The organism is Buchananella sp. 103232, from assembly GCF_058725725.1.
Genome location: NZ_JBZXJM010000001.1, coordinates 1 through 55690, shown reverse-complemented (window position 1 = coordinate 55690; position 55690 = coordinate 1). Strand labels below are relative to the sequence as shown.

Genomic DNA, 55690 nt, shown 5'->3' with positions numbered 1-55690 from the left:
TTTTGCCCTATTTACTTCGTTCGGTTATGAAAGAACCGATATTCACAACGCTCGCCTACCGTGACAACGAGTCTCTTGGGACCCATAGACGTTTTTCGTGCGCCGCTTGGTCGCAGCCCGCCCGGGAGAACACGAACACGATCGCCGGCAGCAGGCCCTTTTCCTCCAGCGCCGCGATCATTTGCGGCCGGTTCAGGTGCGGCCCACGGGGACGACGTTCCCGCCCGCGCCCGCGCGCAGCCAGGCCGCCCCCGCTGGGGCGTTCCAGCCGGGCGGCGGCCTGCACCAGCTTCGAGTTGAGCACCGGGCGGCCGCCCGCATCCTGACGCTCCTGCCCCTCCCCCCGGTAGGAGTAGAGGTCGAACAGGCGCGCGCCCACCATCATGTGCTGGAACAGCGGGACCGGGCGGACCTCAGAGACCACCACCTGCGTGTCCCCGCGCGTCTCTTGCAGCCAGGCGCCGAACTCCTCCGCGTTAGAGACGGTGGCGGACAGGGAGACCAGCTGGACGCGCAGCGGCAGGTGGATGATCACCTCCTCCCACACCGGGCCCCGGAAGCGGTCTGCCAGGTAGTGGACCTCGTCCATCACCACGAAGCCCAGGTTGTCTATCGCCCCGGACTGGGCGTAGAGCATGTTGCGCAGCACCTCGGTGGTCATCACCACCAGGTCCGCCTCCCCGTTGATGGAGGTGTCACCGGTCAGCAGGCCCACCCGGTCGGCGCCGTAGGTGGCCACCAGGTCGTTGTACTTCTGGTTGGACAGCGCCTTGATCGGGGTGGTGTAGAAGGCCCGCTTGCCCTGGGCCAGGGCCAGGTAGCAGGCGAACTCGCCCACGATCGTCTTGCCCGCCCCGGTCGGGGCGGCCACCAGCACGCCGCGCCCCGCCTCGACCGCGGCGATGGCCTGGCGCTGAAAATCGTCCAGTTCGAAGTCCAAGAAGGCAGCAAACTTCCCCGCCTGGCTCTTTTCCCAGGCGGCGCGTTCCTTGGCTGCTGCGTATGCGTCGGCGTAAGACATCAGCGCTCATGGTAGGCGCGCGCCGCGCCCGCCGCGCGCTGGCGCACCCGCTCCAGCAGTGCCGTCCCGGCCTCGCTGTGCGCGCCCCAGGCTGCGATGTGCCCGCCCCAGCCCAGCAGTTGGCGCTCTAGCCACCTGGCGTTGAAGGCCCGCAGCTCCACCCACGCCTCGCCCATGCCGGCGCCGGCCGCCGCCGCGCACGGCGAGGCGATCGGCTGCTCGCCGATCCACCAGCCGGAGGGCGCCGGCAGCACGCTCACCGCGATCTCCCCGGGCGGTGCGGCGGCAGCGTCGTCCCCCTGCCCGGCGGTCGCCAGCGGGGCGGGCGCCTGTTGTCCCACCGAGACGGTGCCCATGCGGTCCAGGCGGAAGGTGCGCTCCGCGCCGGCGTCGTGGCACCAGGCCTGCAACAGGTGGTGCTCGCCGTCGGCCGTCAACGCCAGCGGGGTGACGCTGCGTTGCGAGGTGCGCTCCAGGGCGTCGGTGTAGTCAAAGGCCAGCACGCGGCCCTCCTGCAGGGCCAGTCGCACAGCCGTAAGGGTCTGGTGCGGCGAGCGCTCCCCCACGATCAGCGGGGCGGCCGCCGCCTCCCCCGCGCCACCGCCCGGCAGCTGGCCCTGAACCGCCGCCAGGGTCTGGGCCACCAGCGGATCGTCGCCGCTGACCGCCAGCAGCACCCGCAGCGCGGCCGCCAGACTCGTGGCCTCCAGGGCGGACAGGCGCAGCGGCTTGGCCATGCCCTGCCCGTCCAGCAGGCTGAGGGTGGCCTGCCCGCCCTCGTCGTCGAGCGCCACGTCTATCAGGTCGTCCGGGTAGTAGCCCGGGCGGCCCGAGACAAAGAGGGTGGACACGTCCCGCTCGATCTCCGCCTCCCCGGCGCCAAAGCGCGCGGCTAGCTCGGAGACCCTGGTGGGGCCGTGGGACTCCAGGTAGGTCAGCAGCGCCAGCATCCGCGTCAGTCGCGTGACCGCAGCCGTGCGGCCCTTGCGCTTGGCCTTCGGGGCGGGCGGCGCGGGCAGAGGCTGCACCTCCAAGCCGGCCAGGTGGGCGTGGCTGGCCGCGACGGCGCGCGCCAGCTGCGGCGGGCAGACCACCAGGGCGTCGCTGCCGAGTGCGCACAGGTCCTCCACCGCCCGCGCGGAGTTGCCCAGCTCCAGGCGCAGGCGCTCGCGGCCCCGCACTGCGGATGCGGCGGCACGCCCAGCGCCGTCCCCTTCAACCGCGACGCTCACGGCGCTACGGCGCAGGTGCTTGCCAGCTCCTGCGGTCAGCTCCACCACAGCTTGCAGCCCCTCGTCGCGGTCCAGGCTTGTCCCTGCCCGGCCCAACTCAACCTGATCCGGGCGCGGGCCCTGCAGGGGGCCGGTCACCAGCTTTGGGGTGCCAACGATGCGTGAGAGCCGGAAGTTGCGCGCAGCCTTGCGGCTGCGATCGTAGCCACGCAGATACCATGCGCCGCTGCCTTGCCAGGTGGCCCACGGCTCCACTTCCCGCCTCGTCACTGGCCCGGTCAGGTCCGCGCCTTTGCGGTAGGAAAAGCTCAACGCCGCGCCGGTGTCCACCGCCTCAAAGATCTGCACCAGATAGGGGTGGGCGCTGCCACTGGCTCGCACGGTCCACGGCGCCTCGCTCTGACCGGACAGGGCGCGCAGCTTGGTCAGGGCGCGCGCGGCCGGGCCGGCCAGGTCCGTGGCCTGCCACATGCCGGCCGCCACGGCCAGCACGCCGTGCTGGGCCGGGGTGAGCGGCGGCAGGTCCAGCACGTAGCTGTCCGGGTCCACCCAGTAGCGCACGTCGTCCCCGTGGGTGGCGTCCTGGCTTACGCGCAGCGGCACGCCAATGTCCTTCAGCGCCTGCTTGTCCCGCTCGAACATCATGTTCTGCGCGGTGGCCTCCGCGCCCGCCAGCATCGGCTCGTAGCCGTTGACCTGCTGATAGATCTGGGCGCGCGAGAGCGGGCGACGGGCGTGGAACAGGGCGATGAGCAGGTCCATGACGCGCTCGGAGGCGCGATCAGCGCTGGGCGGGAACTCGGTCACGGCCCAAGTATCCCCAAAACCACCCGCCGGGCCGCGCGCACCGCGCCGGGCGCGCGGCCCGCTGCCCGCCCAGAGCTGGCCTGCACCGGCCAGGCGGGGGCTGCACAGAGGAAGCGGGGCCGACCGGTTTAACCGGCCGGCCCCGCGGCCCGGGTTGGCGGCTGCCGCTAGAGGCGGCAGGCCACGATGTCGGTGACGATGATCCCGCGCGCACCCAGGTCTGCCAGGTTGTCCATGGCGTCGTTGAGCTCCTTGCGGCGCACCATGGAGCGCACGGCCTTCCACGCCGGGTCGTGCAGCCCGGAGATGGTCGGGGACTCCAGGCCCGGGGTGATCGCCACGGCCTCATCTAGGTGGGTGGCCGGGATGTCGTAGTCCACCAGCACGTACTCGCGCGCCACCAGGACGCCCTGGATGCGGCGGTCCAGCTTGTACAGGCCCGGGTCGTTGACGTGGTCGGGGCGCGTGATCAGCACGGCCTCGCTGCGCATGACGCTGGGGCCAAACACCTCCAGGCCAGCGGCCTTCAACGTGGAGCCGGTCTCCACCACGTCGGCCACCAGGTCGGCAACGCCCAGAGCCACGGAGGACTCCACGGCGCCGTCCAGGTGCACCACCTTGGCGTCCAGGCCCTGGGAGGCCAGGAACTCGCGCAGCAGGACGTCGTAGGAGGTGGCGATGCGCTTGCCCTCCAGCTGGGAGATGTCCGTGTACTGGCCGGCCGGGCCGGCGAAGCGGAACTGGGAGGACCCAAAGCCCAGGGCGCGGTGCTCGATGGCGGCGCAGTCAGGGGTGTCGGCCAGCAGGTCACGGCCGGTGATGCCCACGTGGATGGAACCCTCCCCCACGTAGACCGCGATGTCGCGCGGGCGCAGGAAGAACAGCTCGACCTCGTTGGCGTGGTCCAGCAGCACCAGCTCGCGGCCGGAACGGCGGGTCTTGTAGCCGGCCTCCTTCAGGAGCTGGACGGCGGCCTCAGAAAGCGCGCCCTTGTTGGGTACGGCGATACGCAGCATTGTTTAGAACTTCCGGTAGACGTCTTCGAGAGTGAGGCCCTTAGCGATCATCATGACCTGGGCGTGGTAGAAGAGCTGGGAGATCTCCAGGGCGGCGTCCTCCTGCGACTCGTACTCGCAGGCCATCCACACCTCTGCGGCCTCTTCCACGATCTTCTTGCCGATGAAATGGATGCCCTTGGCATGCTCCTCGACCGTGCGGGAGCCCGGGGTGCCGGCGGCGACCTTGGCGGAGAGATCGGCAAAGAGTTCTTCAAACGTCATGCCGCCACCTTAGTGCGCGCCCGCCCCACCACACCAATGTGATCCCGTCCGTCTCACCACCCGCACAGCAGCGAGGCCCAGCAGCGGGGCCCGGCGCGGCACCGCTGCCCAGCGTGGCCCAGCGGCGGCGTGGCCCGTAGGCTACCTGCCCCATCCCGCGCCCGGCCCCCTGGCCTAGCGGCGGCGTGGCCCCCGAAACGCGACCGCGCCGCTCGTCTGCCCGCTATTCGATCTCCTTGGCGATGCAGGTGCCGTCCTTCTTGACGATGAACAGGTGCTTTTCGCGCGATAGCTCCACCAGGTAGACGTCCTCCAGGGCCAGGTTCTCCGCCTCCAGCTGGGCGATCATCCACTCCTCGTCGCGTTCGACGGCCTTCAGGTGGCGCTCCAGCAGCTCCCCGTTGCGCACCAGGAGGCTGTTGATCACGCCGTCTCCCTTCTTGATCACGGTGAGGGAGCCGTCCGGCTCGATCTGGGCGAAGGCGATGTCCTCGAGCGAGTAGATGCCGCGCGAACGCAGCTGGGAGATGAAGGTGATGACATCGAACTTGCTGGACTTGCCCTCCTCCGGGTCGATCTGGAAGACGCCGTTGACGATGATCGGCAGCGGGTCTGAGGTGACCGCCTGGCGCACCACCAGGAAGCGCATGGTGACGAAGTTGAGCAGGGAGATCATGCCCAGGGCGATCACCAGCACCAGCACGAAGCGCCTAAAGGGGATGTCTCCGTTGTAGATGACGCCGCTGATGATGCCGCCCAGCACGAAGTTGCCGATGTAGTCGATCGGGGTGAGGTTGGAGGACTGCAGCTTGTTGGTCAGCTTCAGGTAGGCGGCGATGATCAAGAATCCCGCTCCGAACTTCAGGAGGGAGAACAGGTAGAACGAGAGGTCGATCGGCATTGGAGGAGGGCCTTAGCGCTAGTTGGGGTGGGAGCGGGCAGCGCCCGCCGGGAGCGTGAGCGGCCGGCGGGCGCATGGGTCTTTTGGGGTTCAGTAGCGAATCTGCTGGGCGCGGCCCACCACCTGCTTGCCGAAGGGGAAGCAGGTGATTGGGATGAGCTTGATGTTGGCGATCGCCAGCGGGATTCCGATGATGGTGATGGCCTGGGCCGCGGCGGTGAGCACGTGGCTGACGGCCAGCGGCAGCCCGAACAGGATGAACCAGACCACGTTCATCAACGTGGAGCCGACGCCCGCACCGGGCTTGCGCACCACGTCTCGCCCGAAGGGCCACAGCACGTAGCCGGCGATGCGGAAGCAGGCCACGCCGGCCGGCGCGGTGATGATCAGGATGCAGGCGAGCACGCCCACCACGATGTAGCTCAGGAACAGCCAAAAGCCACCGAGCACCAGCCAGATGATGTTGAGCAGGGTACGCACCGGTTCTCCCTTCTGTCGCGGCGCGGCGCGGCCGCGAGCAACGGCCGCCTTCTTGGCAACAATTGTCCCAATAACTTGCCCCTGTGGCATCCCGAGCGCTCGGCTCGGGGTGCCACAGGGGCAGGGGTGTCATGGGGCAGGGCTAGTCGGCCAGGAGGGCCCCGGCCGTGACCTCCCCCTTGAGTACGCCAGCGGACTCCAGCGCCTCCAGCATGGCCGCCACGCTGGTGACGGTGATGTACTCCGAGCCGCGTACACCGCCCAGGCCGTCGTCCTTGGCCGGGTCGAATCCGGTCCACAGCGGCACGGTGGCGCTCAAGGTGGCCAAGGCACCGGCCTCGGCCTCACCGTTCAGGTCCGGCACGAACTCCTTGGCCACGGCCAGGGCTTCTTCTCCTCCGGCCTCGAGGCTGGCGACGGTGGCGTCAATACCGTCCTGCAGCGCCAGGGCGGCGGCGCGGATGCCCTCCGGGTTCTTCTCCAGCGCGGCGCGCGAGGTGACGATCGCGGCGCCCAGCAGGTCGGTGTGCCCAATCGGCACCACGCGCACCTGCACGCCCTGCGCGGCGGCCTGCACCGGCTCGTTGTTGACGAATCCGATCACCGCGTCCACGTGCCCGGCGGCCAGGGCGGCCACCTGCGTGTAGCCGATCGACTGCACATCAACCTCGCTGCGGGTCAGGCCGGCCTGCGCCAGCGCCCCCTCCAGGGCGTACAGGTTCTCCCCGTACTCGCCCGGGATGCCCACGCTGTGCCCCTTCAGGTCCGCCACGCTCTGGATGGGCGAGTCCGCCGGCACGATCAGCACCGCCGGGTAGGCACGGTAGTAGGGGGCAAGGAGTACGACGTCCTGCCCGGCCGCCGCCGCCACTGCGGCCTCCGTCGCGCCGGCCACCACGAGCTGCTCCTCCCCCGCCGCCAGGGCACCAAACAGGTCCTCCTGGGCGCCGTGGTGGCGCAAGCTGGCCTCCACGCCGTGCTCCCGGAAGAAGTCCTTGCTTTCGGCGTAGTAGGCAGGGGTGAACTGGACGTTGGGCACGTAGGTGAGCCCCACGGTCACGGCGGCGCCCTGGCCGCCAGCGCCATCGGGCTTAGCGCTGGGGGCGGCCGGCGGAGCGTCGGCGGAACAGGCCCCGGTAAAGAGGGCGGCTACCAGTGCGGAGGCGACCAGCGCGATCTTGCGTCGCATCATTTGCTCCTTAGTGCGGCGATGGTGGGTGAAAGGTGCTCCAGGATTTGGAGCGCCACGTAGAAGAGGCTGGCCATCACGGCCAGGACCAGGATGGTGGCGAACATGCCGGCGGTGTTGGCGGCCTGGCGCTGGGCGGTCAGCAGCATGCCCATGCCCTTGCCGCCCAGCACGAACTCGCCCACCACAGCGCCGGTGATCGACAGCGGGAAACCTGCGCGCAGGCCGGACATGAAGCCGGGCAGGGCCAGCGGGGCCTGGATGTGGATCAGCAACTGGGCGGGCGTGGTGCCGTCCAGGCGGGCGGCGTCCAGCAGGTCGGGGTCGATGCCGCGCAGCGCGTTCAGGGTGGCAACGAAGATCGGGAAGAACACGATCAGGGCGCACAGCACCACGGTCGGGGTCAGCCCGTATCCCAGCCACACCGCCAGGAGTGGGGCCAGGGCGATGGCGGGAACGGCCTGGGAGGCGGCCAGGTAGGGCGAGAGGGCGGCGTCCGCCCAGCGCCACCGCCAGATCACGTAGGCCAGCGGCCCGGCCACCACCACGGCCGCCGCGCACCCGATCAGGGCGGCGCGCAGGGTCTCCCAGGCGGCCGGCGCGATCGTGCCGGTGAACGAAGCCAAGAGGTGGGTTAGCACGCGCGCCGGGGAGGGAAGCAGGAACGGCGCCACCGCCCCACTACCGGAGGCCCACGCCCAGGCGGCAAGCAGCAGCGCACCCACCGCGATGGGGGCCAGTAGCCTCGTTAGCCGGTTCATCCACGTCCCGTCAGGTCAGGCCCGGGGCGGAGGTAACCAAGCGCGCACGCCTACGGGTAGGCGCGCCTACATAGACGCGCACGCCACGCAGCGTGTCACGCCGTGCTGCCTCCCATCCGGACTTTAACCGTCGGCCTCGGAATTTCACCGAGTCAACCACATAGCGCGGGTCGCGGGCTGTCACCGCCGGCTCGGAGTTTCACCGACCCCGGAGCACGTACGCAGGCGAGTCTAGCAGCCCACCCCGACCGGCCCGCAGGCGCGCCGGAAAGCGCCCCACCATCCCAGATCGACCACCGACCAGCCAGGTCAGTGCGCGTGGCAGGCGGCCAGGCGGCGCAACTCCTCCACCTCCGCGTAGGCATCCTCGGCCTTGTAAACGGCAGAGCCGGCCACGAACACGTCCGCCCCGGCGCTCGCGGCCCGCTCGATGGTCTGGCGAGAGATGCCGCCGTCCACCTGCAGGGCGATCTCCAGCCCGGAGGCGTTGATGGCGGCGCGGGCGCGCTGGATCTTGGGCAGCATGCAGTCCAAGAAGGCCTGCCCGCCAAAGCCCGGCTCGACGGTCATGATGAGCAGCAGGTCGATCTCCGGCAGCAGCTCGATGAAGGGCTCCACCGGGGTGGCCGGCCTCAGCCCCAGCCCGGCCTTGGTACCCAGGCGGCGCAGCTCGCGGGCCAGGCGGATCGGCGCGGTGGCGGCCTCAGCGTGGAAGGTGACCGACGCGCACCCCACCTCCGCATACCCCGGCGCCCACCGGTCGGGGTCCTGGATCATCAGGTGGGCGTCGATGGGCAGGATGCCGGCGCGCACGGTTGCCTCCACCACCGGCAGGCCCCAGGTGAGGTTGGGGACGAAGTGGTTGTCCATTACGTCCACGTGCGCGTAGTCCGCGTTGCGCACCGCCTGGAGTTGGCCGCGCAGATCCAGCAGGTCAGAGTTCAGGATCGACGGGCTGATCGTGGTCATCACTGCACCTCCAGCAGAGCCAGGAACATTGCGTCAGTGCCGTTCACGTGCGGCCACAGCTGCAGGAACGGGCCCTGCCCAAACTCGGCAGTGAACTGCGGCTCGCCCGCCTGCGTGCCTTCCGCTGTCTCCTGGGCCGGCTGGTCCGACGCTGCCTCCAACCCCGCCTCGCCGGCGTGGCCGTCGGTGTTCGGGGCGGTTTCCTCTCCCGGTGCCGTCACCTTTTCGAGGCCGGTCTCTTCGCCGTCCAGTTGCACGACGTCGCCCTCGCGGCCAGCAGCGGCCGCCACGACAGTTTCGTTTGCAGGCGTGAAGCAGCAGTCCACTTCCTCACCGGTCAGGACGCCCGGTGCGGCGTGCCCATCGTCCGGTGGGGTGTGCTCATCGCCCGATGCGTCGAGCTGATCGCCCGGCCCAGCGTGCTCGCCGACCAGCGGCGCGTGCTCACTGGACAGCGCAGCGGCCTCATCGCTGCGCTCGGCGGTGGCGGCAGCGTCGTCCACCAAGTCCGCCGGCTGAGCCACGGCGGCGTCGTCCTGGTTTGCCCGGTCCTGCTGGTTGACGCGGCCCGCCTTACCGGTGCCGGCCAGGGAGTCGCTGACGCGACCGAAAGCGAAGTCCTCCCGCCAGGAGGCGACCATGCGGGCCACCTCCACGGCATCGAGCGGCTTGACCAGACCCTTGGCGATGGCCTCTTGGACCACCACGTGCGTCTCCGCTACGTGCGGCGAGCAGGTGGCGTAGCCGACGATTCCGCCGGGGCGGGTGGCCTTGATCGCGGCGGCCAGCAGCTCGCGCTGCAGCGGGGCCAGGTCCGCGATGTCGCGCGGCTGGCGGCGCCAGCGGGCCTCCGGGCGGCGGCGCAGCGAGCCCAGGCCGGAGCAGGGCACGTCCACCAGGGTGCGGTCGAAGTAGCCCTCCTTCTCCTCCCCCAGCTCGCGGCCGTCCCCGGTGCGCACCTCCACCCATTCGGTGGAGGTGCGCACGGACTGGCGCACCAGGTCCGCGCGGTGCGCCGTGACCTCGTTGGCCAGCAGCTCCACACCACGCGCGCCGGCCAGGCCGGCAAGCAGGGCGGTCTTGCCGCCCGGGCCGGCGCACAAGTCCAGCCAGCGCTCGTCGGGCCCGTCCAGCGGGGCGCTGGCCAGCACGGCGGCGACCATCTGGGAGCCCTCGTCCTGCACCGCCGCCTCGGCGCCGCGCACCTCGTGCAGGCGGGCCGGGTCACCGCCCGCAATGTTGACCGCGTACGGGGAGATTACCCCGGCGGTGGCGCGGGTGCGCAGCACGCGGGCGGCGGTGCGGGCCAGGTCCACCGGCTCCACCAGGCCCGGGCGGGCGACCAGGCACACCTGCGGGGGCAGGTTGTTGGCCTCCAGCAGGGCGTCGATCTCCTCACCGCGCCCGGCCACCTTCAGCGCCTGCGTCAGCGCGCGCACCACCCACTCCGGGTGGCTGTGCACCGCGGCGCGGCGCTCGTCCTCGCCCTCGGTGGCCTCCAGCAGCTCGTCCCACTCCTGCGGGGAACGCTCCGAAAGCCGGCGCAGCACCGCGTTGATCATCTTGGCCGGGCCGTCGCTGGTCACCTGCCGCGCCAACGCCACCGTCTCCCCCACCGCCGCGTACGGGGCGATGCGCAGCGTGAGCAGCTGGTGGGCGCCCATGCGCAACAGCACGGCCACGGCCGGGTCCAGCTGGTCCAGCGGGCGGGTGGCGCTGCAGGCGATGATCGAGTCGTACTTACCCTGCATGCGCAGCGTGCCGTAGGTCAGCTCCGTGGCGAAGGCCGCGTCCAGCGGGCGCAAGCCGCGCTCGCGCAGGATCGCGGGCAGCACCAGGTTGGCGTAGGCGTCATCCGTGGCCACCTGCATGAGCGCGGTGTAGGCCGCGTGCCGCGCCGGGTCAAAGTCGCGGCGCTTCTTCACGTAATTCATTGCGGTTCCCTCTACTCCGTTACGCCCAATAGCTCTTCCGGCGCCGGGCGCGCCCCGCGCGCCCAACTGGCCGCGTCCATCCAGCCCTTGCCCGCCGGGGCCACCTGCCCCAGCCGCACCGCGCCGCTCGCGGTGCCCACGAACACGTCCTTCTTCGTGGCCAACACCTGCCCCGGGCCCAGCCCGGCCGCCTCCGGCCCCGCCGCCACGCTCACCGGTCCCAGCTTCAGGCGGGCCTGGCGGAACGTCGTCCACGCCCCCGGCGCCGGGGTGACGCCGCGAATGAGGCGGTCGATTGCGAAGGCGGGGGTGGTGAATGAAACGAAGGCGTCGGCCACCTCCAGGCGCGGGGCCAGGCTCACGCCCTCCGCCTCCTGCGGGCGGGCCACCACCTGGCCGGCTTCGATCCCGGCCAGCACGCGCAGCAAAAGCTCACTGCCCACGTGAGAAAGCGCCTCCAGCACCTGCCCCGCCGTCTCCTCGCGGCCAAAGGCGTAGGTGGCCGTACCGAAGACCGGCCCGGTGTCCAGGCCCCGCTCGATGCGGAACACGCTCACGCCACCCAGCTCGTCGCCCGCCATAATCGCCCGCTGCACCGGCGCCGCCCCGCGCCAGGCCGGCAGCAGGGAGAAGTGCACGTTCAGCCAACCGTGCTTGGCGGCGTCCAGCAGGCTGGGCGGCACCAGCAGGCCGTAGGCGACCGTGATGATCGCGTCGGCACCAAAGGCGCGGATCTGGGCCGCTACGTCCTCATCCCGCAGCGTCGCCGGCGTCAGCACCGGCAGGTTCGCGGCGCGCGCGGCCTCCTCCACCGGAGACGGGCGCAGCGTGCGGCCGCGCCCCGACCGGGCAGGGGCGCGCGTGAGCACACCCACCACCTCGTGCTCCGAATCCAGCAGGGCCGCCAGGGTAGGAACCGCCACCTCCGGGGTGCCGGCAAATAGAAGACGCATGGAGCCAAGTTTAGGCGGTCAAAGGCGGGCGGGGTTTGTTGTGGCCCGGGCCGGGCCGGTGCGTAGGCGCGGGAGCGGGCGGGTCTCGGCGTGGGAGCAGGCCGGCGTTGGCGTAAGAGCGGGCCGGCGGCGTTGAGGAAGTGGGCCGGCGTTGGCGTGGGAGCGGGCGGGCGTTGGCGCGGAATCGGGCCGGCGGTGTTGAGGAAGCTATGGCCGCGCCTGAGCGATTGTGCACGCTGCGTGCCCTTATGATCGCGTCCATGCGCCCTTACATCACTGCCTCCGCCCAGGCCGCCGGTGCCGGTGACCGCCCCGAGCGTTCCGAGCGGGAGGCGCGCGACGACGCCGACCGCGCCGGCCTCGGCTTGCCCGGCACCGATTCCGCCGCCGGGCCTGCGGCCTCTCCCGCCGCCGACCTCGATCCCGTCGCAACCGACCTCATGCAGCTGCCAGCCCCCACCACCGCGTTGAACCGACTGCGCCGGAAGGTGGGCCGCGTGGTGCTCTCCACCGCCGCGCAGACCGCCGTGCTGGTGGTGATCATCCTGAACGCGATCACGATGGGTCTGGAGACCTCCGACTCGATCATGGCCAACTGGGGCAGCGCCCTGCACGTGCTCAACCAGGTGGCGATGACGATCTTCATCGTAGAGCTGGCGCTCAAGCTGTTCGCGCTCGGGCCACGCTTCTTCCGCGACGGCTGGAATATCTTCGACTTCGTGGTGGTGGCGATCGCGCTGGCGCCGGCCACTGGCCAGTTCGCGGTGCTGCGTGCGCTGCGCGTGATGCGGGTGATGCGTCTAATCAACCGCTTGCCACAACTGCGTCGGATCGCTTCAGCCCTGGTGCAAGCGATCCCAGGCATCGGCGCCATCGCGGGCCTGATGGGCATCGTCTTCTACGTGGCGGCCGTGATGGCGACGATGATGTACGGCGACAACTTCCCGGAGTGGTTCGGCACCGTGGGCGCCTCCCTGTATTCCCTGTTCCAGATCATGACGCTGGAGTCCTGGAGCGCCGGCATCGTCCGGCCCGTGATGGAGGTCCACCCCAACGCGTGGATCTTCTTTGTCACCTACATCCTGGTCTCAGCGTTCGTAATGCTGAACCTGTTCGTCGCGGTGATCGTGGATGCGATGTCCTCGCTCTCCTCCACCGACCCGGGCACCATCAAGTCCCCCGCCCCCGTCCCCGACGCCGAGCCAATGCGCGAGGACTTCTTCTCCACCGGCAGCGAAGTGCGCGAGCTGCGCGCCGAGGTCGCCGCCCTGCGCGGCCTACTCGAGCAGACGCTAGCGGTCTCTAGCGCGGGCGGTGGCGGTGGCGGTGGCGCTCCTGCTTCAAACGCCGAGTTGGACGACGCTCCACCCGCCGCAGAGCTCAACGCCGCCGCAGCGAGCACCGAAGAAGGCGGCGGGGCCTAGATTTTCGAAAAGCACATTCTCCCTGTCTTCTTCAATGCGACACGCACGGGCTGATACGAATCTATTCGTGGACAATCTTTCTGCCAACCCCATTGACGACATTCACCTATAGCAAGGTGAAACAAACATATCGGAACACCCACCAAGGCGCCCCAAGTACATAACCTTTAAATCTAACCCATTCCCAACATTCCCATCGCAACCCCAACTCAAATACTACGGAAGATCTAGCCGATTCCCATACGGACTTACTCACCCATCCTTCACCGTCTCCTCTCTTTGATAAGTCACCTGAAAGCGTCTGACGCGAGACAACTCTGGAAGGTAACACAGGACGTTCGTCGAATTCCGGTAACCCTTGAAGATGTCGAGACCTCTCCCCAAAGAGATGACCCATCCATTATCCGTTTGAATCGAACGGTCATGAATACTGGAATCGAACGAGTAACTAAACACTACCCCCAACTGCTTAACGTCTTTAACAAGTCTATCTAGGAGCAATAGCTGCCGCGCCCTTTCGCCTTCACATTCATCACCACGACTCGTTGACGTAACGAGAGAAACCTCCAGACGCTCAACAGGTGAATTGGCTTGAACAGCGACAGCAATAAGATACGCGAGATTCGAAACCTGATGGGGATGCCGAACATACGGATCCACTACTCGAACACTCTTGACCCCGTGAAAGTAATCAGAAAACAAACGCTCATAGGACACCCCAACCTGATCCTCTTCGAACCTCCGAGTCCCCACAAAGAGATTCGTTGGTAAAACCTCCGTAACAGCCTCCGCCTGGACGTTTTCTATCAACCCCGATTCGCCCCGAACAAAATCCGAACTACCCGTCACAACCTTGACAGGCATCGAGCAAGCTGAAGTCGAAGCACACCCGACGGGCCCGACCGACTGAACTTCCTCGCTCCGCCTCTCTGTTATGGATGGTACGGAAGACTTACTCCCTAGCCTCGACACCTCTCGTACCACGCTTGACGCCCCGCCAAGGAGGATCTCTTTCGCTAAAACACGAGATTGCACTGCAAAATCAAGCACCTCATCAAGAAAGGATTCGCCGCCCCCTTCATTAACTGGCACCAACCTCAAGAATGCGCGAACCATTTCACGCACTGCAGAACGATCTTCGGCGTCCAACTCCGCAGGATAATGAAGAGAATCGAGCAAATCTTCATCAATGCTCACGTTGCGCGCGATCGTTAACAGCGACCTAATATCTCTCCATGCCGCGTTCGAGGTTTGCTGCCACCCGGTATTATACCTCGCACCTAAAGTAAGGAGCGGCACAACGAGCTTGATCCTGGCCTGTAAGCCAAATCTATTCAAGCATTTCCGAAGGCGGGGAATGAAGTCGTTCGACAACGCATTACCACTAGACGAAGCATGCGTGTAAAAATAGTACTGATCGCATTTCCGAAGATAGCTCGAGCCTAAATGTTCAAGTCCTGGCACCCGATCACCCCACCCAAGAGGGTCCAACACCTGCACACCGCCATCGCGCTCTTCAAGGTGCGCGGTATGAACTGTATGTTCCAGTGCAGTGCCCGAACCTTCCCCAAAGAATATCGAAAGCCTACCAAACCGCTGTTTCCCTATGCAGGTTGGGTGCCACAACTCTGGCACAGGAAGATCCAAAGGACCTAGATCGTAGATACTCTTCCTAGCGATCAGCATCCCTAGGTCAGGTTGAACATAGGGAAGAAGCTGAGCGCAAATTTCGATACAGTCTCGCTCACTTATGTCGGCGCCGTCAAAACCGAGAAGATACACTAAATCCATTAGCGCACTGCTCTTGAACAATGATGCCCCACCCTTGTTGTCATTGCCAATCGGCGTTGGATCGGACAGAATATCGATCCCCTTTAAAATCACCTCACCACTATTTCCCGGCGGAACGCTGATGTCCATCAGTACCCACGCACCGTCGGCAAGCACTTGCGCAGTTACATCATCAAGCGTGTCAGGCACTATTGCCGTATTCAAACCTACGCAACGTATGACATTCACGTCATGCTCCGACACAACACCCATCCTAACAAAGTCAACGACCTTGCAATCTAGATAGGATTGCCGATTGATATTTCCCAACTCGGCCCTGACTCCATCGGTATCAAGCGATTGCGCAACAATCGAGCTGGAACCATACTCACCGCGTAACACGCTATCGTAGCTGATATTATACAGAGATAGCAGCGAATCCAAAACATCAACCGGAATGCCGAGACGCTTCGATAGGCGAACCCGTTCCCAAATACCAACCATTTACTATCCCTAATTCTACTCAACAGCAGTTGTCAACCAGGCTATTCCGCAAACAGACTAGCGGCAATCACCGCTGCATCACGCCCCCCAAGAGGATATGGCTCCTTGTCATCGCCCTCAATCAACACCGCAAAAGCGTACTTAGGGGTATCGACTGGGGCAAAACCCACAGCCCAAGCCACCTGAGGTTGCTCAGGGCCACCGCTTTCACCTGTGCCGGTTTTCATTGCTACCGCACCGGGTCGACTGTAGACGTCATGTGCGGTACCGTACTCCTTTTCAACGGCGTCGACCATCATCTGCTTGAGTTCGTCCGTAATTTCCGGGCGAACCCAAACCTCCGACGTTCGCTCCTCGTTCATTGTTACTGGAAAGCCATACGAATCTTGTACATGTTTTACAATGTGCGGAAAATTGACGACCCCTTCGTTAGCTACTGCAGCAGCTACCAACGCCATGTGAAAGGGCGTGACGCGAATGTCGTGTTGGCCAATCGCACTGAGCCGCATAACGTCTCCGTCATCACTTGATGGTGGCACACTTTGGAATGTTTTCCCTAGGTAAGAGAACTCATGCCCAAAACCCCATTTAGCAGCTTGGCCCGTAAGAACGTCAGCCGTGATGTCATCGCTCGCTAATGCAAATGTGGTATTGCAAGATCTAGCAAACGCTTCCGCCAAGGTGACATGTCCGTCTCCACAAGGAGCGCCGTTGAAATTAGACAGACGCGTCCTACCATCTTCAAAAACAATGTGGCTTGGGGAGGCATAGGAGGACGAGCTCGTAGCCCCTCCCTCAATCAACGCTGCTGCGGTTATAATCTTGAACACTGAGGCAGGCGGATAAACACTCGCAGTTACACGGTCTGTTAGCGGACCTCCGGCGCCATTCGAAAGATCGGCATGCCGAATCAACGCAGCCGCACCACCCGCGAGCTCATTCGGGTCAAACGACGGCGAACTCACATGTACCTTTACAGCGCCAGTTGTTGGATCGAAGGCAAAGATTGCACCTCGCCTTTCGTCAATTAGCTTCACTGCGCGTTCTTGAAGCGCGAGATCTATTGTGAGTTCTACATCGTTGCCTGTTTCCGGAAAAGGATTGAAGTAATTTAGGACGTTCGTTTGCCAACCAATACCGTCGCCTTCGAGCGTCTCAGAAAGCACGTACTCTGCTCCCACCGGCAACAAGTGATCACTATTATAATAACCAACAAGGTGCGAAACATTCGCACCCAATGGATAAATCCGTTCGTTTACTCCCGAAGCAAGTAGCTCACCGTTTGCGTAAATAGAGCCTCTTGACGCTGAACGCAGTCCTGCCGTTTGAAGCAGCCCAACAGATGCGAGTCTTTCAGGAAACGCAACATGAGCGAACCCAATGGCCACTACAAGTAAAAGCGTTATTGCGAAGATAGAGAACGCAACAATCTTTTCAGGAATACTGACTTCTTTACTCATCGGCCGTCCCACTTCGTCTGCTGAACGGTAGTATGCGACGCATACAGCAGAATATACGCAATGAAAATATGCAGAGCTTTCGCAGACAGTCCTTTGGACATAAACGGCAGCGCTTGGCCAGTCAACGGCAACACGGTGTATACACCGCCCACTATTACGGTCATTTGCAGGAAAACCAGCGAACCAGATAACAGACTGACACGCCGGAGCGCACCTGGAGCAGTAGCGAAACTGGTGCGAACTGCAATAGTCACCAGGCCAAGTATGAGCATGACTATTGAAAGCACGCCGATCATGCCAAGCTGCTCTGCTATCGGCACGATAACATAGTCGTTTGTGACTGCTGGAATGTTCTCAAGGCTATAATCGTATCTACCAATACCGGAACCCCACACGCCTCCACGAGCGATTGCTTGGAGCCCTAAAGGAATTTGACCTTCCACTCCATCCTTAAAAGGTGAGAACCAAAAGTCGACTCGAGCACTTTTCATGCCCGCCAAGTAGTATATCGTAACAATGATAACGCCCATGGAAGCGGCAGTTGTTGTAATGAACGCCTGATATCTACTGTATGAGAACGCTGCTACCAACAAAAGAATCAGTACTATGAAGACTGTTCCCCTGTCTCTATAAAAACCCAATCCCAACAACAAGAATCCGACAGTCATCAAAGTCACGAATGACAGTTGCGTAGCCGCTGGAATGTACCTAGCAATCGACCGATTCCGCCTAATCTCTAACGTTCTCGTGCAAAGAGTCAGTCCTGAAAGTGCTAGTATGAGAAATAGTTTTACGAACTCGCCATGCTGAAAGGACGGCAATAGGGGAAGATCTATATTCACGTACTGACCTTCCACCGGAGGCGTAAGCGACCAGATTGGGCCAAGCAGAATCAGAATGGTCAACAGGAAGTTGAGTGAAGTGTTGTGAAGGAGATTTTCTAGATCTACTTCAAAATAGACAATCACCGATACGAGACACGCTATCGTGAAAACGAGTAGCGCCTCCCGATTGACGGGGTCAAAATATCCAATGTAACCGTTCTGGCGGACACTAACAGGATGATTGCTCAAATATCCCAAGCCGAGTAGCATACTGACCGCAGGAATGATCGCATAATTACGGTAAGCCAGCCGCCTTGTAGCTGCTGCCAACAGCACAGCACCCGTTAATCCTAACAGGACCACGCTGACCATAATTTTCCAGCGCACATGGCCTAGAACATATAAGTCGTTGATCAGATATCCATAAGCCAGTACGACAGCCGGAAGCAATGTTAGTATCTTCTCACGTCTACCCAGCCTGCCAATATCCCTAGAATCGAGCGCGGGTTTACTGACCGCAAGCTTCCAAGTAAAAGCTAAGTGGCCAACGATCAACCCAATTATTAGATGGCTATGGAACACTGCCTGCACCAATCATCTAATTACAAAATGTATTGACACATTGTTCTGGTTAACATCAACAGTTTTGAACGTAACCTCGCCGGAGAACGTTCGGTCACTATTGAGGGGGATCCAACCATCTGTTTCCTCCCATACATATGCATCAAAACGTCCTGACACACATCTAACTTTGAAACAGAACTTGTCCGCTTGTTTTGATACATCAAGCTCAATCCATTTCCGAGGCACTCCCGGGTTCGTGATCACGTAGTCGTTTTGCAGGCTACGACCGACACGGACCAATCCCTGATTGCACTGAAAGAGCTCACGGAAGGGTGCTCCAATGACGACCCTAAGGTGTTGCGACATGTTCAAGTCATGATCCGAATTATCTACTACTGGATTGACGCGAAAGGCCGATTCAACATCAATATCATACTGCGGCAGGTACTGACGAGGGCGCACTGTAATACAGAACGGGTCATTTGTAGAAAACCGCGTGAATCGATTCTCCTCCCGAACTGCTGTGATCAGAGCGTCTTCTAGATCGGCCAGTATTCCAAACTTATCACACAATGCTTGTAGCGATGTAGGATTCAGGTACACAGTAATGTCGTTGGGAATCTTTCGAACTCCACCGCTTGAAACAGCACATCGGCGCATTTCACTCCATATGTGATCACGGAGCTCCTTCAGTGATACGGGAGTGGCAATTCCAAGACTCAGTCGATCGCCTACCTCCAAACGCATTCGCCTAATTGCAGCAAACACTCTATTCTGTATCGTCGACATTTCCCCCCCTAACTACTGTGCCCCCTTGCACCAACTCATACGCTAACGCTTCAGCGTTCAGTTCATTCTTACGAGCCGACAGCTCAGTAGCGAACTCCAGTTGTAGTTGAAGCATTCTCTGACGGTATTCGTAAATAGACTCGTGCAACTTCCGCCGGAACTCTAATTCACGATTAGAGACTTCGGTTTCAAGCTCCGCGCACTTCCTTTCGTACTCCGCCACTGGGTCAATTTCCTTTCGTTTCCTAGTCCAATGTAGAATTAGGGGCATCAACTCTATTAAGGCGATCAGCGACATTAGTGCCACACCGTGTACCAACGTATGGTTGTCATTCAATAACACTCTGTACAGTGCTCGGATCTTAGGCGAAAAACCACGGTCTTTAAATGCGGAAGTTACGTCACCTGCCGCCGCCAGCTGACTCTTCATCACGGCCAGGTCGAATACTAACCCTCGTTCACACGACGGAACGTCTTTCACATCGCGCGGCGCCGGGCGTTGATTCAAAGGCTTATCCAACAACATTGGCTCGGTTTCTAAGTCAGAGATCTCGGCGCCGTCGCCACAAAGACGAACAAGGGCAGAATTCTGTTCGGCGGGGTCAACAGAGGTCGCTAGTTTTACTGCCGCTTCTACCTCGCTCCTTTTCTGTTCTGAAAGTCTACTCAGGCTGGTATATTCCGCTTGCGCGTTCTCGTACTCTTCCAACGCCTCTTCACAGTGCCTTTCACATCCTGCCTGCCCCGACCCTTGATATTCCAACTGGTTTGCCTTGTCGCAGTTTTTGTATTCCTCACAAACCCATGCGGCATGCCAGTAGTCCATTAACTTCTTCTTTTCTTCGACATTAGCGACGTGCGCATTGTAGTTCTCATAAGGCCCCTTCAGACTCGACTTAACGTCATCCGGAACCACGTAGAATCCGGTCCGATGATCGAAGGTAGCTAATATACTATGCGCCGCTTCGCCACGTGCGGTACGCGTGATTCCATCCACCTCATTCTGTAAAGCTTCAACCTCGGTTTGGAGATCCGACTCACTCGCTGCGATTCTGCGTTCGTTCACGTTCTCCAAGACAATCTTGTCAAGCTCCAAGTCAATCGAGCTCGAAAACAACTTCATCTCTAATGGCGTTGCGACAGTTAAAGCTACCACGAGCGCCAGCGCGAATCTGATTAAACCACCCCACCAGGCAATACGTCCACGCTGGGACTGGATTATAAATATCCTGTCCTGCAGGAAAATGAATGCCCCCCACAACATTCCGATTCCCACAAACAATACGTTACGCCACCACGCATTACTAATCCTAGTTCCGTCTATTTGATATTCGGCAAAAATCCCCTCGGATAAGAGCACATACATTGAGAAAGAGCCGATTGTCGCGACGACAACCATCAGCATCTTGAACAGTTTAAGGAAGGTCTGTTCGCTTCTAAACCTTGCAAACGTGTCCCTCTCCACGCCCATAAGCGCTGCGGAAAGCCGTTTTCGCGCAATCCGCTGCACCTGTTTTTGGCCGGGACCAGTCATTCCATCGTCGGAGTCAAGTTCCTCCCACTGTTGTCGAAGAAACGACAAATCGCTCACTCTGAATACTTCAGATAGGTCTGGAAGCTGCACCAGTTTCTTTGCCCGAACCACACTTACGCTTGGCTCGCTGTTCGCGGCTCCGTGGTGTTCCGCTTCAATTGAACGATCTTCAACATTGTTTGCCGAAACAACGTCTTCGTTTGTTGGAGAGGCAGTCATAATCGTGCCAGGATTAGAATCCTCTGATACCGTGGATGGGGTACGCGTCTGAGTTATTTGTGGCACACGCTCCCCGTTCAGCTTCTCGTACACCCAGTCCAGATCGGGCCTTGCGTCCGGATCCAACGCAGTCAAACTTTCTACAACTTCGCGCAGTTTCTCTGGGAGATGTTCGAGATCGTCAAGTCGCGCTGTACGATCGTCGTTCCACACACAAGGCTTTCCGGTAGCCATGGCAAAAATTAGGTTACCGTAGTACCAACAATCGATTTTTTTGGTGTACTGCACAACGGGTCCGTCAACTGATCGCCACTCAGGAGGCATTAGCTGACGAACGCCACGCCCCTTATCGAACTCCGCGGTTCTACCCTCGCGCAGCACGACTGCGGATGTGAAATCATTCAGCTTAAGCTGCCCATCAACGACATAGACATTGTTGAAGGTGATATCGGAATGGATAATCCCATGTTCAGTAAAGAGGTTGTAACTAGTGTGAAGCATCGGCGAAATGAGCTTAACTATTTCATCCGCTTTAAAACTGCCACGCTCTCTAAGATAATGACTTAGGGGTGTCTCCCATTCCTGAATTTCTGCTTGTAATCTTACGTCGCCACCCTCTCCGCCGATCACAATGTCCACATTAGCGACATTTTTAAACAATGACGGGTAATCGTACGACTGTTCGGTAGCAAGGGTTGCAATGCCAGTAGTAATAGATCGCCTGTGGTTAATGTCCTCTTTGGAGAGCGGTGTTCCGTTCGCTGTGGCAGTTGAGAGCACTCTCAACGCGTATAGTTTGTCAAACTTCGCAGGCTCGATAATTTGCACCTTAGCCACAGCAGCTTCGCCGCCCACTATGACGGATTTGGAACTATATACTCGGAGTTTGAACGCAAACTCCTCGTACACGACCTTTTCGAACCTCCTCGTACCTTCTCTATACGCTTTTGACGTTGAAAACGGTTCTCTGGTATTCCGAAGCCATTGCGCAATTTTCTCAGGCGTTAGAATTCCAGTGAGGTCACGACTCCAGATTGGGGCCGATTCTGGTACTGGCGTTGAATCCCGTTCAAGTGTACTAACCAAGTACGGAGCGGTTTCTTCCTCTGCACCAAAAGGGCCGGTAACGTTCTGCGGCGCCGGTTGGTGCAAATAATGACCGTTCGATAACGGTGCAGTGAGCGCATTGAGTATCGCTTCGCTCGAATCATTATCGTCGCCATTTCGCGATGTCCCGGCTCCGTCCGGTCGCCTCAAACCACGCCTTTGGCTTCCTATCTCATCAAGCTGTCCGTAGTCAGGAACAGGGTGACGTGAATTCATCATCGCTCACTAATATTCATTCTCTCAACAATGCCAAAGTGCTTTGGAATTCCGGCTAGGCAATCTTCGTCAACACGAAGTAAAAGCCGTCGGGGTTTAGAGCGGGTACGGTAATTATGTCGTCAGCAATCAACTGTCGACCGTTATTAAAGCCGGCTTGATTAACTAGGGTGCCGTTTCCGCTAAGATTGAAGATGGTTGGCACCTCCCCACTAATTTCGATCACAAACTGCTTCCTGGACATTGCCGCGGGTGTCTTCAACCAGCGGTATACGTCCACTCGCCCAATCTCGAGACTACCGACAATCGGAAACTCTCGTAGAACGTTTTCCCCGCGACAGAATTGCAACCTCCAACCAGTATCGCTACGGGCTCCTTGGGGGTAGCTCACTGATCCATTACCATCGTTTTCAGTAAGTCCAATACCGGGCTGAAGATCAGCTGTTGGATCTACATACATTGATTGTCTCAACGCTTCGCGCTCGCGCTCATCTGCGCCACGCAATAAACGTCGAGCGTCATGCACAACTACTGTGCCTCGCCCGAGAGTCTGGTCATCCTGGAAGGAGAACAATCTTTCGCCCTCAGGAAGAATCCACCCCTTTACCCGCGCGCGGTTCCGAACCTTGTTCTCGAGCTCTTTTTTGAAGAGGTCTTCTCCGAACCTCCTAATATCGCTCAGGTCACTCGGATTGATTTGTACCACCGAGGTATCAAGCTTAGTGATTCTTCCGACTTGCTGCCTATTTCCTAGCAAGCCCTTTACAATCTTGTCAAAAAGGCCACTAAGTCCTTCCTGCTCTCGTCGAGTCTTCCACCACCACACTGCTATGCCCAATGCAGCAAGTAAACCTAGCCCGACGATCCAAGGGGTAACGCTCAGCACGAATGAGAGAATGGGATTATTCGCAATCTGTTCGGCAGCTTCTGCACCGCCGTCGACTGCCCCACTTGATACGTCCACTGAGGGACTTGGTGTTGAATGAGTTCTTGGTTGTGCTGATACACCTATAAGACACCAATCGAGCATTTCGTCCACCGTGTTCCCAGTTCACATGCAACGTTTGTACAGTTCAGGCGTAGACTACCCAACTGCAGCTACCCGTGTCGATAGCAAAGATTAGGTTGTATAACTTGTTGTGTTGCCCTACCAGGAGGCGCAGATGTCTGGTAAGGCTGCTTGTGACTCCTCTTAGACTTGTAGAGCCATCGCGTCGCCTTGGTTGAGTAGCGCCTCCTGGATGCCTTCTATTTAGTTCTCTACTTCTGGAGCTGAGGACATTAGTCGGTGCGTATTGAAGCGATGTTGCAACTGCTTAGGATCTCAGCCGCGTCATCGAGGGTTCCATGGTGTAGCCGGCCCGTGAGGTGGCTCGAACAGGTGGAGTTACCAAAGCTCGGTCGGGTCCAGGCGGATCTGGAGCGGTTGACGCTTGGCCGAGCGCAGGCCCGCCAGGTCCAGCAGGGCGCGCGATAGCGCGCCCCCGCGCGCCAACGGCGCGCGGACTATCGCGCGCGCCCAGCCGTCCTCGTGATCGAAAGGCCCCAGCAGCTCGGCCCCCTCGGGCAGCTTGAGCTGGGCCAACGCGCCACGCAGCTCGCGCGCCTCCGCGCTCAGCAACGCCATCCGCACCGCCGGCGGGTAGGCCAACTCCACCCGCTCAGCCAGCTGGGCGGACGCGAACCCCACCGGGTCCCACCGCACCAACGCCTGGTTCAAGTTCTGCGGCGCCCCGGCCGTGAGCAACACCTGCCCGCCCGGCGCCGCCAGGCTCGCCGCCGCCAGCCAACGCCGCAGCGCCTCCCCCGGCGCCCACAGCTCCGGACGCGCCGCGATCATGGTCGGATCCAGCAACACCACGGCCCTATAGCCGCCCTCCGCGCGCGGCTCCGCCCCCGGCGTGGCCACCACCAACCTTGGCCGGGCATCCACCGCCTCCACCACGCCGCCGTCGCTGCGCGAACCAGAGATCAGCACCGGCACGTTCGGGAAGGCGCGCCCCAGCTCCTCCCCCAGGCGGTTCACGCCGATCCGCCCCGCGCGCAGCCGCACGTGCCCGCACTTGGCACACGTAAAGCGCTGCGGCTGATCGCACCAGGAGCAACGCGGCTCGGGCACGCCTGCGGGCAGGCGGAGCGGCCCCTCGCACCTGCCGCACCGCGCCGGCGCCTCACACGAGTCGCACAACAACGCTTCCACGTACCCGGCCCGGTTGGCCACCACCAGCACCGGGCCCTTCTGCAGGCCGTGCGCCACCACCGCGTGGGCCGGCGGCGGGAAGCGGGAGTGGCCCGCCTTGCCGTCGCGCGCCTGGTCCACCTCATCGAGTACCCTCACCCGCGCGGTGCGGGCGCGGCGCTCCTGCCGGTCGGCCTCCAGGTTCACCGCCCAGCCCTGCTCGACCAGGGACTGTGCCTCCACGCTGCGCGAGTACCCGCTTAGCAGCACCGCGCAACCCTCCAGGCCCGCCCGCTGCGCCAGCACCGTGCGCGTGTTCCAGTAGGGGGCGGAAGGATCCTGGTAGTGATCATCGCCGTCGTCCCACTGCGCCAGCAGGCCCAGGTTTTGCACCGGCGCGAACACCGCCCCGCGCAGCCCAAACACCAGGTTGGACTTGCCCAGCAGGATTCGCATGAACATGCCGTAGCGCTGCTCGGAGGGCCCTTCCTGCCACAGCTCCGGCTCCTCCAGCTCCGAGTACAGCTGCGCCCACGCGCTCGCCGCCTCCTGCAGCAGCCGCGTGGTGGGCAGGCACAGGATCACGCCCCGTCCCGCCCGGTGCGCTGCTGCGGCCGCCTCCAGCAGCGGCCGCACCCACCCGGCCTCTAAGTCCGGGCGCGGCAGGGTGCAGTGCACCGCCCGGGGAGCTTCCCCGGCGGCCAGGTGCCGCAGGAACGCCGCCCCGCCCGGGTACTCGCTCAGCCCACCCTCAAGCGCCGCAACCGCTTCTTCCGCCCGCGCTTCGTCGCCCGCCGTGCCTTCCACAGTCGCTACCTCGCCGGCCACAACCCCGGCTTCGCCCACCGCAGTTCCCACATCGCCCGCTACGGTCCCGGTCTCCTCATCGGCCGCCGCAGCCTCCGTACCACCCGCAGGATCCTCGGCGCGATCCTTTAGTACCGCCTTCTCCGCGCGGGCGTGGCGGGGCGGGATGGCGTGGCGCAGAACGTCGTCCACCGCACCGGCGTTTCGCAGCGCCATCGCCTGCGCCAACGCCAGCACCTCCGGCCTCAAAACCGGCACCGGGGAGACCACCTTGACCAGCTCGGCCAGCCGGTGGTGTTTGGACTCCGTGGCGCGCTCGATCACGTAACCGTCCACTTTGCGCCCGGCCAGCGTGACCACCACGCGCACACCCGGCTGGGCCTGCGCGTCCCACTTCTCCGGCACCAGGTAATCCAGGCTCTGATTAAGGTGCGGCAGCGGCACCTGCAGCAGCACACGCGCCACCGGCTGGGCCAGGCGCGAAGCCACGGGCGCTGGCGGCGCCTCCGGCAGCTCGAACAGCGAAGCCTCCTCGCTCACCGCGCCACCTCCCCTCGCTTCGCCTCGACCCGATTCACCGTGTGCGGCCTTTTGCAGGCAGCCTACCGAAGCCCACCAACATTTCTGGGAACGCCCAGGCGCCCTACACACCCAACGCACCCCGACCATCGCCACTCCCACCCCGACCACCACCACACCCACTCCCGCACCGCCGTCACACCCGCCGCCACCACGACCGCGCAGCCGAAAAGGAACTTATGCGCCCCTATCTAAATTGCTTCCCCTCTTTCCCGCGATACCCGCCACATAGACTCGACACCAGGTTGTTCCCCGAGTCGAAATCCTGAGCAAAATGGCGATTTTCGAACCCGAGACCAGTTTCGTCCCCACCCCGGACGGGCGCCGCCTGTCCACAATTTCCATGGGTCACGGCGGGCAGCTCATCGTCCTAGAGGCCGGCATGGGCATGAGCGCCCGCTACTGGGCCCCAGTGATGCGCCTGCTTTCCCGTGCATACCGCGTGCTGGCCTACGACCGCGCCGGCATCGGTGCCTCCACCCGCGATACGGCTGAACGCAGCCTGGATCGGCAAAGTGGCGACCTCGCCGCCGTCATCGCCGCCCAGGACTACGACTGCCTCACCCTGGTGGGCCACAGCTGGGGCGGCCCGATCGTGCGCAACTGGTGCCAGGCCAACGCCCCAAACCTCGGCCGTGTGCGCGGCATGGTGCTGCTGGACCCGACCGATGAGCACCTCATCGAGTTCTTCCGCCCCACCGCCCTTAAGCTCCAGCGCGTCGCCGTGCGCGTGCTCGGCTACCTGGGGCTACTCCCCCTGCTGATTCGTCCCCTTCTTAAGCCCCTGGGCCCGCTCGACTACACCCCCGCCCTGCGCGCCTCCACCACCTTCGCCGCCTCTCGCGAGTTCGCCGCCGAGCTGCGCAACCTGCGCGACGGCCTAGAGCAACTGGCCCGTCACCAAGCCGAGCAACCGAACGTCCCCACCCTCCTCATGACCGCCGGCGCCACCATGAAGGGCGAGTCCGCCCACACCCGCGACGCGATCAACGTCGCCCACCTCGAGGCCGCGCTAAAGCACCCCAACGCGCAGCTACGCACCGCCGCCGGCGCCACCCACAACATGCCGATCTCCGCCCCCGAGCTCGTGGCGAACGCCATCCGCGAGATCGCCGGCTAGCCTCCGGCCGCGCTCTCAAACAGGCCGGGCGGCAACGTCGGCCACCTCCCCCAAACCGCCCGGCGGGCACAAAAGAAGGCGGCCGCCCCGCAACCCATGTGCCAGGCGGCCGCCCTCAACTAGACCGGTCAGAGGCCGGCCGCAGCGCGCAGCTCCTCCACGCGGTCGACGCGCTCCCAGGAGAACTGCTCCAGGTCGCGGCCAAAGTGGCCGTAGGCGGAGGTGGCGCTGTAGATCGGGGCGCGCAGCCCCAGGCGCTCGATGATGGCGGCCGGGCGCAGGTCGAACACCTGGTCCACGGCGGCGCGCAGCACGGCCTCATCCACGTGGGCGGTGCCGAAGGTCTCGATGTTGATACCCACCGGGCGGGCCTTGCCGATCGCGTAGGCAACCTGCACCTCGCAGCGGTCGGCCAGGCCGGCGGCCACGATGTTCTTCGCCACCCAGCGCGTCGCGTACGCCGCAGAGCGGTCCACCTTCGACGGGTCTTTCCCCGAGAACGCGCCGCCGCCGTGACGGGCCATGCCGCCGTAGGTGTCCACGATGATCTTGCGACCGGTCAGGCCGGCATCGCCCATCGGGCCGCCCACCACGAACGAACCGGACGGGTTGACGTAAATCTTCGGCTCCACCACCAGGCCCTCCAGGCCCGGCTCGGTAGCCAGCGTCGGGGCGATCACGTAGCGCTCGATCTGCTCGCGCAGGTACTCCTGCGTGGCGCTCGGGTCGTGCTGCGTGGAGACCACGATCGCCTCCACCGAGCGCGCCTGGCCGTCCTGGTAACCGATCGTCACCTGCGTCTTGCCGTCCGGGCGCAGGCCCGCCACCAGGTTCTCCTTACGGACCTGGGTCAGGCGCTCGGCCAGGCGGTGAGCCAGGTGAATCGGCAGCGGCATGAAACTGGGCGTCTCATTCGTGGCGTAACCGAACATGAGGCCCTGGTCGCCGGCGCCCTGCCGGTCGTAGGCGTCCACGTCCTGCCCGCCCCGGCTCTCCAGCGACGAGTTCACGCCCTGCGCTATCTCCGGCGACTGCGACGAGATCGACACCGCCACGCCACACGAGTTGCCATCAAAACCGATCTTGGAGGAGGTGTAGCCAATCTCGTTGACTGTCTGGCGCACAATCGCCTGGATATCCACGTAGGCATCGGTGGTGATCTCGCCAACCACGTGCACCAAACCGTTCGTCACCAGCGTCTCCACGGCCACGCGGGCCAGCGGGTCGGCCGCCAGGATCGCGTCCAGGATCGCGTCAGAGATGCGGTCACAGACCTTGTCCGGGTGTCCTTCAGTAACGGATTCAGAGGTAAAAAGCTGTAGCGGCGTATTAGTCACCCGGCAAGTCTAGGCGCCTGCCAGGCCAAGGTACACATTGGTACTGGTCACTAAGCGGCCGCCCCTAGGGGGTTGACGGCTGAGCGCGGTGGCCTTGCGTGGACGACGTTCCGCCCGCCGCCCCTCGCCCGGGACGGTCGTGGCGGTGCGGCGCGGGCACGGCAGAGCTGCGCGGGGCGGGGCGGTCGTGGCGGCGCGGCGCGGCATAGTGGTGCGGCGTTCCCCTTCCAAAGGTCCCGCTTTCAGCTTCCGTCCAGGCTGGACAATTGCTGACTGTGTTGACGCAGATTGAGAACATTTCCGCCCAGGTGGCGGCAGCCAACCACAAGGCCAATGCATCGGCGGCGGTCCTGCCCTACTTCGTAGCCGCGATGATGGCCGGCACGTTCATCGGCCTGGCAGACATCTTCATGCTCACCGCCGGTGGGCCCCTGCGGATGGCAGGTTCTCCCTTCGCCTCCCTGGTCGAGGGCGGCATCTTCGGCATCGGCCTCATCATGTGCGTCTTCGCGGGCGGCGAGTTGGCGACGTCGGCCATGATGATCCTGCCCGTCGGCCTCCTAGAGAAGAAGGTGGCGCTGGGGCCGGCCGCCCGCGCGTTCGCGCTCATGGTGCTGGGCAACCTGGCCGGTGCGATGGTGCTCTCCGCCATCGTGCTGGGCTCGGGCATCATGGACTCGCAGGCCGTGCCCGGGCAGGCGCTCGCCGCCCTGGTGGCCGCCAAGACCCACAAGACCACCACGGCGCTGTTCTTCCGCGCCATCCTGTGTAACGTCCTGGTTTGCGTGGCGATGTGGGCCGTGACCCGCACCAAGAGCGACGTCGCCAAGATGATCCTCATGGCCTGGGGCATGGCCGCCTTCGTGGCCTCCGGCATGGAGCACGTCGTGGCCAACATGACCACCTTCTCCCTGGGCCTGTTCCACGGCGTGGACCACGCCACCTGGGCGGAGGCCGGGCGCAACCTCAGCGTGGTGCTGCTCGGCAACATCGTGGGCGGGGCCGTGTTCGTGGGCCTGAGCCAGTGGTATGCCGCACGTGCAGAAAAGGTGGCCCACTGAGGTTTCCCAGAGGTCTGGTGCGGGCCGCGCGGTCGTTCATCCGCGCGGCCCGCGCTCTTTTGCCGTTCGCAGCAGGCGGGGCGGAGTGTGGGTGCCCTCGCCGGGGCACGTGCGGTGGGCGGCAGGTGCGTTCGGCAGCAGATGGGGCGGGCGGCACCGATGCCACCGAATGGGCCGTAGTCCGCTCGGGCGTGCGCAAACGATTGAGCAGTTAATGCACCTCCCGAGCACTTAGTGCACCTCTTGAGCCTTTATGCGACCTTTCGAGGGGTTACCCGACCCGGTAACCCCTCGAAAGGTGCACTATGGACTGACCCCTGTTTGTTAGACAGTGAGTTTGTAGTGTTGTTGCCGGTAGTTTACCGGACTTGTGTGTAGTTTGCTTACGATTCGTTCTTCGTTCCACCATGTGATGTATTGGCTGATTAGTTCCTCCAGGCTTTCATAGTCGTCGTGGGGGTTTGAGTTGAGGTTTAGTTCGGTTTTCAGGCGGGCGAAGAATGCTTCGGCGGGGGAATTGTCCAAGCAGTTGCCTTTACGAGACATTGACTGGCAAGCGCCTAGGGATTCAATCAGCTCGCGGTAGTCGTATGAGAAGTATTGCCCGCCTTGGTCGGTGTGGATCACTGTCCCGGTCAAGTCTGCTTTTTGGGCATACTGTTTGATCATGTTGGTAACTAGTTGTGTGGTGGCGCTTTTGCCTAGCTGCCAGGCCACGATCTCGTTGTTGTACAGGTCTAGCAAGGGCGAGAAGTAGTACCAGGAGCCCGCCCAGGAAATCTGGGTGATATCAGTGACCAGGCATTTACCGGGCTTGTCGGCATGGAACCGACGTTGGAGACGGTTAGGGATTTTGGCTTGAGTGCCAGCAAACGAACGGTAGTGCTTACGACGCGGGCAGGCCCCCTTCAGTCCGGCCATCCTCATCAGTCTGGCGACCTTCTTGTGGTTGAACACCTGGGGTGGGTAGTTGCCAAAGCCCTGAGCGATCAACGCGGTGATGCGCCGACACCCATAGCGGCCTTGGGCGTAGTCAAAGGCTGCCTTGACTACCTCTAGGTCCGGGTTGGGCTGGTTCGAGCGTTTCCGGGCCCAGTAGTAGGTCGAGCGAGCAAGCCCCACGATCGCGCACAGTCTTGATACCGGGTGTATGGCTTTGAGGGTAGTGACCAAGAGGATCAAGAGCTCTTGCCACGTATCAACCTCATCCCTCAAAGCACAAGATTTTTCCAGCAGCTCCACGTGTAGCGCGTCCAAAGCCTGGCGTTTTTCTTCGTTGGGGGCTTGAGCCTTGGCTGTTTCGATGTGGTGGCGCATTTCTTGCAGCCATTTACCCCAATGCTCGAATCGGTATCCTGCTTTCTGGGCGCGGTTAATGCGCTCGTATGCGGCTTTAGCGCTTGTTTCAGGGTCGACCATTTTTCTGTCCTCTAGCCAGCGTCCGAAAATGATCGGGTAAGAACCGGCCGGTAGTCCGTACTCGCGAGTGAGTTTGCCCGCGTTTTCACCAGCAAGCCATCTCATCCCGATCTCGGTCTTTAATTCTACCGGCCAGAAACGCGGCACGCGTTCTTGACGGGCTAGGTCAAAACCATCACGATCAGCTTCCCGACAAATCCGGCGTGCTGTCTCATACGACACGCCCGCACGCGCAGCACACTGACTAACCCGCAAGCCCTGCTCATACAAATCCAGCACCATCAACCGACGCTGAAAACGCTCCTCTATCGACACAATCCCTCCCAAGACCAGGACTGTCCAACAACAAGGGTTCGGTCCACTAAACCCTCAACAGGTCGCATAACCCCTCGACAGGTAGGGAAAGTGCACAGTCGTTTGCGCAGGTCCGTCGGGAGAACCGAACCTCACCGGCAGGCCTTCCGCTACCGTGGAGGCCCGCCGACGTCCCCTCTGGCCGCCCCTGCTAGTCGGCTGACGCCCTAAGCGCCGCCCATGAGATCAACCAGGATCGGCCGCACGAATGACGGATCTGGCCACCGCCGGTCATCCACCCCCGCATTCGTTGCGGGGCCCTAGCTGAAATGCGCGGCAGCGATCGCGTCCAGCTGAGCCCTGATCTCGGCAAAGGGTTTACCCAGGTCTAGTGCGCGCACCGCGATCTGGTTTCCGCTCATCTGGTAGTCACCGTCGGGCTGCACGTCTTGATCGGTTTTGGCGTAGAGCAGCATGCCGGAGACCGTGTGGGGCACTCCCTTGGCTGCCAGCTCGGCTTCCTTGTTCTTCACGTAGGCGAAGATTTGATAGAGGTTCTGCGAGAGGATGGTGTGCTTACCCCACCGCGCCTGCGTGGAGCGCGAGTAGTACTTCGCGTCGATGATCAGGAAACAGTTGTCCCGGCTGAGCACTATGTCGCTCTGCATGGTGGGAAGCATCGTGCCCACCCCGTCGTCCAGCGCCCACTTGATCTGCGGCGAGCTCGCCCTGGCCAGTCGGCATTCGGCTGCGTAGTACTCCAAGATGAACTTCTCAAACAGCCGGGCCATGTTCTTTGGTTTCAGGAAGCTCATGAGCCGCAACTCGCCACGCTCGGTGGTCTGCAGCATGCCCTCCAGCACCAGCTGGCAGATGGACAGCAGGATTCGATAGCTCTGCGTGTTGCGAGTGAAGCGGATCGATGCCCACCGGATCGAGGCGGGATCTACCTCCGTCACTTCGGTCAGAAACAGCAGGGGCCTGCGCAGCTCGTCGCGCCGCTGCTCGCTTACCGCGCCATGCCGCAGCAGGACTATCGCGGTGGTCTTGAGCACCCGATTCATCAGGTGGTCCACGCTGAGCTCGTCGTACTCGCACGAAAGACTCTGCCGGCGGGCCAGACGATTGCGCACCGTGCCAGGTAGGTCGATCTTTCCCCGCAGGGTGCCAAGGTCCTCGGTGTGGCTCAGGTACTCGCGGTGCAGTCCCCGCTTTAGCTGGCGGGTAATGCCCATGGCCAGGATCGCCGCGAAGAGATCGTGGATGTGTTCGAACTCCTCGCCCGCAACGTCCTCCTCGCGGTCGGGGCGTAGGTCCTGTAAGGCGTAGGAGAGCATATAGAACACGTTCTTGATGAATATGCTCTTGTCCTTGATCACGGCTTTAGCACCTCGTGGAGCTTACGGATCCAGCTCTCCGCCTTGTCTTCGTCGTCGAACCAGTACTCCCGCAGCATCGGCGCGAGGTCGTAGTCGACCACCTCCGTCAGCCACTTCTCGGTAGCCTCTGGCCGACCGCAGAAGTAGCTGTGGCCTATGCAGAATCCTCGCCCCAGCGACTTGTCCTTGCCGATGGCCGTGTTGAGCTCCTTCACTACCCCCACCAGACGGTCAAACTCCGCGCTCGCGAGCGCCTTGCGCAGGGAGGTAAATCCCTTTGAGTCGAAGCCGGGCTCGATCTCGAAGAAGCTGAAGCGTCGGCGCAGTGCGTAGTCGATCAGTGCCAAAGAACGATCGGCCGTGTTCATCATTCCGATGATGCGGAGGTTGGCCGGCACACTGAAGGTCATGCCGTTGTACGCCAGGGTTGCCTTGTGCCCCCGGTAGTCCCGCTCGATCAGCATGAGCAGTTCACCGAATATCTTTGAGAGGTTACCTCGGTTGATCTCGTCAATGATGAAGAAGAAGTCCTTGTCCGGCTGGTTGGCTGCGCGCTGGCAGAACCGGTAGAAGACGCCGTACTGCAGCTCGAAGCCCTCACCCTGGGGCTTGTACCCCAGCATGAAGTCCTCGTAGGAGTAGTTCTGGTGGAACTGGACGAACTCGATGCGGGTGTCGTCCTTCTCCCCCATCAGTGACCAGGCAAGCCGCCTGGCGGCAAACGTCTTCCCGACGCCCGGCGCGCCCTGAAGGATGATGTTCTTCTTGTGCCCCAACACAGAGACGAGCTGGTCGTAACGGTCCTCGGTCATGAAGACCTCGGCCAGGAAGTCGGCTCGTGAGTACCTGGCCGCTACCTTTTCTTCCGGGGCCGGATTCTCCTCACGGATGAGGTCCAGCAGGAAGTCGTACTCCTCGGGCGTCAATTTAAACAGGCTGCCCATCGGATTCTTGAGGAACTCCATCTCCCTCAGTTCCTGGCACGCAGCGAAGACCTCGTAGTCGATGGGAGTGGGAAGCCCCTCGGTCTTTCCAAACCGCAATTCTTCCCCGTCTTGCTCCGCCACGATGCGCCCCAGCGCCACAATCTGCTTCACCGGCGTCGATTCGTAGCCGATAACAAGGTCACCCGCTCGGGCGTCCAGGAAGTGCTGGTGGATGCGGCGCTTGTTTCCGCGCTCGTTGTAGAGCGTGTAGCTCTGTTCCTCGCCCACAGCAATATCGGCAAAGCTCCACTTCCGGGGGTTAGCGTTCAGCCACCAATAGTGCCGTTCGCGGTCCAAGGGCTCCTCTTCTCCGTTGGGTTCGTTAGACACATAAAGAGCAACCTCGGAGGTGTCGAATCGGTCGAGCGCTGCCAGCAGCTCCGGGCGCAGCCGCCAGATGAAGCTGCCCACTTCGTCCTTTTCCGCGTCCCTGCCGATGTAGAGCACACGCCACCACTGAGTTCTACCGTCTTTCCGCACTGGCACGGGGCATAAGGTCTCCTGTGCGACTCGTCTAGCTAACGAAGTGCTACGTGTTTTATAGGTTTGGTACGTGCCCCCGTACTTCTGCTCCAGAAGCTTGCAGGAGGACTCCCCGCCAGAATCCTTGATCCGCGCGACGATCTCCAAGCTCGACCGCGTAAAGACTCTCTCGTCGTGCAGCAGCGCCAGCCAGTCGTCAACCGATATGCCGGGATCGTAACCGTCCCAATCCTGGCGTGACCAACGGTTCATAAGTTCGGACACGGCGGTTTCTCCCCTTCTGCACTGGACAACGCAATCGGCAACGTCGGCCACGCAATAGGTTCGCGCCTCTTGGACTAGGAGGCCAGCAGACGCGCCGCTACTGCTTCCACGATCGCTGCCGCCGCCTGCGCCTTGCTGCCACTGTCCTCGCCTACGTCCCCTCTGGCCGCCCCTACTAGTTGGCTGGTTTCCTATGCGCTGCGCATGAGGTCTACCAGGATCGGCAGCGCCGATGACGGATCTGGCCCCTGCCGCCCCGGTCGCATCTCGCTGTCAACAGTACGAGCGATCTTGCATGCGGCTTCCACCGCGCCGAACGGGAAGGTTGACGAAAGCACCTTGTTCTTCACGAGCCCCAAGCGCTCTACGCAGTCGTCTAGCTGTGTCGAGGTCAGAGCCGACCGCCTGTCTTCGACGTGCCAGCGCAGCCAGACTTCAAACTTCAGATTCGAAATCAGCAGGCTGATCTTCTCCCGTTGAGCGAAATGAATCGCAGAGGCCAGCGTCCGGTGTTGATCGACGTCTACCAGGCAAACGCACTCGTCAAATTCCTTGCCTCTCCGTGCGGCGTTGTCCCGGAACTCAATGCATTTCTGCACAACCTTGAGCGGGTCTTTTCCTACTGGAACGGACTTGACCGTAGTAGTAGTCCCTCTGCTGCGTAGGTAGTCGTTGAGCCCCTCGACTTACTGGGGCTCGGTACGCAGCCCCTCTGTGACAACAAGGATGCGCCGCGCAAGTTGCCGCGCTGGCCTGGCCTTGCGTTCTCGCCGCATTCCCGCCATCATTCCTCCGCTTGCCGAGAATCGATAAGCGCAGCGAACAAGCTGGGCGAAAGTCGCGGAGTTCCACCGTACCGGCCCGTGAGGTAACGCTTTGCAACGTTGGCGTCTGGATGCTTGGGGAAATCAGCCAGGCACGTCAACTCTGTCACGCCCTCTACAGTCTTGTCGGTGAACCAAACCTGCTCCGGCTCCAGCCGGACATCGCTAAGTGGTGAAAGCACGTATGACTCGTGGCTGGTGAAAATCAGCTGCGCGTGCCGAGTGTTGACGCATGGGTCCGCGAACGCACCGAGCAGCACATCCAGCAGGTGCGGGTGAAGGCTTGCGTCGATCTCATCGACCAGCAGCAGGCCACCCCGCCGCAAAACCTGCAGCGCGGGCACCGCAATCGCGAGCCAGGCGATGGTGCCGTCGCTTTCCTCTTGGACGGAGAACTCTGGGCAATCCTCACCACTGCCACGATGGGAGAAGACGAGCCGCCTGGCAACCTGTTCCGCGACGTCTTCGGTCAGCTCCTCCTCTTTGACTTCCTCAGCTGGTTCCCGCACAGATTCGTGATCCCGCTGAGCGTCGCCGTCAAGTTCACGCCGGAGTCGTGAGATTGCCAGGCGTATCCGTTCCGGGACGTTCCTCTCCTCAACCCTGACCTTCGTCACGCCGATGTCTGCGACTCGCAGCAGCGCTTCCAGGTCGCTGAAAGTGACGTCGCCGTCCACGAGGAGGTCTGTTAGGCGCCTTAACCGTGCGGCACGGTGTGAGTCCTTCACTAGGACAACGTCAAACCCTGCCAGGAGCTTGCGGGCGAAGCTCTTGAGTGGGGAATCCTCCAACAACAGTGCACGGCTAAGCACCAGTTCCCTGGCCGTTACCTTGATCTTCCCACCTAGGCTCTGGTGGAAGCTGAGAACGCTCTCTTCCCGGTCCCGTTCGAGCAAAGTACGCCAACGCGAGGTGACTTCGCGCATCCACTCGCGCCTGATTCCGTCTCGGTCGACCTCGAAACCGTACAGGTAGCGTCGTCCATCGATAACCACGTCAAGCTCGTACAGGCTCGAGGATTCCTGGGATTCAGCATCGAGTTTGAAGGGGGCACGCACCATGTTCTTGGAGGCTTGCCACTCGGTAGCAGAAAGCACGATCGCGGTGTAGGCGTATCGGAAGGCGTCCAGAATCGCCGACTTGCCCGTGGCATTGCCGCCGAAGATCCCGGCAAGCGGGTAAATGGAGGTCCCCCAATCGCCGTCCTTGGGCAGGAGCGTCTTTAGTGACGGTCGAGTTAAGTCGATCTCGACCTCGTCACGGATGCTCTTGTGGTTGCGGACAGAGAAGCGCAGCAACGTCATGCGCCCACAATATCACCCTGAAGGGCCCCTTCTACACGTTTTTCGAGCCAGGCGGCTAGCTCAGCCGCGCCGCTACTGCTTCTACGATCGCTGCCGCCACCTGCGCCTTGCTGCCGCTGGCCTGGCCGACGTTGCCGCCCGCCCCGTCCAGTAGGAACACCTGCGTGTCCACGGCGCCAAAGCCGGCGCCACCGCCCACCCGGTTCACCACCGTCAGGTCGGCGCCCTTGGAGCGCGCCTTGCGCGCGCCGTATTCCAGCACGCTGCCGTGCTCGTCGCCCGTCTCCGCCGCGAAACCCACCACCAGGGCCGGGCGCGTGGGCACTCCCCCGACCAGCGGCGGATCCTGCGAGAGCTCCGCCAGCACGTCCACCGTGGGCACCAACTCGATGGACCAGCCGCCCTCGCCGGCGCGCTCGGCGTCCGTACGCTTGCGCTTGGCATCCAACGGCTCGCGCGGCGTAAAGTCCGCCACCGCTGCCGCCATGATGACGCAGTCCGCCACCGGCCCAGCCCCGCCGCCGCTCGCGGCGGCCCGCACCGCCTGGCGCAAATCAGCAGCGCTCACCACCGGCACCACGGTCACCTCGCCAGGCAGCCCCGCAAGCAGGTCCGCGCCCACGTTCGCGGCCACCAGCGTCACCCGCGCCCCAGCTCGCGCCGCAGCGGCCGCCAGCTCCACGCCCATCACGCCGGTGGAGGAGTTGGCTAGGTAACGCACCGGGTCTATCGCCTCGCGCGTCCCCCCGGCGCTAATAACCACGTGCCGACCGGCCAAATCCCCTGCCGCACCGCGCCCGGCCGCGCTTTCCGAACTGGCCGGCGCAGCGTCGTCCACCAACGCCCCCGCCGCACCGCGCCCGGCCGCACGTTCCAAACCGGCCGGCGCAGCGTCGTCCACCAATGCAATGGCCGCAGCGAAAATGGCCTCGGGGTCAGGCAGGCGCCCGATCCCGGAATCCTTGCCGGTCAACCGCCCGGAGGCCGGCGTCAGCACGTTCACCCCGCGCTGCTGCAAGGTCGCCACGTTGGCCTGCGTGGCCGGGTGGTTCCACATCTCGGTGTGCATGGCGGGCGCCACCAGGACCGGGCAGGTAGCGGTCAGTAGCACGGCGCCCAGCAGGTCGTCGGCGCGGCCGGTCGCGGCGCGTGCCAGGAAGTCGGCGGTGGCGGGGGCGACCACCACCAAATCCGCCTCCTGCCCTAAGCGCACGTGGTCCACACCCTCGGCGTCCTCGAACACGTCGGTGCGCACCGGCTCGTGGGACAGCGCGGCGAAAGTGGCCTCCCCCACCATGCGCAACGCGTTGCGGGTGGGCACCACGCGTACCCGGTGCCCCGCCTCCATGAAGAGGCGCAGCAGCAAAACTGATTTATATGCAGCGATGCCCCCCGTTACCCCCAGAACAATCCGGAGGCCACGGAGGGCACTGCTAGTGTTGTCAGGCATCCTGACCGAAGTCGGTGGCGAAGTCAGCCGCGAAGTCCGCGCTGAAGTCGGTCGCAACCTGGTCGGTCACGCCCGGCACCTCGATGGAAGAGAAGTCCGGCATTGTCGGGGCCACCGGAGCGACGGGCTCCTTGCGCTCCACGCGACGCAGCAGACCGGCGTTGATCTCACGCAGCGCGATGGACAGGGGCTTGTCCTCCGGCTGGTAGTCAACCAGCGGACCCACGGTCTCGAACAGACCGTGCTCCAGCTGCTGGTGGTAGGTGTTGATCTGGCGGGTGCGGCGCGCCGCGTACGTCACCAACGCGTACTTGGACTCCACCTGCGTGAGCAGCTCGTCGATCGGCGGCTCAATAATGCCCTTACCAGTTCCAGTCACAGCCATGGGCGCAATCCTACCGGGCCAGACCCAGAATCTCCTCCAACTCGCTGGTGGCACGCGCCACGTCGTCGTTGACCACCTCGCGGTCGAACTCTGCGCGGGCGGCCAGCTCCACCTTGGCCGTGGCTAGGCGGCGGGCGCGTTCCTCCTCGCCCTCCGTGCCGCGCCCCACCAGGCGACGCTCCAGTTCCTCCCACGACGGCGGCACCACGAACACCAGCAGCGCCTCCGGCATGGCGGCGCGCACCTGGCGTGCCCCATCCAGGTCGATTTCCAGCAGGGCGCTGCGTCCGGCGGAAAGCTCGGCCTCCACCGGTCCGCGCGGGGTGCCGTACAGGTTGGCGCCGTGCACCTCCGCCCACTCCAGCATCTGCCCGCCGCGCACCAGCTCCTCGAAGTGCTCCCGGGTGACGAAGTGGTAGTGCACCCCGTCCTCCTCGCCCGGGCGCGGGGCGCGGGTGGTGGCCGAAACCGAGACGAACAGGTCCGGGTGGCGGCGGCGCAGCTCGGTCACCAGGGTGCCCTTGCCTACCGCCGTGGGGCCCGCCAGCACCACTAGGCGTGCCTGCGTGCTCACTTTGCCCCTCCCTGGATTGCCGTCTGGGTGGCCGACGTTGCCGCCCCACCTGCCGCCTGGGTGGCCGACGTTGCCGTCCCACCTGCCGACTGCGCCACCACAGCGCGCATTGCCGCTGCCTCCGCCTGGGCCGCCTGCGCCAACCCGGCAGGGCCGTGCTTGAGCACTCCCCGCGAGGAGGAGGCCAGCACGTAGGGCAGGGCGGCACCAAAGACGCGCTGCAGGTCCTCGGGGCCGGCACCCTGGGCGCCCACGCCGGGGGCCAGGATCGGGCCGTGCAGGGCCGGCAGGTCTGTGCCGGTGGTCTGGGCCGCCTCCCCGATGGTGGCTCCCACCACCACACCGAAGCTGCCCCAGGTGGCGCCCTCGGCGCGCTCGGCGTCGTTCAACTCCGCCAGGCCTGCCACGATCGACGCTGCCACGGAGCGCTCCCCCGTCCGGGCGTGCTGCACGCTGGCGCCCTCCGGGTTGGAGGTCAGGGCCAGCACAAAGGCGCCGCGCCCGGTCTGGCGGGCCAGCTCCAGGGCCGGGTTCAAGGAGCCCAGGCCCAGGTAGGGCGAGAGCGTGATGGAGTCGGCGCGCAGCGGGCTGGCGTCGTCCAGGTAGGCGGCCGCGTAGCCGCCCATGGTGGAGCCGATGTCGCCGCGCTTGACATCCAGCACGGTCAGCACGCCGGCCTCGCGGGCCGCGGCCAGCACGTCCTCCAGCGCCGCCACGCCCCGCGAGCCGTGGCGCTCGAAGAAGGCCGACTGCGGCTTGAGGGCGGCCACCTTGCCCGCCAACTGCTCCACCACGGTCAGGCCGAAACTCCGCACGCCGGCGGCGTCGTCGTCCAGACCCCACTGCGCCAGCAGGCCGGCGTGCGGGTCGATGCCCACGCAAAGGGGGCCGTGGGCGGCAACTGCGGCTGCCAGGCGGTCACCGAATGCGGCGCTCACTTGGCCTCCTCCGTCCTCGCGCGGCGCTCGCGCAGGTCCGCGGCGTACTCCTGCAGGGAGCGCACCTTCAGCTCGGCGTCGCGGGCGGCGTCGATCGCCTGCACCGCCGCGTCGAACTGCTGCACCGTGGTGATGATCGCGCGGTCGGCCGCCGTGGTGGCGGTACGGATCTCGTAGCCGTCGGCGCGGGCGCCCTGGCCTGCCGGGGTGTTGATGACCATGTCCACCTCGCCGGCGATGATCCGCTCCACGATGGTGGGCTCGCCGTTTTCGCCGCGACCGGCGGAGTGCTTGCGCGCCACTTCGCAGTCGATGCCGTTGCGGCGCAGCACCACGGCGGTGCCCTCCGTGGCCAGGATCTTGAAGCCCAGCTCCAGCAAGCGGCGGGCCGGCAGCGCGATCTGCCGCTTGTCGCGGTCTGCGATGGAGATGAAGACCGTGCCGGAGGTGGGCAGGCCGCCGTAGGAGGCCAGCTGGGACTTGGCAAACGCCAGCGGGAAGTTGGCGTCAAAGCCCATCACCTCGCCGGTGGAGCGCATCTCCGGGCCGAGCACCGTGTCCACCACGCGGCCGGACTCCGTGCGGAACCGCTTGAAGGGCAGCACGGCCTCCTTCACCGCGATCGGGTCGGACAGGTCCGTGAAGCGCGCGTCCGTGGCCGGCAGCACGCCCTCGGCCCGCAGCTGCGCGATCGTCTCGCCAGCCATGACGCGGGCCGCCGCCTGCGCCAGGGCCGTGCCGGTGGCCTTGGCCACGAACGGGACGGTGCGCGAGGCACGCGGGTTGGCCTCGATCACGTACAGGACGTCTGAGACCAGCGCGAACTGGATGTTGAGCAGGCCGCGCACGCCCACGCCCCGAGCAATCGCCAGGGTGGAGGCCGCGATCCGCTCGATGATCGCGGACGACAACGTCATGGGCGGCAGCACACACGCGGAGTCGCCGGAGTGAATACCGGCCTCCTCGATGTGCTCCATGATTCCGCCGATGAACAGGTCCTGGCCGTCATAGAGCGCGTCGACGTCGATCTCCACCGCGTCGTCCAGGAAGCGGTCGATCAGCAGCGGGCCTGCCGCGTAGCAGTCGCCGGAACGCGCCAGGTAGTCGCGCAGGCCGTCCTCGCTGTAAACGATCTCCATGCCGCGTCCACCCAGCACGAAGCTGGGACGCACCAGCACCGGGTAGCCAACGGCCGCCGCCACGCTGAGCGCCTGCGAGTCGCTCACGGCGGTGCCGTGGGCCGGGCTCGGCAGGTTGGCCTCCTCCAGCACCGCCCCAAAGGCCTCACGGTCCTCTGCAGCAGCGATCGCCTCCGGGGTGGTGCCCAGAATCGGCACCCCGGCCTCCTTCAGGCGCGCCGCCAGCGATAGCGGCGTCTGGCCGCCCAGCTGAACGATCATGCCCGCCACCGGGCCGGCCGCCTTCTCCGCCTCGTAGACCTCCATCACGTCCTCGAAGGTGAGGGGCTCGAAATAGAGGCGGTCGGAGATGTCGTAGTCCGTGGAGACGGTCTCAGGGTTGCAGTTGACCATCACGGTCTCGTAGCGCTCCCGCAGAGCGAAGGTGGCGTGCACGCACGAGTAGTCGAACTCGATGCCCTGGCCGATCCGGTTGGGGCCCGAGCCCAGGATGATCACGGCCTCCCGCTCACGCGGGCGCACCTCCGTCTCCTCGTCGTAGGAGGAGTAGTGGTAGGGCGTGGCGGCCTCGTACTTCGCCGCGCAGGTGTCCACCGTCTTGAACACGGGACGCACCGCGAAGGCGCGGCGGATCTCCCGCACCGTGCGCTCCTCCAGGCCACGAATCTCCGCGATCTGCACGTCGGACAGGCCGTGGGCCTTGGCCTCGCGCAGCACCGCCGGGGTCAGCACCGGGGCGTCGGCCACCTTGCGGGCCACCTCGTCGATCAGGAACAGCTGGTCCAAGAACCAGTGGGCGATCTCGGTGGCGGCGTAGAGCTGCTCCAGGGTGGCTCCGCCACGAATGGCCTGCTGCACCTGGATCAGGCGCCCCTCCGTGGGGGTCTTGATCGCCTCCAGCAGCTGCGCCGTCTCCTGCGGGCTCGGCGCCGGGCCGCGCCAGTGGAAGCAGGTGTCCTTCTTGTCGATGGAGCGCATGGCCTTGCCCAGCGCCTCGGCAAAGTTGCGGCCCAGCGCCATCGCCTCGCCCACGGACTTCATCGCCGTGGTGAGGGTCGGGTCCGCCGCCGGGAACTTCTCAAACGCGAAGCGCGGCACCTTGACCACCACGTAGTCCACGGCCGGCTCCAAGGAGGCCGGGGTGGAGCCCGTGATGTCGTTTTGGATCTCGTCCAGCGTGTAGCCCAGCGCCAGGCGGGCCGCGATCTTGGCGATCGGGAAGCCCGTGGCCTTGGAGGCCAGCGCGGAGGAACGCGAGACGCGCGGGTTCATCTCGATGACCACCACGCGCCCTGTGGTGGGGTGAATGGCGAACTGAATGTTGCAGCCGCCGGTGTTCACGCCCACCTCGCGGATCACCGCGATACCGATGTCGCGCAGGTTTTGCACCTCCGCGTCCGTCAGGGTCAGGGCCGGGGCCACGGTGATGGAGTCACCGGTGTGCACGCCCACGGGGTCCACGTTCTCGATGGTGCAGACCATCACCGCGTTGTCGGCGGGGTCGCGCACCAGCTCGAGCTCGATCTCCTTCCAGCCCAGGATCGACTCCTCCAGCAGCACCTCGGTGGTGCGCGAGTGGTACAGGCCGGCCCCGGCGATGCGGTCCAGGTCCTCCGCGTTGAACGCGATGCCCGAACCCAGGCCACCCATGGTGAAGGAGGGGCGCACCACCACCGGGTAGCCCAGCTCCTCGACGGCGGCGTGGCACTCCTCCAGCGTGTGGGCGATGGCCGAGCGGGCCACCTCCGCGCCGCAGCGCTCCACCACGGCCTTGAACTCCTCGCGGTCCTCACCGGCGTTGATCGCCTCCAGGCGGGCACCGATCAGCTCCACGTTGTACTTGTCCAGCACGCCGGCCTCGGCCAGCGCCACCGCCGTGTTCAGGGCGGTCTGGCCACCCAGCGTGGGCAGCAGGGCGTCGGGGCGTTCCTTGGCGATGATGGCCTCCACGGCCTCCACCGTGATCGGCTCAACGTACGTGGCGTCGGCGATGTCCGGGTCCGTCATGATCGTGGCCGGGTTGGAGTTGACCAGGATGACGCGCACGCCCTCCTCGCGCAGCACCCGGCAAGCCTGGGTGCCCGAGTAGTCGAACTCGCAGGCCTGACCGATCACGATCGGCCCGGAGCCGATCACCAGTACGGATTTGATGTCACTACGGCGCGGCATTAGCCCTCCTGCTTCACGCTGGGGGTGGCCCCACCCTGGGCGCGCCGCGCCTCAACGAGGGACAAGAACTGGTCAAAGTGCTCGGAGTACTGCGGCTCGGCCGCAGCGCCCCGATGTTGCTGCACGGAGAAGGCGGGCACGTCCAGCGCGCGCAGCTGCTCCACCGCGCGGCCGTCCACCGAAACCCGGCTGGCCTCCACGCGGCCATAGCGCCCATCGTCGTGCGGGGCCACGGAGAGCCCGGTCAGGGGCGCGTCCACAGCCGTGACCGGCGCCGCGTCGCCGTTTGCCTCCGCCTGGCCGTCGGACAGCTTGTAGGTGCCGTACCCGAGGGCGCGGCCCAGCAGCTGGTGGCCAAGGCCGGTGCCGAGGAAGGGCACGCCGGCGTCCAGCACGCCGCGCGCCAGCTCAACGGCGCTGCCGGCGCTGCTCGCCTCGCCCGGGCCGTCGGAGAAGAACACTCCGTCCGGCGCCAGGGCCAGCAGCTGGTCCAGGGTGACGGACTGTGCCACCACGCTTACGCGCGCGCCGCGCTGGGCCAGGTGCTGCGCGGCCCCTGCGGCGCCGCCCAGGTCAACCGCCACTAGGTGGGCGCTCGCCGCGCTGTCCCCGCCGATCGTCTCGATCACGCGGGCCTGCGCGGCCCGGGCCTGGTGGGCGGCCTCAGCGCCGTTGACCGGCGCCTGGGAGCGCACCACGTCCACCAGCACGGCCACAGCAGCGGGGCTGAGGTCCTCGCTGTGGGAGGGCAGCGCGTCGCCGGAGAAGATGCCGGCGCGCATCGCGCCGTTGTCGCGCAGGTGGCGGGTCAGTGCGCGGGTGTCGACGTGGCTGATACCAACCACGCCGGCCTCGCTCAGCGCGTCCTCCAGCTCACCCTCCTCGCCGCGCCACGCGGCGCGCCGAGCCGGGTCGCGCACTACCAGCCCGGCCACCCAGGTGTTCTGGTCCCCGGCCGGGGCCCCCATGCCGGTGTTGCCGATGTGCGGGAAGGTCATCACCGCGATCTGGCCGCAGTTGGCCGGGTCGGTGAGGATTTCCTGGTAGCCGGTCATGCCGGTGGAGAAGAAGATCTTGCCCAGGGTGCGCCCACGCGCCCCGTAGGCACGACCGCGAAAGACGCGACCGTCCTCGAGGACAACTAGCGCCAGCTCGCTCTTGCTCATGCCTCCACCTGCAGCTCTCCGTTCAGCACGGTGGCGCGGCCGCCGTAGAAGGTGGCCATGACCTGGCCGGGCAGCTCGCAGCCCTTGTACGGGCTGTTGGTGGACTTGGTGGCCTGGGTGGCGGGGTCCACCACGCGGCGCACGCTGGGGTCGACCAGGGTGACGTGGGCGGGGGCGCCCACCACCAGGCCCTGGCCCTGGCTGGTGATGCGGCCGATCTTGGCCGGGGTGGTGGACATGACGCGGGCGACGTCGGCCCAGGTCATGCGGCCGGTGTCCACCATGACGTCCTGCACCACGGACAGGGCGGTCTCCAGCCCGGTCATGCCGAAGGCGCCGGCGGCCCACTCGCAGTCCTTGTCCTCCAGCGGGTGCGGGGCGTGGTCGGTGCCCACGATGTCGATGGTGCCGTCGGCCAGGCCGGCGCGCACCGCCTCCACGTCCTCGCGGGTGCGCAGCGGCGGGTTGACCTTGTAGAGCGGGTCGTAGGTGGCCGCCTTCTCCTCGGTGAGGAACAGGTGGTGCGGGGTGACCTCTGCGGTGACGTCGATGCCCCGGGACTTGGCCCAGCGCACCAGCTCCACGCTGCCGGCGGTGGACAGGTGGCACACGTGCAGGCGGGAGCCCACGTGGGCGGCCAGCTGGATGTCGCGGGCGATGATCGCCTCCTCGGCCACCGCCGGCCAGCCGGCCAGACCCAGCTGCGCGGACAGCGGGGACTCGTTCATTTGGGCGCCCTCGGTCAGGCGCGGCTCCTGGGAGTGCTGGGCGATCACGCCGTCAAAGGAGCGCACGTACTCCAGGGCGCGGCGCATGAGCACCGGGTCGTGGACGCACTTGCCGTCGTCGCTGAAGACGCGCACGCGCGCCTTGGAGGCGGCCATGGCGCCGAGCTCGGCCAGTGCCTTGCCCTCCAGGCCCTTGGAGACGGCGCCGATGGGGCGCACCTCCACCCAACCGGCCTCCTGGCCCAGGCGGGCCACCTGCTCCACCACGCCGGCGGTGTCCTGCACCGGGGTGGTGTTGGCCATGGCGAACACGCAGGTGAATCCGCCCAGGGCGGCGGCGCGGGTGCCGGTCTCCACCGTCTCGGCGTCCTCGCGGCCCGGCTCGCGCAGGTGGGTGTGCAGATCAACCAGGCCGGGCAGGGCCACCAGGCCGTCGGCCTCGACCACGCGCGCCCCGGCACCGGCCGACTCGGCAGCGTCGGCCCCGATGGCGGCGATCACGCCGTCAACCAGCGCGATGTCGGCCTTTTCGCCGCCCAGAATGGCGGCAGACTTAATCAGAGTGTTCATCACAGCTCGGTCCCTTCGCTAGCCAGGAGAAGATAGAGGGCGGCCATGCGCACGGCCACGCCGTTGGCCACCTGCTCCACGATGCGGGAGCGGGCGTGATCCGCCGCCTCGGCGGAGATCTCCAGCCCACGGTTCATGGGGCCGGGGTGCAGGATCTGGCAGTCCGCGGGCAGCGCGGCCAGGCGGTTGGTGCCCAGGCCGTACTCGCGGTGGTACTCCTCCGGGGAGGGGAAGAAGCCGCCGCCGGCGCTGCTCATGCGCTCGCGCTGGACGCGCAGCATCATCACGGCGTTGGGGCGGGCGGTGGCGATGGCCTCGTCGAGGTCGAAGCTCACGCGGCAGGGCCAGTTCTCCACGCCCATCGGCAGCAGCGTGGGCGGGGCCACCAGGGTGACCTCGGCGCCCAGGGTGTGCAGCAGGTCCACGTTGGAGCGGGCCACGCGCGAGTGCAGGATGTCTCCCACGATCACCACGCGCGCGCCTTCCAGGGTGGCGCCACGCTCGGGGGCCTGCCCGCCGCCCGGGCGGCCCGGCCCGGCGATGTGGCGGCGCATGGTCATGGCGTCGAGCAAAGCCTGGGTGGGGTGCTGGTGGGTGCCGTCGCCGGCGTTGAGGACCGGCACGTCGATCCAGCCGGCGTAGGCCAGGCGGTGGGCGGCGCCGCTGGCGGAGTGGCGCACGATCACGGCGTCGGCGCCCATGGCCTGCAGGGTCAGGGCGGTGTCCTTCAGGCTCTCGCCCTTGGAGAGGGAGGAGCCCTTGGCGGAGAAGTTGATGACGTCCGCAGACAGGCGCTTGGCGGCAGCCTCGAAGGACAGGCGAGTGCGGGTGGAGTCCTCAAAGAACAGGTTGACCACGGTCTTGCCGCGCAGCGTGGGCAGCTTCTTCACGGAGCGCGACTGCGTTGCCGCCATCACCTCCGCAGTGTCCAGGATTTCCAGGGCCTCAGCCAGGCAGAGGTCGGCGGCGTTGAGGAGGTGACGCATCAGTTTTCCTTCTTCAGAACCACGGCGTCACGGCCGTCGGTCTCTTCGAGCAGTACGCGGATGGATTCGGAGCGCGCGCTGGGCAGGTTCTTGCCCACGTAGTCGGCGCGGATGGGCAGCTCGCGGTGGCCGCGGTCGACCAGGCAGACCAGCTGCACGCTGGCGGGGCGGCCCACGTCCTTGCAGGCGTCCAGGGCGGCGCGCACGGTGCGGCCGGAGTAGAGCACGTCGTCTACCAGCACCACGGTCTTGCCGTCGATGCCGCCGCCGGGGATGAAGGTGGGCTCGGGGACGCGAGTGGGCTGACGGTCCAGGTCATCGCGGTACATGGTGATGTCGAGTGCGCCGACGGGCACGACCACGCCCACGTCTGCCAGGCGCGCGGCGAGCCGGCGGGCCAGGGGCACTCCTCGTTTGGGGATGCCGAGCAGGATGACTCCCTCGGCACCAGAGTTTCGCTCGATGATCTCGTGGGCTATGCGCGTGAGGGAACGGGAGATCTCGGCAGCGCCAAGAACCTCCTTGCCCTCGAACGCTTGCTGGTCTGCGACCATTTCTGCCCCCTTCCCCGCCTCTCTGGACGGCTCTTAAAGGATGTTGGCAAGCTCAATCGTAGACCCGCTTTCCCCCTGGCGGTGCCCGCGCCCGCGCAGTGAAATCCGCCCTGTGTTTAACGGCACTTGGTGGCGGGGGCGGTGGTGGCCGACGCTGCCGCCCCTACCGCTGCGTGGGCAACCCGGCCGCGTTTCGCCCTGACCGGCCCGGCGATGCAGACGCACCTTGCTTAACTGATTTAGGCTTGCCTTATGTCTAGTCGTGATGCGCTTCCGCTGCCCCAGTCCGATCGTCCCACCGCCACCGCCCCGGGCCACTGGGTGCTGGCCCGCGCCGGCAAGCGCGTGCTCAGGCCGGGGGGCGCCGCCCTGACCACCGCGATGCTGGCGCGCGCCGAGCTGGCTGGCGCGCAGGTGGTGGAGTTCGCGCCCGGGCTGGGCCGCACCGCCACGGAGATCTGCAAGGCGCCCATCTCTAGTTACACCGGGGTGGACCAGGACCCGGACGCGGCCGCGCGGGTCTCCCAGCTGGTCGCCGCCCACGGCCACGCCCTGCAGGCCGACGCCCGCGAGACCGGGTTGCCGGACGCCAGCGCGGACGTCGTGGTCGGTGAGGCCATGCTGTCCATGCAGTCCGAGAAGGGCAAGCGCCAGATCATCGCCGAGGCGGTGCGCCTGCTGCGCCCGGGCGGCCGGTACGCGATCCACGAGCTGGGGTTGCGCCCCGACGACGTGGCGGACGCGGTGAAGGTGGACATCACCAAGAACCTGGCCCGCGCCATCCACGTCAACGCCCGCCCGCTCACGCGCGCCGAGTGGACGGCGCTGCTCACCGACGCCGGCCTGGTGGTGGACTGGGTGGGCACCGCCCCGATGGCGCTGCTCAAGCCGGGCCGTAACCTGCGCGACGAGGGCGTCAGGGGCGTGGCCCGCATCCTGTTCAATGTGCTGCGCGACCGCGAGCTGCGCCGCCGCGTGCTGACCATGCGCGCTACGTTCAACAAGTACAAGTCCCACCTTGAGGGCATCGCGATTGTTGCCCACCGCCCGGAGGAGAGTTAAATGGCCGACGTTCCACCCGCCGCCACGAACAGCGCCGACCTGGTGATGACCGACCTGCCCGACGCGGCAGCTCTGGTCTCGATCCAGCCGGAGGCCACCGTGTCCCGTACCGTGATGCGCGCCGAGGGGGTGCGCGCCGTGGTCTTCGCCTTCGACGAGGGCGAGCGCCTTTCCGAGCACACTGCGGCGGTGCCCGCGATCGTGCAGGTGCTGGAGGGCCGCCTGCGCATCGGCGCCGACGGGCGCTACGTGGACCTGGCCCCGGGCGGAGTGGTGCACTTCTCCACCCGCCTGCCGCACGAGGTCATCGCGCTCGAGCCCAGCAAGATGGTCCTGTTCCTGCTGGACTGCCGGCAGAGCAAGGCCAAGGCGGCCCAGTCCGCCTAGCTCCCCGCCCGGGAGCGGGATGCTTCCCGGCTACAGCTGAAAGGGGGTTGTGCCACTCGCGAGTGGCACAACCCCCTTTCGGTGTGCACGTGCCGGCCTGGCAGCGCTCCGGCCGGCCCTCTCGGGGCGGCACGTGGCCAGCGTCGGCCCTCCCCTGCTACATAGTGGCGCGCAGCGTGGGCGCCAGGTCCTTCAGGCGACCAAGCAGGCCGTTCACCACGCGCGGGGATTCCTCGGTGGAGAGCAGGGCGGCCAGGTTGGCGGCCTCGTCCATCACCACGTTCGGGTCGGTGTCGGTGAACAGCATCTCCCAGGCCCCCACCCGCAGGATGCAGCGATCCACGGGCGGCAGCAGGGAGAACGCGCGGCCGGACTGGTAGGTCTCCAGCACGTCCTCCACCTGCGCGTAGTGCTCCGCCACCCCGGCCAGGATGACGGCGGCGAACTCGGGCAGCGGGGACGGCGCGGCGGTGACCTGCTTGCGCTGCTCCAGCAGCTGCGCGATCTGGGCGCCGTCGCGCAGGCCGGTCAGGTCCGCCTCGAACAGCACCTCGACCGCGCGGCGGCGGGCCTTGGAACGGGAAGTAGTTTGAGGGGCCACTTAGTCGTTCACGCGGCCCAGGTAGTCGCCAGTGCGGGTGTCCACCTTGACCTTGGTGCCGATCTCCAGGAACAGCGGCACCTGGATCTCGTAGCCGGTGGCGATGGTGGCGGGCTTGGTGCCGGCGGAGGAGCGGTCACCCTGCAGGCCCGGCTCGGTGTAGGTGATCTCCGTGACGATGGAGGCCGGCAGGTCGATGTAGAGCACGGCGCCGTCGTGGAGGGCCACGATGCACTGCTGGTTCTCCTGCAGGAAGTTGCGGTTGTCGCCCACGGTCTCGCCCGGAACGGCGATCTGCTCGTAGGTCTGGGTGTCCATGAAGACGTAGTCGTTGCCGTCCTGGTACAGGTACTCCATGTCGCGGCGGTCGACGGTGGCCGTCTCCACCTTCAGGCCGGCGTTGAAGGTGCGGTCAACGATCTTGCCGGAGAGCACGTTCTTGATCTTGGTGCGCACGAAGGCCGGGCCCTTGCCGGGCTTGACGTGCTGGAACTCGATCACGGTCCAAAGCTGGCCCTCGATCTTGAGCACCATGCCGTTCTTCAGGTCGTTGGTCGTTGCCACTTTCGCTACCTCGGTTCACTGTCTGGATTTTTTACCGCCCATCAGGATACCAAGGTGAGCAACCACTTTCCCAGCAGGCCTACGCCACAAGCCCACGCCAGGGACGTGAGAGTGCCTACGCGCCAGCCAAGCGGTCGATAATGCGGACGCGGCCGCCTTGCCGCCCGGCGTCCTAGCTGAGGAAACCCACCACTGCAGCTGAGCCGAGCAGCACCAACGCGACCAATGTTGCCACCATCGACTGCCTCAAGCATCGGTACTTCTTTTCCACGATTCCCCCGAGCACCACGCATTGGGAGGCAAGCATCCTCACCGGGCACTGTGCGAAAATCTGCTCCAGCTGAAGTGGGTTTGCGCTGGCCGCCGCCCGAAAATACAGGTAGGAGGCCCTCACGGAGCCGATCGGCTTGGACAAGCCGCGAGGAAAGACAATCATCACCGCCCACCACGTCGCGTAGACCGTGGCACCGAGCCCCACTAGAAGCAGGATCTGTACCCAGGCGTTCAGCCCTTCCAACCTTCGCCCGCCGGGCTCCAAGGAGACCAGGATGGGTGCTAGCAAGATGCCCAGAAAGGCCAGCAGGATGGACGCCTTCGTGTCCACTTGAGTGACGCGTTCTTGCAGTTGCGTGTAGGTTTCCCACGCCCGCTCTTCGGCGCGCGAATCAGTAAACTCGCTGCTTCCTGCCACAGGCACGTCACCGCTTTGCTCAGGCGTTGCTTGACTGTCCATGCCGCCCCAAACCTGCCTTTCAAACCCAGCTTCCCGCACCCGGCCCTTGAGCGGCTAAAGGCTACACCCCCGAAAAGGCCCCAGCCTTTATTCGCCCCGACCCGCTCGCCTACAGCGCCGCGCCGAGCACCCGGGCGGCGACCTCGGCCACCGTCAGGAAGGAGGTGTCCACGTTGCTCGTGGCGACCTGCTGGTAGAGCGGCAGGCGCTCGCGCCTCATCTGCCCCAGCATCGCGCGCGGGGTGAGGGCGGCCAGCCCGCCTGGCGCGGTGAAGCCGAGCCGCCTAGTTAGCGCCGCGAGGTCGGCGTCCAGGTGGACGACGCTGCCGCCCGCCGCCCCGAATCGCGCCAGGTCGGCGCGAACGGCCGGGTCGTCCACCACCTCCGAGGAGAACACCAGCACCTCCCCCGGCGCCGCGTCCTGCGCGGTGCCAGCCGACGGCGAGTCGCCCAGCGCCGCCAGGCGCTCGCGCGCGGCGGCAGCCGCTGCGGCCGCGAACTCATCGCCGCGTTCAGCCAGGTAGGCCTCTGAGCGGCTGGAGTTGGTGGCGGCGCTGGCGGCAGCGTCGGACTCCCACACCCGCCAGCCGGCCTTGCTCAACTCGGCCGCCACGGCGCTCTTGCCGCTGCCCGGGGCGCCCACCAGGACGATCGCGCTCACGCGCGCACCGCCTCATAGGCGCGCTCCAGGGCCGCCTCGTCATCCACCACGTGTACTGCGGGCTTGCCCAGCTCGCTCAACAGCACGAATCGCAGGGAGCGCGAGCGCACCTTCTTGTCGCTCGCCATGAACTCGCGCAGCGGCGCGAAGTCCCCGGCATAGGTGACGGGCAGACCCACCGCCCGCAGCAGGCGGCGGTGGTGCTCCACCAGGCCGGGCGGCGCCACGCCCAGCTCCTCCGCCAGCGCGGCGGCGTACACGCACCCGATGGAGACGGCCGCGCCGTGGCGCAGCTGGTAGTTCTCGTTTCGCTCAATCGCGTGGGCCAGCGTGTGGCCGTAGTTGAGGAACTCGCGCAGGCCGGCCTCGCGCAGGTCGGCGCTCACCACGGCCGCCTTGACCGCGATGGCGCGCTCCATGACCTCGCGCAGCTCCTCCACCGGCCCTTCCACCAGTCCCTGCGCGTGGCCCTCCACGCGCTCCAGGATCATCGGGTCTGAGATGAAGCCGCACTTGATGACCTCCGCCAGGCCCGTGACCCGCTCGATCTGCGGCAGGGTGCGCAGCGCCTCCAGGTCGCACACCACGGCGCGCGGCGGGTGGAATGCGCCCACCAGGTTCTTGCCCGCCTCCGTGTTGATGCCGGTCTTGCCGCCCACTGCGGCGTCCACCATCGCCAAGACCGTGGTGGGCACCTGGATCACCCCCACACCGCGCAGCCAGGTGGCCGCCGCGAAGCCCGCCTGGTCGGTGCAGGCACCGCCCCCCAGGCCGATCACCACGTCCTGGCGGCCGGCGCGCTCCCGCCCCAGCACCTCCCAGATCCCGGCGGTGACCTCCAACGTCTTTGCCCCCTCCCCGTCCGGGATGGGGTGGAGCACCACCTTTAGCTCAGGGGAGGTGGCCGGGCTGAACTCCAGGTGCTCGGCCAACTGCCGGGCGCGCTGCGCCAGCGCGTGCGGGTGCACGATCACGGCGCGGCCTGGCACGGTGCCCACCTGCGCAGCCACCTCGGCCTCCAGGCCGTGGCCCACCGCCACCTTGTAGGGGCTCTGCCCGCCCACCTCGATGCGGGTGGTGCGTCCTATACCCAGGCGCACCTGCTCGATGATGTCCGTGGCGATCTGCTCCGGGGTGCGCCCCACCGTGTCCACGGCCACCGTGGCCACCTGGTGATACAGGCCCTCGCGCTGCTGGCTGAGCACCTCCAGGCGCGCCACCGGGTCCTGCGCCAGCAGCGGGCGCCCGCCCCCGCCGGCCCCAACCCGGCAGGCGGCCTCCTCCGGGTCCACCAGCAGGTGCACCACGGTGTGGTCGCGCAGCAGCTCGCGGGTGCCGGGGTGGAGCACCGCTCCCCCGCCCAGCGCCACCACGCCGTGCGCCAGGGACAGGGTGTGCGCGATGGCGCGGTGCTCTACCTCCCTGAAGCCCGCCTCGCCGCGCTCGGCGAAGATCTCCGGGATCGTCATGCGGGTGCGGCGGCGCACCTCCGCGTCCGTGTCCACCGAGTTAAGCCCGGTCAGACGCGCCAGCTCGCGCGCCACCGAGGTCTTGCCGGCGCCCGGCAGGCCCACCAGCACGATGGGCAGGGCCGCGTCCGGCAGGTTGTTCTCCGGGTCGATGTGGTGCTGCCTCACAGGTCCTCCCAGGGGTCGTGCGCCAGGTATGCCTCCAGGTTGCGCTTGGCCTCCACCACGCTATCGCCCCCGGTCTTCTCCAGCAGCGCCTCCAGCAGGGTGAGGGCCACCATCGCCTCTGCCACCACAGCGGCGGGCGGCACCGCGCAGGTGTCCGAGCGCTGGTGCAGCGCCGTGGCCGCCTCCCCCGTGGCCACGTCCACCGTGCGCAGCGCGCGCGGCACGGTGGAGATCGGCTTCATGGCTGCGCGCACCACGATCGGCTCGCCGTTGCTCATGCCGCCCTCGATGCCGCCGGCCCGGTTGGTCAGGCGCACCACGTTGGCGGCCACCGAGCCGCGCGCCGCACCGGGCCGGCCGGCCTCGCCGGGCACAATCTCGTCGTGGGCGCGCGAGCCGGGCCGGGCGGCGGTGAGGAAGCCGTCGCCGATCTCCACGCCCTTGATCGCCTGGATGCCCATGATCGCGGCCGCCAGGCGGGCGTCCAGCTTGGAGGAGGCCCGCACGAAAGAGCCCAGCCCAGCCGGCACGCCGTAGGCGATCACCTCCACCACGCCGCCCAGCGTGTCCCCGGCGGCCTTCGCGGCGTCGATCTCGGCAATCATGGCCGCGGCGGCAGCGTCGTCCAAGCACCGCACCGGGGAGGCGTCTAGCTCGGGGGTGGCGCCGGCGGCGGGGCGCGGGGCGTCAGCCGGCAGGCTCGCCTGGCCGATCGCGGTGACGTGGCTGACCAGCTCCACCCCGGCGATCTGGCGCAGCGCGGCGGCGGCCACCTCACCGAGGGCCACCCGCGCGGCGGTCTCGCGTGCGCTGGCGCGCTCCAGGACGTGGCGGGCGTCGCGGTGGTTGTACTTGCGCATGCCCGTCAGGTCGGCGTGGCCGGGGCGCGGCCGGGTCAGGCGACGGTTGCGCGCCACCTCCCGCTCGTCACCCGTGCCGGCGTCGATCAGGAGCTCGGCGGGGTCCACCGGGTCCGCGCTCATCACGGTCTGCCACTTGGGCCACTCGGAGTTCTTGATCTCGATGGCGACCGGGCCCCCCAGGGTGCGCCCGTGCCGCACGCCGCCCAGGATGCGCACCTCGTCCTGCTCGAACTTCATGCGCGCCCCGCGCCCATACCCCAGGCGGCGGCGCGCCAGGGCGGTGCGCAGCTGCTCGGTGGTGATCTCGATACCGGCCGGGATGCCGTCCAAGATCCCCACCAGCGACGGGCCGTGGGATTCTCCAGCGGTGGTCCACTGCATCGGGGCTTCCTCTCCGTTGGGGTGCTCTGGGTGCCGCTTAGCGGCCTGGCCCCTACCCTAGTGCGCCGGCCAGCGCGGCACGCATGGCGTCCACGTCCGGCTGGTGGCCGGTAAAGAGGCGCACCTGGTCCACCGCCTGGTGGAGCAGCATCAGCCAACCGGGCGCGGCGGTCTTGCCGCTGGAGTGCCAAGCCGCAGTGAGCGGGCTGGGCCAGGGATGGTAGACCACGTCCAGCAGAAGCGCGTGCGCCGGGGCGTTGGCGGCCACGAACTGAGCCAGCGGGTCGGCCACGCCAGCCGGGACCGTGGAGATCACCACATCGGCCTCCCGCAGGGCGGCGGCCGTGAACTCATCCTGGCGCCACAGCAGCGGGCGGTGATCCACGCCCAGGGCGTGGGCCACCAGGGTGGTGGAGCCGGGTCCGCCGTGCCTGCGGGCGATCACGCTGTGGCTGGTGCAGCCCAGCTCCCCCAGCGCGGCCATGGCGGAGCAGGCGGTGGCGCGATTGCCCAGGATGACGCTGCGGCGCGGCTGCCAGGAGGAGGGGGCCACCTCCCGCAGCGCGGCGGCGATCCCGGCCACGTCCGTGTTGAAGGCGGTCAGGTGTCCCGAGGCGTGCCGCACCAGCGTGTTGGCCACGCCCACCGCCTGGGCCAGCGGGTCCACCGAGTCGGCCGCCGCCAGCGCCGCGCCCTTGTGCGGCATGGTGACGGACAGGCCCGCCCAGGAGGCGTCCAGGCCGCCCAGGAATTCACCCAACTGGCCCTCGGGCACCCGGCAGCGCTGGTAGTCCCAGTCCAGCCCCAGGCTGGCGTAGCCGGCCAGGTGAAGCACCGGGGAGAGCGAGTGGGCGATCGGGTCGCCCACAACGGCGGCGCGCATCCGGCTCAGCACCGGTCGGAGGTTTCGCAGAACTCCCGGTAGAGCTTGACGTTCTTCTCGTGCTCCTCCAGGGTGCTGGCAAACAGGGTCTCGCCCGTGTCCAGGTTGATGGAGACGAAGTAGAGCCAGCTGCCCTCTGCGGGAGCCAGGGCGACCTCGATGGCGCGCTCGCCGGGGTTGGCGATCGGCGCCGGCGGCAGCCCGGGGTGCATGTAGGTGTTGAAGGGCGTGTCGATGGCCAGCTGCTCCTGCGTGGGCACGCCGCCCACCTGGCCCACGCCGTAGAGCACGGTGGAGTCCATCTGCAGCAGGCCGCGGGTCTCCCCGTCGGCGTCCTGCAGGCGGTTTTCGATCACGCGCGCCACCTTGGGCAGGTACTCGTCGATGTTGACCTCGCGCTCCAGGATGGATGCCTTGATCAGCACGGTCTGGAAGTCCGCCTCCGCCACGCCGGCGGCCTCCAGGCGGCTCTTTTGCAGCGCCACCATCTGCTTGAGCAGGGTGACCGGGGTGTCAGACGGGCCCACCTCGTAAGTGGCCGGGGCCAGCCAGCCCTCCAGGTTGCCCTTGGCGACCTCGGGCAGCCCCAGGGCGGTGGTGTCCTTGAGCGCGGCCTCCACCTCTGCGGCGTCGAAGCCACCGATCTCCACCAGGCGGGTCTTGACCTGGGTGAGCACGTAGCCCTCCGGGATGGTCAGGCCCGTGTCCGCGCGGTTGGCCGGGTCCATCAGGGCGGCCACGGCGGCATCCGCGCGCATCTGCAGCTTGAGCGTGTAGGTGCCCGGCTGAATGGAGGTGGCGTCGGGGTGGTTGGCGAGCACGGCGATGGTGCGCTCCACGTTCGCCGTCACGCCGGCGTCCACCAGCACGTTGGCGATGGCAGCGCCGCTGGCGCCCTCGGGGATGACGATGGTGACCTCGCCGGTGCCGGGGCCCGGGTAGTCGGTCACGCCCGCCGACGGCTTTGAGTTGAAGAAGTCCATGGCCATCTTGGTGCCGAAGTAGCCCAGGCCGCCCAGCGCGAGCACCACCACCAGGAAGGCGACGATCGAGCGGCCGGTGCGCTTCTTGCGCTTCTTGCCCTGCGGCCGGGAGGTGCCCGGGAGCAGCGGGGCGGCCGCCTTCGCCTTGTCCGCGCCGGTGCCGGCGGTCCCGTTACCTGCGCCGGCACCGTTGCCCGGGGTGGCGCCGTTGTTCGGGGCGGCCGGCCCCAGCAGGGAGGTCGCGCCACCGCTGATGAAGCGGCGCACGAAAAACGTCTATGGGTCCCAAGAGACTCGTTGTC

44 protein-coding genes, 2 pseudogenes and 1 riboswitch are annotated in these 55690 nt (G+C 65.5%); of the genes and pseudogenes, 5 read left to right on the top strand and 41 right to left on the bottom strand.

Annotated elements, in window-relative coordinates; genetic code table 11:
- Positions 1-94: 94 nt before the first annotated feature.
- From AC4PWQ_RS00230 to fmt, 11 genes and pseudogenes are all read right to left on the bottom strand, one after another.
- Positions 95-1024: pseudogene (locus tag AC4PWQ_RS00230) on the bottom strand (DEAD/DEAH box helicase); the annotation flags it as partial.
- Complete coding sequence (locus tag AC4PWQ_RS00225; protein WP_492089430.1) at positions 1021-3060, bottom strand: helix-turn-helix transcriptional regulator; 2040 nt, start codon at positions 3058-3060, stop codon at positions 1021-1023. The gene AC4PWQ_RS00225 and the pseudogene AC4PWQ_RS00230, both read right to left, overlap by 4 nt.
- 167 nt (positions 3061-3227) lie before the next feature.
- Positions 3228-4076 (bottom strand): ATP phosphoribosyltransferase, encoded by an 849-nt coding sequence (gene hisG, locus AC4PWQ_RS00220; RefSeq protein ID WP_492089429.1) that lies wholly within the window; start codon positions 4074-4076, stop codon positions 3228-3230.
- A gap of 3 nt (positions 4077-4079) precedes the next feature.
- The gene (locus AC4PWQ_RS00215; RefSeq protein WP_371152203.1) at positions 4080-4340 is read right to left on the bottom strand and encodes a phosphoribosyl-ATP diphosphatase; all 261 of its coding nucleotides are present in this window, start codon (positions 4338-4340) and stop codon (positions 4080-4082) included.
- A 223-nt stretch (positions 4341-4563) separates the two neighbouring features.
- Positions 4564-5241 (bottom strand): DUF421 domain-containing protein, encoded by a 678-nt coding sequence (locus tag AC4PWQ_RS00210; RefSeq protein WP_371152204.1) that lies wholly within the window; start codon positions 5239-5241, stop codon positions 4564-4566.
- Positions 5242-5331: 90 nt separating this feature from the next.
- Complete coding sequence (locus AC4PWQ_RS00205) at positions 5332-5721, bottom strand: YccF domain-containing protein (protein ID WP_371152205.1); 390 nt, start codon at positions 5719-5721, stop codon at positions 5332-5334.
- Between the two features lie 142 nt (positions 5722-5863).
- Entirely contained in the window at positions 5864-6913 is a 1050-nt protein-coding gene (locus AC4PWQ_RS00200; protein ID WP_371164635.1) for an ABC transporter substrate-binding protein, read from the bottom strand.
- Positions 6910-7671, bottom strand: a complete 762-nt coding sequence (locus AC4PWQ_RS00195) for an ABC transporter permease (RefSeq protein WP_371164636.1) — start codon at positions 7669-7671, stop codon at positions 6910-6912. The genes AC4PWQ_RS00200 and AC4PWQ_RS00195 overlap by 4 nt, the downstream gene beginning before the upstream one ends.
- Positions 7672-7770: 99 nt before the next feature.
- A riboswitch (FMN riboswitch) is annotated at positions 7771-7891 on the bottom strand.
- Between the two features lie 89 nt (positions 7892-7980).
- A complete protein-coding gene (gene rpe, locus AC4PWQ_RS00190; protein ID WP_492089428.1) occupies positions 7981-8643 on the bottom strand; it encodes a ribulose-phosphate 3-epimerase in 663 nt (220 codons plus the stop codon).
- Positions 8640-10574: an RsmB/NOP family class I SAM-dependent RNA methyltransferase gene (locus tag AC4PWQ_RS00185; protein ID WP_492089427.1), complete on the bottom strand. Its 1935-nt coding sequence runs from the start codon at positions 10572-10574 to the stop codon at positions 8640-8642. The genes rpe and AC4PWQ_RS00185 overlap by 4 nt, the downstream gene beginning before the upstream one ends.
- An 11-nt stretch (positions 10575-10585) precedes the next feature.
- Positions 10586-11527 carry a methionyl-tRNA formyltransferase gene (gene fmt / locus AC4PWQ_RS00180; RefSeq protein ID WP_492089426.1) on the bottom strand — a complete coding sequence of 314 codons (942 nt, stop codon included), beginning with the start codon at positions 11525-11527 and terminating at the stop codon, positions 10586-10588.
- A 260-nt stretch (positions 11528-11787) separates the two neighbouring features.
- On the opposite strand from fmt, the gene AC4PWQ_RS00175 reads away from it, so the two are divergent.
- Positions 11788-12951, top strand: a complete 1164-nt coding sequence (locus AC4PWQ_RS00175) for an ion transporter (RefSeq protein WP_492089425.1) — start codon at positions 11788-11790, stop codon at positions 12949-12951.
- 252 nt (positions 12952-13203) lie between these two features.
- Here the strand turns inward: AC4PWQ_RS00175 and AC4PWQ_RS00170 are convergent, their stop codons facing one another.
- The 7 genes from AC4PWQ_RS00170 to AC4PWQ_RS00140 all read right to left on the bottom strand — a co-directional run bounded on the left by AC4PWQ_RS00170 (position 13204) and on the right by AC4PWQ_RS00140 (position 25464).
- Positions 13204-15225, bottom strand: coding sequence for an MIT C-terminal domain-containing protein (locus tag AC4PWQ_RS00170; RefSeq protein WP_492089424.1), 2022 nt, complete (start codon positions 15223-15225; stop codon positions 13204-13206).
- A gap of 41 nt (positions 15226-15266) precedes the next feature.
- A complete protein-coding gene (locus tag AC4PWQ_RS00165) occupies positions 15267-16685 on the bottom strand; it encodes a penicillin-binding transpeptidase domain-containing protein (RefSeq protein ID WP_492089423.1) in 1419 nt (472 codons plus the stop codon).
- On the bottom strand, positions 16682-18064 hold the full coding sequence (locus AC4PWQ_RS00160; protein ID WP_492089422.1) for an FtsW/RodA/SpoVE family cell cycle protein: 1383 nt from the start codon (positions 18062-18064) through the stop codon (positions 16682-16684). The genes AC4PWQ_RS00165 and AC4PWQ_RS00160 overlap by 4 nt, the downstream gene beginning before the upstream one ends.
- A 39-nt stretch (positions 18065-18103) precedes the next feature.
- Entirely contained in the window at positions 18104-18820 is a 717-nt protein-coding gene (locus AC4PWQ_RS00155; RefSeq protein WP_492089421.1) for a hypothetical protein, read from the bottom strand.
- A gap of 22 nt (positions 18821-18842) precedes the next feature.
- On the bottom strand, positions 18843-21941 hold the full coding sequence (locus AC4PWQ_RS00150) for a DUF4407 domain-containing protein (RefSeq protein ID WP_492089420.1): 3099 nt from the start codon (positions 21939-21941) through the stop codon (positions 18843-18845).
- A 52-nt stretch (positions 21942-21993) separates the two neighbouring features.
- Positions 21994-22977 carry an FHA domain-containing protein gene (locus tag AC4PWQ_RS00145; protein ID WP_492089419.1) on the bottom strand — a complete coding sequence of 328 codons (984 nt, stop codon included), beginning with the start codon at positions 22975-22977 and terminating at the stop codon, positions 21994-21996.
- Between the two features lie 348 nt (positions 22978-23325).
- On the bottom strand, positions 23326-25464 hold the full coding sequence (locus AC4PWQ_RS00140) for a primosomal protein N' family DNA-binding protein (RefSeq protein ID WP_492089418.1): 2139 nt from the start codon (positions 25462-25464) through the stop codon (positions 23326-23328).
- A 313-nt stretch (positions 25465-25777) separates the two neighbouring features.
- Here AC4PWQ_RS00140 and AC4PWQ_RS00135 point away from each other — a divergent pair, with 313 nt between their 5' ends.
- Positions 25778-26623 (top strand): alpha/beta fold hydrolase, encoded by an 846-nt coding sequence (locus AC4PWQ_RS00135; RefSeq protein ID WP_492089417.1) that lies wholly within the window; start codon positions 25778-25780, stop codon positions 26621-26623.
- 128 nt (positions 26624-26751) lie between these two features.
- On the opposite strand, the gene metK is transcribed toward AC4PWQ_RS00135, so the two are convergent.
- Positions 26752-27960 (bottom strand): methionine adenosyltransferase, encoded by a 1209-nt coding sequence (gene metK, locus AC4PWQ_RS00130; protein ID WP_492089416.1) that lies wholly within the window; start codon positions 27958-27960, stop codon positions 26752-26754.
- A gap of 275 nt (positions 27961-28235) precedes the next feature.
- On the opposite strand from metK, the gene AC4PWQ_RS00125 reads away from it, so the two are divergent.
- Positions 28236-29021 carry a formate/nitrite transporter family protein gene (locus AC4PWQ_RS00125; protein WP_492089431.1) on the top strand — a complete coding sequence of 262 codons (786 nt, stop codon included), beginning with the start codon at positions 28236-28238 and terminating at the stop codon, positions 29019-29021.
- 324 nt (positions 29022-29345) lie between these two features.
- On the opposite strand, the gene AC4PWQ_RS00120 is transcribed toward AC4PWQ_RS00125, so the two are convergent.
- The 14 genes and pseudogenes from AC4PWQ_RS00120 to pyrR form a co-directional block, all read right to left on the bottom strand.
- A complete protein-coding gene (locus AC4PWQ_RS00120) occupies positions 29346-30755 on the bottom strand; it encodes an IS3 family transposase (RefSeq protein ID WP_371152722.1) in 1410 nt (469 codons plus the stop codon).
- A 299-nt stretch (positions 30756-31054) separates the two neighbouring features.
- The gene (mcrC, locus tag AC4PWQ_RS00115) at positions 31055-32113 is read right to left on the bottom strand and encodes a 5-methylcytosine-specific restriction endonuclease system specificity protein McrC (protein WP_492089415.1); all 1059 of its coding nucleotides are present in this window, start codon (positions 32111-32113) and stop codon (positions 31055-31057) included.
- Positions 32110-33846: an AAA family ATPase gene (locus AC4PWQ_RS00110; RefSeq protein WP_492089414.1), complete on the bottom strand. Its 1737-nt coding sequence runs from the start codon at positions 33844-33846 to the stop codon at positions 32110-32112. The genes mcrC and AC4PWQ_RS00110 overlap by 4 nt, the downstream gene beginning before the upstream one ends.
- Positions 33847-34037: 191 nt before the next feature.
- Positions 34038-34487 (bottom strand): annotated as a pseudogene (locus tag AC4PWQ_RS00105) (RloB family protein); the annotation flags it as partial.
- A 143-nt stretch (positions 34488-34630) separates the two neighbouring features.
- Entirely contained in the window at positions 34631-35974 is a 1344-nt protein-coding gene (locus AC4PWQ_RS00100) for an AAA family ATPase (protein ID WP_492089413.1), read from the bottom strand.
- A 55-nt stretch (positions 35975-36029) separates the two neighbouring features.
- Positions 36030-37424, bottom strand: a complete 1395-nt coding sequence (locus AC4PWQ_RS00095) for a bifunctional phosphopantothenoylcysteine decarboxylase/phosphopantothenate synthase (protein WP_492089412.1) — start codon at positions 37422-37424, stop codon at positions 36030-36032.
- Positions 37417-37809: a DNA-directed RNA polymerase subunit omega gene (gene rpoZ / locus AC4PWQ_RS00090; RefSeq protein WP_475561706.1), complete on the bottom strand. Its 393-nt coding sequence runs from the start codon at positions 37807-37809 to the stop codon at positions 37417-37419. The genes AC4PWQ_RS00095 and rpoZ overlap by 8 nt, the downstream gene beginning before the upstream one ends.
- A gap of 10 nt (positions 37810-37819) precedes the next feature.
- The gene (gene gmk / locus AC4PWQ_RS00085; protein ID WP_371176839.1) at positions 37820-38383 is read right to left on the bottom strand and encodes a guanylate kinase; all 564 of its coding nucleotides are present in this window, start codon (positions 38381-38383) and stop codon (positions 37820-37822) included.
- Positions 38380-39321: an orotidine-5'-phosphate decarboxylase gene (gene pyrF / locus AC4PWQ_RS00080; RefSeq protein WP_492089411.1), complete on the bottom strand. Its 942-nt coding sequence runs from the start codon at positions 39319-39321 to the stop codon at positions 38380-38382. The genes gmk and pyrF overlap by 4 nt, the downstream gene beginning before the upstream one ends.
- Positions 39318-42629, bottom strand: coding sequence for a carbamoyl-phosphate synthase large subunit (gene carB / locus AC4PWQ_RS00075; protein WP_492089410.1), 3312 nt, complete (start codon positions 42627-42629; stop codon positions 39318-39320). The genes pyrF and carB overlap by 4 nt, the downstream gene beginning before the upstream one ends.
- Entirely contained in the window at positions 42629-43795 is a 1167-nt protein-coding gene (locus AC4PWQ_RS00070; RefSeq protein ID WP_492089409.1) for a carbamoyl phosphate synthase small subunit, read from the bottom strand. Before AC4PWQ_RS00070 ends, carB begins: the two co-directional genes overlap by 1 nt.
- Positions 43792-45093 (bottom strand): dihydroorotase, encoded by a 1302-nt coding sequence (locus tag AC4PWQ_RS00065; protein WP_492089408.1) that lies wholly within the window; start codon positions 45091-45093, stop codon positions 43792-43794. The genes AC4PWQ_RS00070 and AC4PWQ_RS00065 overlap by 4 nt, the downstream gene beginning before the upstream one ends.
- The gene (locus AC4PWQ_RS00060) at positions 45093-46079 is read right to left on the bottom strand and encodes an aspartate carbamoyltransferase catalytic subunit (protein ID WP_371152231.1); all 987 of its coding nucleotides are present in this window, start codon (positions 46077-46079) and stop codon (positions 45093-45095) included. The genes AC4PWQ_RS00065 and AC4PWQ_RS00060 overlap by 1 nt, the downstream gene beginning before the upstream one ends.
- Positions 46079-46633, bottom strand: coding sequence for a bifunctional pyr operon transcriptional regulator/uracil phosphoribosyltransferase PyrR (gene pyrR / locus AC4PWQ_RS00055; RefSeq protein ID WP_371152232.1), 555 nt, complete (start codon positions 46631-46633; stop codon positions 46079-46081). The genes AC4PWQ_RS00060 and pyrR overlap by 1 nt, the downstream gene beginning before the upstream one ends.
- A 252-nt stretch (positions 46634-46885) precedes the next feature.
- Here pyrR and AC4PWQ_RS00050 point away from each other — a divergent pair, with 252 nt between their 5' ends.
- The gene (locus tag AC4PWQ_RS00050) at positions 46886-47695 is read left to right on the top strand and encodes a class I SAM-dependent methyltransferase (protein ID WP_371152233.1); all 810 of its coding nucleotides are present in this window, start codon (positions 46886-46888) and stop codon (positions 47693-47695) included.
- The gene (locus AC4PWQ_RS00045) at positions 47696-48082 is read left to right on the top strand and encodes a cupin domain-containing protein (RefSeq protein ID WP_371152234.1); all 387 of its coding nucleotides are present in this window, start codon (positions 47696-47698) and stop codon (positions 48080-48082) included.
- A 157-nt stretch (positions 48083-48239) separates the two neighbouring features.
- Here AC4PWQ_RS00045 and nusB read toward each other — a convergent pair whose 3' ends face one another.
- The 8 genes from nusB to mltG all read right to left on the bottom strand — a co-directional run bounded on the left by nusB (position 48240) and on the right by mltG (position 55655).
- A complete protein-coding gene (gene nusB / locus AC4PWQ_RS00040; RefSeq protein WP_371152235.1) occupies positions 48240-48683 on the bottom strand; it encodes a transcription antitermination factor NusB in 444 nt (147 codons plus the stop codon).
- A complete protein-coding gene (gene efp / locus AC4PWQ_RS00035; RefSeq protein ID WP_371164655.1) occupies positions 48684-49247 on the bottom strand; it encodes an elongation factor P in 564 nt (187 codons plus the stop codon).
- Positions 49248-49419: 172 nt separating this feature from the next.
- Complete coding sequence (locus tag AC4PWQ_RS00030; protein WP_371152237.1) at positions 49420-49980, bottom strand: Pycsar system effector family protein; 561 nt, start codon at positions 49978-49980, stop codon at positions 49420-49422.
- A gap of 109 nt (positions 49981-50089) precedes the next feature.
- Positions 50090-50641, bottom strand: coding sequence for a hypothetical protein (locus tag AC4PWQ_RS00025; RefSeq protein ID WP_492089407.1), 552 nt, complete (start codon positions 50639-50641; stop codon positions 50090-50092).
- On the bottom strand, positions 50638-52278 hold the full coding sequence (aroB, locus tag AC4PWQ_RS00020; RefSeq protein ID WP_492089406.1) for a 3-dehydroquinate synthase: 1641 nt from the start codon (positions 52276-52278) through the stop codon (positions 50638-50640). Before aroB ends, AC4PWQ_RS00025 begins: the two co-directional genes overlap by 4 nt.
- Positions 52275-53522: a chorismate synthase gene (aroC, locus tag AC4PWQ_RS00015; RefSeq protein WP_492089405.1), complete on the bottom strand. Its 1248-nt coding sequence runs from the start codon at positions 53520-53522 to the stop codon at positions 52275-52277. Before aroC ends, aroB begins: the two co-directional genes overlap by 4 nt.
- Before the next feature lie 52 nt (positions 53523-53574).
- Complete coding sequence (locus AC4PWQ_RS00010) at positions 53575-54417, bottom strand: shikimate dehydrogenase (RefSeq protein ID WP_371164659.1); 843 nt, start codon at positions 54415-54417, stop codon at positions 53575-53577.
- Positions 54411-55655: an endolytic transglycosylase MltG gene (gene mltG / locus AC4PWQ_RS00005; RefSeq protein ID WP_492089404.1), complete on the bottom strand. Its 1245-nt coding sequence runs from the start codon at positions 55653-55655 to the stop codon at positions 54411-54413. Before mltG ends, AC4PWQ_RS00010 begins: the two co-directional genes overlap by 7 nt.
- Positions 55656-55690: the final 35 nt, after the last annotated feature.

Coding starts and splice junctions, on each gene's coding strand:
- hisG (WP_492089429.1), bottom strand. CDS start 4,076: ATGCTGCGTATCGCCGTACCCAACAAGGGCGCGCTTTCTGAGGCCGCC.
- AC4PWQ_RS00215 (WP_371152203.1), bottom strand. CDS start 4,340: ATGACGTTTGAAGAACTCTTTGCCGATCTCTCCGCCAAGGTCGCCGCC.
- AC4PWQ_RS00210 (WP_371152204.1), bottom strand. CDS start 5,241: ATGCCGATCGACCTCTCGTTCTACCTGTTCTCCCTCCTGAAGTTCGGA.
- AC4PWQ_RS00200 (WP_371164635.1), bottom strand. CDS start 6,913: ATGATGCGACGCAAGATCGCGCTGGTCGCCTCCGCACTGGTAGCCGCC.
- AC4PWQ_RS00195 (WP_371164636.1), bottom strand. CDS start 7,671: ATGAACCGGCTAACGAGGCTACTGGCCCCCATCGCGGTGGGTGCGCTG.
- AC4PWQ_RS00185 (WP_492089427.1), bottom strand. CDS start 10,574: ATGAATTACGTGAAGAAGCGCCGCGACTTTGACCCGGCGCGGCACGCG.
- fmt (WP_492089426.1), bottom strand. CDS start 11,527: ATGCGTCTTCTATTTGCCGGCACCCCGGAGGTGGCGGTTCCTACCCTG.
- AC4PWQ_RS00175 (WP_492089425.1), top strand. CDS start 11,788: ATGCGCCCTTACATCACTGCCTCCGCCCAGGCCGCCGGTGCCGGTGAC.
- AC4PWQ_RS00170 (WP_492089424.1), bottom strand. CDS start 15,225: ATGGTTGGTATTTGGGAACGGGTTCGCCTATCGAAGCGTCTCGGCATT.
- AC4PWQ_RS00165 (WP_492089423.1), bottom strand. CDS start 16,685: ATGAGTAAAGAAGTCAGTATTCCTGAAAAGATTGTTGCGTTCTCTATC.
- AC4PWQ_RS00155 (WP_492089421.1), bottom strand. CDS start 18,820: ATGCGTTTGGAGGTAGGCGATCGACTGAGTCTTGGAATTGCCACTCCC.
- AC4PWQ_RS00150 (WP_492089420.1), bottom strand. CDS start 21,941: ATGATGAATTCACGTCACCCTGTTCCTGACTACGGACAGCTTGATGAG.
- AC4PWQ_RS00135 (WP_492089417.1), top strand. CDS start 25,778: ATGGCGATTTTCGAACCCGAGACCAGTTTCGTCCCCACCCCGGACGGG.
- AC4PWQ_RS00100 (WP_492089413.1), bottom strand. CDS start 35,974: ATGACGTTGCTGCGCTTCTCTGTCCGCAACCACAAGAGCATCCGTGAC.
- AC4PWQ_RS00095 (WP_492089412.1), bottom strand. CDS start 37,424: ATGCCTGACAACACTAGCAGTGCCCTCCGTGGCCTCCGGATTGTTCTG.
- rpoZ (WP_475561706.1), bottom strand. CDS start 37,809: ATGGCTGTGACTGGAACTGGTAAGGGCATTATTGAGCCGCCGATCGAC.
- carB (WP_492089410.1), bottom strand. CDS start 42,629: ATGCCGCGCCGTAGTGACATCAAATCCGTACTGGTGATCGGCTCCGGG.
- AC4PWQ_RS00070 (WP_492089409.1), bottom strand. CDS start 43,795: ATGAGCAAGAGCGAGCTGGCGCTAGTTGTCCTCGAGGACGGTCGCGTC.
- AC4PWQ_RS00065 (WP_492089408.1), bottom strand. CDS start 45,093: ATGAACACTCTGATTAAGTCTGCCGCCATTCTGGGCGGCGAAAAGGCC.
- AC4PWQ_RS00060 (WP_371152231.1), bottom strand. CDS start 46,079: ATGCGTCACCTCCTCAACGCCGCCGACCTCTGCCTGGCTGAGGCCCTG.
- pyrR (WP_371152232.1), bottom strand. CDS start 46,633: ATGGTCGCAGACCAGCAAGCGTTCGAGGGCAAGGAGGTTCTTGGCGCT.
- AC4PWQ_RS00050 (WP_371152233.1), top strand. CDS start 46,886: ATGTCTAGTCGTGATGCGCTTCCGCTGCCCCAGTCCGATCGTCCCACC.
- AC4PWQ_RS00045 (WP_371152234.1), top strand. CDS start 47,696: ATGGCCGACGTTCCACCCGCCGCCACGAACAGCGCCGACCTGGTGATG.
- AC4PWQ_RS00030 (WP_371152237.1), bottom strand. CDS start 49,980: ATGGACAGTCAAGCAACGCCTGAGCAAAGCGGTGACGTGCCTGTGGCA.
- aroC (WP_492089405.1), bottom strand. CDS start 53,522: ATGCAGTGGACCACCGCTGGAGAATCCCACGGCCCGTCGCTGGTGGGG.